The following is a 41,033-nucleotide window of genomic DNA, read 5'->3' as shown; positions in this document are numbered from 1 at the left end:
GAGAAAATTCGAATAAAATACTTTGAAAAAAGAGAGAAAATTATGAAAATTGCTGTCGGAATACATAATTTCAGAGTTACACTCAGAAGTCCCTTACAAAATCAATCGTGATAATGTTTAATATACACAACTTATAAAAGTTTTTACGTTTATAAAACTATAACTTAACCAATAAATTTCATCTAAAATCATGAAAAAAATAATCTTATCATTTGTCTTTATTTTTTTTCTTCAAAATTTTATGTTCGGAAAATCTGCTTGTGAATTAATCAAATCTGCTTCCATTTCTTATTGTGAAAATGATTTGAAGAACTCCATAAAACATTTAGAAGAATTTGTTGAAAATTACCCGAATCATGAACTATGTGAAGAAGCATTATCTAAAATTGGTGATTTGTATTTTGAGTTAAATACATTTGATAAAGCTGAATCGATTTATCATTCTATCTTAGAAAACCAAGAAAATATTTTTCAAGAGAAAACAGAAAAAGAAAACTGCTATAATTTTCTGATTAACCAAGATTGTAATAAAATTATTTATCCTAAAGAATACAATCAGCTTAAACATTTTGCTTTGGTAAAATTGGCTGAAATTAATTACCAAAAAGGAGCTTATCTTAAAGCTTTGGATTTTTTAGAACAATCTGAAAATAATTTTCCATACCTAACAAATTGTGGAACTGGAGAAATGGAAAGACAAGCTCAAAACACTTTGATGTATCATGAAATTTATATGAAACTTGGTAAGAATAATTTGGCTTTAAATAAACTTTTAGAACAAGTTTTCAATTATCAGGATTCAAATATTCAAATCGAATTAAAAAAACTCCTAAAAGAAAAATATACTGAAGAAGAAATTACTTCTGAAATTGAAAAATCAATTAAAAACATAAAAACAAGACCTGAAAACTCTATCAATAATAGAAAATATATCGTCTTTTTTGATACCAAAATTGATATTCCATTCTATTTCGATGAAATAGATAATACAAAATCATTGGATCAAAAGATTAAGAGACATTTTGATTTCATTATTGATTAGATAAAATAAAAATATTTTAAAAAATTGATATCAGAAATTTATTGGATAAATGACCATTTTATTGGTGAAAATAAAATTGGAATAATGGCAAGACCAAGAGGAAATGATTGGTTGGAAGATGAAATAAAATGGTTAAAAATTAGAGAAGTTGATTGTTTGGTTTCTTTACTTGAAAAATCAGAACAATGGGAGCTTGGACTAAAAAATGAAAAAGAATTATGTGAAAAGAATCAAATAGAATTTATTAATTTTCCGATCAAAGATGTTAGCATTCCTGATAATGAAAAAGATTTTATAATTCTTGTAAAAGAACTAACAAATCAAATCCGTGAATCTAAAAAAGTAGTTATTCATTGTAGAATGGGAATTGGTAGATCTTCTCTCCTAGCTGCTGCTATAATGATAAATTTAGGAATGAATGAAAAAGGTATTTTTGATCGTATTAGGGAATATAGAAAATTAGAAGTTCCGGATACGGAGGAGCAAAAAAACTGGCTTTTAAAAATTAAAAATGAATTGAAAAAAAATTAAAAAATGGGAGAATTTATACTTGAAATAGTTGGAGGAGCTATCATTAATTTCATTGTTAATATAGTTTACCATGGAATCATCAGAAGGACTGGAGCGTCTATTCGTTGGTTATTTTTAAAGAAAAAATATTCTTTTAAAGAAATTCTAGAACAAGACTGGAATGGTAGAATTGGTTTTATTTGTATTGCAATTATAGTTTATCTATTTTTTCATTTTAGTATGAATTAAATAATTTTTCTTTTATCAATTTGAATTCAAAAATTAAAACAGAAACAGCCTATGAAACCATTATATTATATTCTTTTATTTATTTTCAGTTTTCAAAACTCTAAGGATTCCATTTCCTTAAAAACTTTTTCAAAAAAAATGAAACATAGTTTTACTATAAATTCTAAAGCAAAAGATTTTTATAATATTGATTCTAAAAATTTATCAAGTTCTATTGAAAAACTAAGTTTAAAAGCTAAAAAAAGTCATAAAAACATTTACGGACAAACAACATATTCTAGAATTAACATCGAAAAATATGATTTTGAAAACGAAGAATTATGCAAACAAGCTAAAGACATTTTAATAAATTGTTTTCCAAGATCATGTAGTAAAATAAAAAAAGGAGAGGAAATCGGAATAAAAATAGTTCCTTCCATATTTTTATTAGGAAAAAAATCAATCATTGTAGCAAAAATTCCTTGTGAACAAGTCGATGAAAAATGGGAAAATTTTAAAAACACTTTAATTGAAACATACAAAGAACCAAAAACTGAAATAATAGTATCTAAATGTGGAAAAGTTATTTGGAAGTAGGAAATTAAATTAATTATTGAATGAAAAAGAAACTTTTTATTATTATCGAAATTATCACATTACTACTAATACCTTTTTTTTATTGGTTACGAAATAATGGAAATTTATCTACTCCATTTTACCAAGAATTAACAGTAACGAGATTATTATTAAATATTGGAATCACTGGAGTTATTTTATTCATGTTAATTCAATCTATAAAAAATTTTCAAAATAGAAAATCTATAAACCCAAAATTTCAAATTTTAGGTATTATCATATATTTTCTATTAATCCTTCCAGATTTATTCATTTTTTTATCATGGAATTTCTATACTCATAGCTACTATACTTTTAGTATAATTTTAATATCTCCATTAATAACCAAAATGATTCACTTTAAAAATAAAACAATTTTAACAACTAATATATTTTGAAAAAATTTATAAAAACTTCCTTTTTTATTGGAATAATGATGTTATTATTCTCTTGTGCTTCTATGAAAATGGAAAATAAAATCATTGGTAGCTGGAAAATTGAGAAAGTAATTCATAGTAATGGTAAAATAGAAAAAGGCTATAAAACTCTAATCTTCTATAATGATAAAACAGTTTTGAGCACTAATCAGAATTCAGATTCTATAAAAGGAAAATGGGAGTTTGCCCCGAAAACTAAAGAACTGAAAATCTTTAATTACACTAAAGAAAAATGGGAAAAATTTGAAGTTCTGAAGCTCACTAAAAAAGAATTTATTGTAACAGATCAGTATAAAACTGCTGAAGCTATAAGAATAAAAACGCTTAAAAATGAATAAATATTACAAAAGAAAATGGAATGAAATTCGTGGAGATGAATATTCTTCTTGGGGAACTTCTACTTGGTATTTTGAAGTTGATCAAAAAATTAAATCTTTTTTGGTGTAAATATAATTTTAGTCAAGTAAAACAATAACAATTAAATGAACTTTATTTTCGCTAAACTTTTTGAAGATTATAAAAAGAAACTATCTAACCCAGAACATTTTATCACAAAGTATATAACCTTCGTATATTTATGTTATACAACTGTAATTCTTATACCTGTTCTCGTTTTTTTAGATCATACATTTTTCAAGGAGAATTTTAAAATTGCTGGATATTCCTTTGCAATTTCAATCGCAATTATTTTTTTTCTGATTTCTAAGAATGTAGAAAGAATTTATATTAAAAAGAAAAGAATACACAAATTAAAAAAAAGGTTCAAACACATAAAAATCCACAAAATAATACTCTACCCTTTAGCTATTTTCATACCATTAATTATAATATTTTTATTTCCTCTTGAAATTATCTTTCTAAAAGGTGGTAGTATTTTAAATCACGAAATAATCGGAATTTTAAAATAATCCACAAAGCATATCTCTTTTTCAGATGTGCTTTTTTTATTTTACACAACTCATCATTAAAAAATAACAATTGGGTAAATTAAAATATCTTTTTTGAATTTAATATTGAATTTTTGAATTGTAAAACAGATTCAAATGGAAAAGACAATACAAATTTTGATATTCATCCACGCATTTTTAGGTGGAATTGCTTTAGTCTCAGGTTTAGTTTCTATTCTTGCTAAAAAAGGAAATAAATTACATCAAAAATCGGGACTAATATTTTATTATTCCATGATGTTTTGTGGTATTTCAGCCATGTTGATTTCTGTTTTACCAAATCATGAAAACACATTTTTATTTGCTATTGGAATTTTCAGTTTATATTTTGTCGTTTCAGGAAAAAGAGCTTTGAATTTTAAACAAAAAAACTTTAGTTTAAAAATTGACAAATGGATTTCTACAACTATGTTGGTTACTGCTATTTTAATGATTTCTCTTCCTATTTTATTGACAAAAACCATAAATATCGTGTTGACTGTATTCGCAATTCTTGGAATTATTTTTTCTGTAAGAGATTTAATTTTATACCAAAATCCAGAACGACTTCAAAAAGGTTGGTTAAAAATGCATTTAGGAAAAATGATTGGTGGATATATTTCTGCAAGTACAGCTTTTATTGTTGTAAATCAGTTTTTTTCTGGAATTATCGGTTGGTTTATTCCTGGAATTATTGGTAGTTTTATCATTACTTATTGGATTCGAAAAGTAGATAAAAACAAAGCTTTAAAACAAAAAACTACCTAAATAGTTCTTTACTCCTTTCGTTGGTTCTTGTCTTATTGCTATAATTCGATTAATTTTACAAAAATCAACCAATCAAAAAAATGGAAATTCACAAATTAAAACTTGATAAATTCAACAAAATAAACACTTATAACTTCCCTGAAGATATTGATTTAGGAATAGAAACTACTCCAGAAAACTTTGAAATAATCATTTATTATATTGATCAAATTGAAGATGTAGCGGCTTTTGTTGAACTTGTAAAAAACGCAAATCTTCCTAAAAACAACCGAACTATTATGGTTTATAAAAAAGGTAGAAAAGATGGTGTGAATCGTGATTCTATTTTTATGCCTTTCAAACAAGAAAAATACGCTGATTTTAAACTTCGTGCACCGATGCTTTGTTCTATTTCAGGAGAATTAAGTGCTTGTGTGATGAGTTATGAAAAATAATATCTAATTTTTTATTTTTTAAGTCTAAGTTTCAAAACTAATTTTTACAATAAATTTCTTTTCTTTGTCTTAAAATTATAAAAAATTAAACATGAAAACGACTTCGCTATATCGTCCAGTAAATGATAAAGAATTAGATTTAATCAAAGAAATGGATTATGATGGATTTCCTCCAAGACTTCCAGAACAGCCAATTTTTTATCCTGTAATGAACGAAGAATATGCAATTCAAATTACAAGAGATTGGAATGTTCCAGCTTATGGTGTTGGCTATGTCACAAAATTTGAAGTGAATTCTGAATATTTAAAGAAATTTAAAGTAGAAAATGTTGGAGGAAAAATCCATGATGAACTTTGGGTTCCTGCAGAAGAATTAGAAGAATTTAACAGCAATATTATTGGAAAAATTGAAGTAATTGGAGAATACAAATAGTATTTCGTTTTCCATGAAAGAACTATTATTTTATAGAATTATTTTACTAATTATCGCTTTGATTAGTAATTTTCTTAGAATACAAAATCATATTGAACATACTAATAATTCAGGAGCAATGGGAGCTTCTTATGAAAATTCTATCTTTACTTTAGGAAGTATTTTCATTGGAAGTATCATTTGTTTTGCTATCGGGTGGAAAAAGATGAAAATAGTTGATTATTTACTTTTCTTCCTTTGCTTTCCTTTTTTATCTATGATGCTTAATTCTTTTATTTGAACCTAAAAAAAACTATTAACAACAATTATATTAAACTCAAAAAATTGAAAAAACAATACCAAATAATACTATTTATATTTCTTGCTATAATTCTACATAATTTTAATTTCAGTCCAATAAGTTACGAAAATTATAATTCTACAAGAATACATTCTACTATATATGATGAAGTACTTTTTGGAGCACTTGCAGGAGATGAAAATCTTACTTATAAATTTATATTAAAAGATGGCTCTGTTATTTTGAGAGGACATGGAGAAAGAATTATTGAACTAAGAGAAAAAAATGAACCGAATTATAATGAGCATATCGGAAAATATTTTCCATTTTATAAATGGAGTAAGTTCAAAGCAACTTTTGCCTGTTATGAAGCTAAAAACAATCGTTATTTAGGCACTATCAGTAATCGAAATGAATTTTCCTCAAAGGGTTTAATATCCTTAAATAAATTTGAAAATTATATTGAAAATGGTTGTTTAAACTATATTTGCCAAATTTTAGAGGAAAAAAGAATATTTTTTAATCAATTAGACTCATCAGATGATGATGTACGTAGTAAATTAAGTATTGATTTAAACTTAGAAGAAACAGGAGACTCTATTGCTTTACATCGAAATATTAGTATTAAAGATTTTTCTAAAGTTTCGATAGACTCCCTACTTTTCTCTTCTTATAAAGGGACTCCAGAAGAGTATCATCATGAATTAATCAAAACGGATTATACAAAAAACCGATACATTCTCCAACGTTACTCGAATAATGGTAAATTGATTTTAGAAGCTGTTTTCGCTTTAGATAAAAGGATTTTAGGAGATTCAGTACAAGAAAGCTTTATTACAAATATAACAGCGACATTGTTGGAATACACATGGTTTGAAAAAGGTGAAAAAACTATAATTGAAATTAATCCTTTTTATAAAGATGATTACAATTAAAATATTTTAATGACAAAAGATAATTTTCAATATAAGCTAAAAAGTGCTAGTAATTCTTTAATAGAAACAGCTAGAAAACATGCGTGGAATTCTATTTCTGAAAATTGTCTTTATATTTTAAGTGAATATAATAAGAATGATTCCACTCTAAATAGTAAAGAAAAGAAGGTAAAGAATCTAAAAAAAACACCAATCTCTTTAGAGGAAATTATTCCAAGCTTGGAAAAAATCTATGATGATTTGTATGAAATTGATCTTATATTTTTTAAATCCAAGTCTAAGTTCACCATTATTGAAATTCTTTATATAAGAAAATCTTCTTTTGAAAAAGTTTATTATGAAACAATAAAGAATAATTCTCCTATGCTTCATTGCAAAGTTCAGCTTCCACCCTATTTGAAACAAAAAGAGAAGAAATTTGACATCAATTGGCATTTGGGAGGATTAAGACATCAATGGAATTCGTTCTGTTGGAAATATTTGATTAATCAAAAACTTCATCTTGTAGAAGGAAATAAATACCAAACAAAAATTTCGAAAGTAATAAAAAATTTTCCATATGAAATTTTCATTCCTTTAATTTTATTAGTAATAGGTCGTTTTTATGGATATTTTGACCAAATGATTCTTCTTTCTTTTTTATGTCTTATTGTTTGTTTTCCAAGATTCTATTTTACTCTAGAATATCTATTAGAAGATTCCAATAAAGCGCTGTTTTTCCGTGAAGATGATATTATTTACATCTATAAAAATGAAACTTTTCAATTTCAAAAAAAGGAAATCGAAAAAATAGAACAGATTAAATTTAAACGTATTTTCGGAATAGAATTTTCTAAACTTTCTTACTATCGAATTAGCTTTAAAGATCAAAAAGTAATGCTTTTTACTTTCTTTATAATTGATTTAGAAGAACTACAATCAGAATTAAATTTTCCAATAACTGAGGTTTAGAGTTTTTTCCCTAGATTAGGCTTGAAAAAATAATATGATCATCTGTACTTAAATTATAGTTTTATTCTTTTATCTTCTTTATTCTATTTAATTAAAATCCAAAACCTGTTATTTGTAACATTTAATTCAAAAGAGTACTTTTATCGAATATTTAAAACAATCGAAATGTACTTCACAAAATGTTTAAGAACAAAATAACCCTAATTTTAGCAATACTTTTTAGTTTACCTCTTTTTGCTCAAAACCTCAGCGATATCACTTTTGGTAACGATGAAACTTTTGAAGTTGTAACCTGGAATATCGAATGGTTTCCAAAAAATGGAACTACCACCATAAATTCAGTAAGTCAAATCATAGAAGCTTTGAATGTCGATGTTATCGGAATTCAAGAAGTAGATGATGAAGTTATTTTTAAAGAAATGATTGATAATTTACCAGATTACGATTATCACATTGCTGATGAGTGGTCTGGTGGACTTGCTTATGTTTACAATACAAACACAATAGAGATTCAATCAATTTATAAAATCTATGATACTTCGCCTTTTTGGAAACCTTTCCCAAGATCTCCTTCGGTGATGGAATTAACTTTTAATGGAGAAGAGATCATTGTGATTAATAATCATTTTAAATGTTGTGGTGACGGAATTTTGAATGAAAACAATGTAAACGATGAGGAAAATAGAAGAAACGAAGCAAGTTCTCTTTTAAAAGAATATATCGACAACAATTTTGATTCAAAACGAGTAATTGTTATTGGAGATTTGAATGATATTTTAACGGACGCTCCTGCAAATAATGTTTTTCAAATGTTTATTGAAGATACTTCCAATTATAAATTTGCTGATATGGATATCGCAATGGAAGATGCTTCTGTTTGGTCTTATCCTAACTGGCCTTCTCATTTAGATCATATTTTAATTACAAACGAAATTTTCGAAGAATTTGAACATCCAAACTCTGAAATCCGAACAATCAGAATTGATGATTATCTTTCTGGAGGTTTTTCAGAATATGATTCAAAAATTTCAGATCATAGACCTGTTGGTTTAAAACTTCAAATAGAAGAATCTGGACTTTCTGTTCCTGAATTTTCAGAACGAAATATTAAAGTTTTTCCAAATCCAAGCCACGGAAATATTACAATTGATTTGAGAGAAGTTTCTGAAGATGCCACTTTAAAAATAATTGATTTAACAGGAAAACATATAAAAACAGTTAATTGTAAGAAAAACCAATACAATGAATTTAATCTTAATTTAGAAAAAGGAATTTATATTTTAAGTTTAGAAACGGAAACTTTTAAAACAACTAGTAAATTGATAATTAAGTAGAAAACTGAAATTTATCAACATCAAACAATCCTAGCAACATTTTCATTTTTTTACAAAAAAATATTTTAATAAATTATAAATCCTATTTTTACAAAAAAAATTAACTAAAACACAAAAAAATGTTAGGATTATTACTTGTTTATTGGATTGGGAAATATTATTACAAACTTGCTGAAGAATATAACAAAAGTAAATGGGGGTTCGCCATTTTAGGGGTTCTCTCTTATATTATTGGTTTATTTCTTACTGGAATTATTTTAGGAATTGCAATAGAAATTTTTGCTCTAAATATATTTAATAACACAAATGAAAATTTAATTAGCTTATTATTGACTCCTTTCGGAATTGCTATATGTTATGGTTTTTATCAGCTATTAAAGAAAAACTGGAAAGAAAAAGCTATCGATTCAGAAATAGATTTAATCAAATAAAAAAAGAGGCTAATTAAATTAGCCTCTTTCTATAAATACTTTAAATATAATTTATTGTCTCTTCTTCTTTAGGATTTGCTCCGTACTCATTTTCTCCTCTATCTCCATCTGTACAAAATAAAATCAAATTGTAAATAGGAATCAAAATAAACCATCCGCTTTTTCCTACGTCATGCATTCTTCGTACTCCAACTGCTAATGAAGGTAATAAAACTGCTAAACTATAAAGATTCCCAATAATATCATTTCCAATAGCAACAAAACCAATTAGTGTAAGTATGACTGAAATTATTGAATTAAATAAGACAAACATCCAATATTCTTTTCTTCTTGCTCTTCCATTAAAATTTGCATACTCTTTCAAGACTTTTAAATACCAATTCACAACTATATATATTAAATTTTTGACAAATATATAATTAAAATTCACATTTACAAATCACATTATAACACATAACACATAAAAAATTAACATTCAACACGTTATATTTATTTTATTTTTCAGAGAGTAGAATATCTTTTAAAAACTAAAAAAGGTTACCACAAATTGTGATAACCTTTTTTCTATAATTCAAATCTTATTCCTGCAGCTGCTTGAGATAAATTGGAATTTTTAAAGAATGGCGAAGGACTATATTTCGCATAAATATTCCAAGTATCTATCCCTAATACAACTTGAAAACCATAAGTAAAATTGGTAGTATTAAAGTCGTTTTTCACTTTATCTTTGTGTTTATTTCCATCTTCTCCGATGTATTTTATTTTTTGTTTCGCATGTATTTTCAAAGATCCATAAGTTCCTAATCCCAACTGGAATTTATTCAGCTCTAAATACAAAAACACTGGAATTTGAAATCTTAAAGTATTAAACTTCACACACTCTGTTTCGTATGGATATTTATCCAAAAATGTTTGATTATTTTCTCTTACAAAATATCTATTATCGCTAATTCTCAACTTATCCCAAGTAAAAGAAAAACCAGTTCTTATTTGAAAAGTCTTTTTATACTTTGAAAGTTTCCAAGCTCTTAAATATCCCAATTCTACAAAATAAGAATCCCAAATTCTAAAATCTGAATCTTCTAAAGAACTTAGTTTTTTATCTTGAAGTAAATTATTCAATCCAATTCCTATAATTAAATGATCTTGCTGAATATAATTTACTCTTTTTTGTTTACCATTTTTATCTTTAGTATAATGATATAATGAATATCGATATCTTGGAGAAGAGTCTATATCCGTTTTAATAGATACTTGGTTATTTGTATTCTCATTCTCTTCGTTTTCCTCATTCTCTTCATTTTCTGCTAAAGCTTCTTCCGAATTAAAATTAGATTTCTTCTCAATAGCTTTTTGCAAAGCCTCGTTAAGTTTTGCTATTTTCTCTTCCAAAATCACAGCATGTTCTTTTGCTTCTGCTATTTTTAATTCTTCAGCAACAGCATCTGAAATTTCACCTGCATTTGCTTGTGCGTTGATTCTTTTGATTTTGTCTTTTAATTTCGCTTTTTCTTCTTTTTTTACCTGCTCTATCTGATTTGCAATTTTCTGAACTTCCTCCGTAAATGGATCTTGCGCAAAAGTGTTCATCGCCAAGAACACAAATACTATTACTAATAATTTTTTCATATTAATTTCTACTTACAATTTCAACTGTTATATTTTTAATTTTTTTCTTTATCAATGCTAAAACTCCTCGATCTAAAACAGAATTATCAAAGTCAATTTCAGTTTCAATTTCCGCCAAAAGAACTTCTGAATCAATCTTCACTCCTGTAGATTTGAAATTCATATCAAGTTCTGCCAATAGTACTGAATCCAACATTTGTCTATTCATTTTTTTATTTAAAATATCTGGATTTTGCAATACATATTTATTATCAATTTCTTCCAACTCGTTTTCTACTTCTGCCAAAAGTGCCAAAGCATCAATCTTTATTTGATTTTCTTTCTCCTTCTCAATTTTTATTTCTTTTTGTTCTATTATTTGTTCAATCTCATTTTCTTTTTCTGTTTGTTTCTGTTCTAAGGCAATTTCTAAAATTGGTTTTTCCTTATTTAAATCAACCTTTTTGATTTCTATTTTTTCAAAAGTCTCCTCTTTCTCTATAATTTGTTTTTCAATAGAAATCTCCTGAATTTCTTCTTTTTCTAAAACCGTATCTTTTTTCGTTTCTATAGAAACAATACCTTGAGAATCTGTAGAATTATTTTTAAGATTATTCTGAAAAAAGTATGACAAACCGATACCTAAAAATAGAACTGCTGCCGAAGCATAATAATACCATTTTTTCGATTTCTTTTTTTTATTCTCCTCAGAATTATCTAGCATAAACTCTAAACGCTTCCAAGATTCCTCCGAAACTTTCTCTTCCTTGTTTTCGAAACTTTTTTTGAAAAAAGCATCTAAATTATCTTGTTTCATAGGATTTCGTTTTTAGGGTTTGTAATTTTGATTTTAATGTTTTTCTTGCTTTAAATAATTGTGATTTGGAAGTACTTTCAGAGATTCCGAGCATTTCTGAAATTTCTTTGTGTTTATAATCTTCCATTGCATAAAGCATAAAAACTGTTTTATATCCTTCCGGCAATTCATCAATGATTTTTTGCAGATATTCCATTTCAAATTCTTCGAAAGTTTCTTCTTCTTCCACTTCCAAATCAACAAATGAATCTGTGTAAACCAATTTCTCTTTCTTTCTCAAATAGGAAATACAATTATTCACCGTAATTCTTCTAATCCATCCTTCAAAGCTTCCTTTGTGTTCAAAGTTTTCAAGATTTGTAAAAACCTTCATAAAACTTTGCAACATCACTTCCTCTGCCAAATAAGAATCACTGATATATCTTCGGCAAACTGCAAGCATTTTCGGTGCATATCTGTCAAAGATTTTCTTCTGTGCACTTCTCTTATTTTTGAGAGCAGCTTCGATAAGTTCTTGATCAGAAGTATTTAGTTTTATAATTTTCAAACCATTCAATATTTTGTTTCTTTATACTAAAGACGACGGCCTTTTAAAAAGGTTGCCTTCTTTTTTATATTTTTTTATTGAAATTAATTAAATATTTAAAAACCTTGAAGTTAAAAAGCAATTTTTAAATCATTTGAAAGTTTTCTGTGAAGGGGATTGGAGAGGAAAGTTTTTCTTTTGAAAAAATTAGTAGTTCTTGGAAAACGGAGGCGACCATAGAAACCCATGTATTTCCTAGAAATACTTTTTTTGAAAAAGAGAACTTGGAAAGTAAAGCCCGACCTTTTTCTGATTTTTTTTTTGAAAACGAAGAAAAATGGTTTCGCCCAAATAATAAGAATTATAAAATATTTACTTTCCCCTCCTAATTCAAGCAGAGCTGTCAGATTCTCCCATTTTTTTAATTGAAAACCTGGCGCACTTTTGTAAAGTGTGCCTATTGTTTCTAGCATTTGTGTGGTCACGAGTTACAAACTCGCGTCAGCGATCACCAAAAATCTATAAATCAAAATAGAACTTGACAGCCCTGCTCCCAATTCAAGGAGGGGAAATTGATGTTTATTTCGTATAAGAAATTTTCCAAATAGTACCATCCACAGAATCGGAAACAAAAAGAGAACCTTCATTTCCGACAGCAACACCTACTGGTCGGTGTTTTGCATCACTCGGACTGAAAACTTCGCCAATTTCTGAGAAACCATCAGCAAAAATCTCCCAATCTCCTGAAGGAAGTTCGCCATTAAACGGAACGAAAACTACATAATAACCTTCTTGCTTTTCTGGAGCACGATTCCAAGAACCATGGAATGCGATAAACGCACCTTTTTGGTATTTTTCTGGGAAAGCTTCTTTATCATAAAAAACCAAATCGTTTGGTGCCAAATGCGCTGGAAAAGCCATAACCGGATCACTCATATCTGCACATCTCCCGATTTTTTTACCATCTCCTCCATATTCTGGAGCAAGTACTTTTTTGTCTATCAAACCATCATAATAACAATATGGCCAACCGAAATTAGCATTCTCTTTTACCAATAAAAATTCTTCTGCCGGAAGTTCCGCATTCATTTTTACATCATAATATTCTGGAAAAAAAGGATACAATTGATCTCGTCCATGTTGTACAATATAAAGTTCATTTACATCATGATTCCAGTCCATTGCCATTGCATTTCGGATTCCTGTAGCATACAAAACTCCATCTTTTTGTTGCGTCTGCCCTAGTTTATTCGCATCAAATCGCCAAACTCCACCATGCCATTTTAATTCTGGACAAGGATCTTGACCAGGCGAACCAGGAGTTCTGGTTTGTTCCATACAAGCATTGGACGGCGCTCCAACATCTACAAAAATATGTCCTTTATCATCAAAAGAAAGCGGTTTTGATTGGTGTTGGTCTTGCTCTGGAAAACCTGAAATCACCAACTCTGGATTTAATTCTGGTAAAAGTTCTCCTTCTTTGAATTTATAACGAAAAACATTAGTATCGTTACTGAAATATAAGTAGCCATGATGAATCCCTAATCCTGTCCCTGGAGAATCGCCAAAATATTCGATCATATCCGCTTTTCCATCTCCTGTAGAATCTCTTAAGGCAACGATTCCTTTCCCTTCATGCAATTGACGAAGCGACATATAAACATCGCCATTATCATTTACAACAATATGTCTTCCTTTTCCTATATCGTCTGCGAAAACAGTAGCAGCAAAGCCTTCTGGAATTTCTAGATTAGTGTTATTTACAGGTGTAGCTTCTTCTAGTTCAATAATATCTACCACCTCTTTTTTTTTGTTTTTGCAAGAAAAAAATAATCCTGCTGACAAAACCGTTATCAATACAATTTTAAGTCTCATAAGAGATAAATTTTAAAATGAATGCCTGAATTTAACCAAATTCTGAAAAAATTGATTTTATTTCTTTTTAAATGGAAGGTTTTTTAACAAATATTTTTTAGTTCTTATTAATTTCTTGTTAGCATTCTTGCTCTGAAGATAAAATCATTCATTTTAAGTAAACTAAAGACTTGATTCTTTTTCTACAAATCTCATAAAAATATCGTATTCGTTAAATTTCATATTATTCACAACTAAAATTCTATAAAATAATTCATTTTATACAATAATAATGTTATAAAATCGTAAATAATAATGAGATTATATTATTTTTGTCGGAAACCAATTAACTAACATTATGAAAAAATTTAATTTACTGTATTTTATATTTGCCCTTTTTATAGCAGTTGGATGTAGTGAGACGGAAGATGATTCAAGTCATTATGCATGTCAAGAAGCTGAAGATGATAGTTTACAGGCTTTAAATGCATATGAAAACGCATCAGAAGAAGATAAAAACATGAAATGTGCAGAATACAAAGCTGTACTAGAAACACAATTACAAATTTGTGGAGCTGATAACGCTGCTTTAGAAGTTTTGATTGCTAATCTTGGAAATTGTGGTGGAGAAACAGTTCTTACTTGTGATCAAGTTACTGCTAGTGTAGCTCAATTAAAAGCTACTTTCGATGGAGTTTCTGTTGGAGATGCACAATATTCAAACTTCTGTCTTTTATACAAAGCTGGATTAGAAAATCAAAAAGCAATTTGTGGTGATGAAGATGGTGCTATTCAAGCATTAATTGACGGATTAGACTGTGAAGCAACTGAATAATTTTGAATCAATTATTTTATATAAAAAAGAAGAGGTCAAATTGACCTCTTTTTTTATACTATTTCTTCAACTATTTCATCTACAGATTTTTTATCTACAGAAATAATAGTTTGACATTTTTCGTAAAAATCTCTTCTTTCAAAAAGATGTTTTGCTATAAATTCTGGTAAATCTTCATCTTTTATCTTTTGGATAATCGGACGATTTTGTCGTTCATTTTTCAATCTTTCTACCAAAGTTCCGATAGCAGCTCTCAAATAAACTGTTTTTGATTTTGAATTTAATTCTGCTAAATTATTTCCGTAACAAGGAGTTCCTCCTCCCATAGAAAGTACGTAATCTCCTTCTAATTCTAGAATTTCTTTTACATACTTCATTTCTACAGTACGAAAATAAATCTCACCTTTTTGGGCAAATATTTCATCAATAGATAAATTCTCTTTTTCTTCAATAAAAGAATCTAAATCTAAATAATTCATATTTAATTTTTCTGCTAAAAGCCTTCCGACAGTAGACTTTCCGCTTCCCATATATCCTATTAATGAAATTTTCATTTTCAAATCAGATTAAGCAATTACTCCAGAACCTAAAAGTTCCTCATCTTTATACCAAGCTACGAATTGCCCTTCTGTGATTGCAGATTGTGCATTTTCAAAGTTTACATATAAACCAGATTCTACTTTATATAAAGTTGCTTTTTCTAATGCTTGACGATAACGAATTCTAGCTTCTACTACCATAGATTCTCCAGCTTTTAAAGCTAAATCCTCACGAATCCAATGTAACTCATCATTTGCTACAAACAATACATTTCTGTAAAGACCTTTGTGCATTTTTCCTTCTCCTGTGTAAATGATATTAGTATTTACATCCGTTTCAATTACAAATAAAGGCTCTTTTGTTCCTCCAACTGCCAATCCTTTTCTTTGTCCTTTTGTGAAATAATGCGCTCCAGAATGTTTTCCTACAACTTTTCCGTCTTCTTTCTTATATACAAACTTTTTCGCTTTGAAAGCTAATTCTTCTTCCAAATTAGCAAATTCTGGCATTTGCTCATTGTATAAAGCTAAATCATTTGGAATTTGAACAATTTCTCCTTGTTTTGGAGCTAATTTTTGTTGTAAAAACTCTGGTAATCTTACTTTTCCAATAAAACAAAGACCTTGTGAATCTTTCTTTTCTGCGGTGATTAAATCTGCTTCTGCAGCAATCTCACGAACTTCTGGTTTTGTCAATTCTCCTACTGGAAAAAGCGCTTTTGATAATTGCTCTTGTGACAACTGACATAAGAAATAAGATTGATCTTTATTTATGTCTACTCCAGCTTTTAATTGGTAAATTGTTTCACCATTTTCGTTTACAAATTCCGACTTTCTACAATAGTGACCAGTTGCAACATAATCTGCACCTAAGTCTAATGCGATTTTCATAAACACATCAAACTTAATTTCTCTATTACAAAGTACATCCGGATTTGGAGTCCTTCCCTTTTCATATTCGTCAAACATGTAATCCACAATACGTTCTTTGTATTGCTCGCTCAAGTCTACAACCTGAAATGGAATTCCTAACTTCTCTGCAACTAACATTGCATCATTACTATCTTCTAGCCATGGACATTCATTAGAAATTGTCACAGAATCATCATGCCAATTCTTCATAAAAAGTCCGATAACTTCATATCCTTGTTGTTGTAATAGATAAGCAGTTACACTACTATCTACTCCTCCTGAAAGTCCTACAATTACACGTTTCATTTACGTAAAAAATTTAAGTGTGCAAATATACGAATTATTAGCAAATAAGTTCCTAGGAAGCTTTCCGGTGTTTTTAGTGTATTTTTTTAACATTAGACATTATCACGTAAAATCTTATGAGAGAGTTTTAATTATTTTAAAACACACCCCTAGCCCCTCTCAAGAGGGGAACTTGACAGTCTGTATAATTTAAATAAAGTCAAACGTGATAAAGTTTATTTATAAACTTAAAACAAAAAAACTAGCCTCTTTCGAAACTAGTTTTAATTTATTTTATTAAAAATTATCCTTTTTGATATTCCCAATCTTTTACTGGTTCAAACTTTTTAAATCCATCTAAAACTGAAGGATGCGTTAATAAACTTTCTACAGTAACTTCAGGAATCAAATCATCTGCTAGACCTTCTTTCACAAAAATGAAATTGAAACCTAAATCATTTGCTCCAACTAGACGATATCCTTTTCTTTTCGCCAATTTAGTCATCGCAACTGGAGAAGCACCATGATACATTGGGTGTTTTCCTGGATAAAAATATTCTGGATCGTAAGGAACTACAATATCATTGTATCCAAATTCCACATGTGTTTCGATGATTACAACTTTTGGTTGTACAACATCAATTGCATCCCAAACCCAATAATCATTTCCATCAATATCAATAGAAAGTAATCCAATTTCTCCTTCAATCCCAGCATTTTTAATTAAAGAATTTACATTTTCTCTTTTCACTTTTGCACAAACAAATTTTGGCTTATAAAACCAATTATGCGGATACTTTGAAAAGAAACGCTCTCCTCTTTCAATACTTTTTGGATTTCCGTCAATAAATAATCCATGCCAACCAAAGTTGAAATATAAATTTGCAGAATTACTATTTACTCCATCATCCGAACCAATTTCGATGAATGTTTTATTTTCCATTCCTAAAATTGCGAACAAATAAAGTAATTTTCCATCTTCTTCAAACTGAGAAAAAACTCTATATCCAGTTTCAGAAATTGGTGGAAGTTCGTTTTTCTTTGCTAAATCTCTATAATAATGAAATTGTTGTCTTTGTGCGATTTGCACCGATGGATTAAATCGATTACGTATTTTCGTTATTAAAAAGTACTTTTTTAATATATTTTTTATCATGGTCTGTCTTCTTGGAATCTCAATTTATTTGAAATATTTCCCAAAAATAATTTTTTTCTTTGCATAACAATCATTTTTGAGTTAAAATGTTTAAAACCTTAGTTATTTCTATAAAAACTAATCAAAGACAATAATATTATCATTAATATCTAAATATTTCATCTTATATGCTTCTTTTGGTTCAAACATTTCTGTTTTAGGATTGTAAAGGAAAACATATTCTACATCAATTGTTTTAAAAGGATTTTCTTCTGTATATTCTTCTTCATTAATACCATCTACCCAAATTGTGTCATTTTCAACTATAAGCCCCATTATCATTAAAACTTTTCCAGAAAAAACGATATCATTAAAACCATCTTTATTTTCATCTAAAATTTCAAAAGATAGTTCTTCATTTTTAATAATAGATTCATCGGTATGCGTATCATAAGTTCGTAGATAAGCACCATTTAAACCCCTAAAGATATTTATAATTGAATCCTTTTTAAAACGATAAATCTCATGCCAACCATTTCCTTTTGCAGTGCTATAAGTTGCTAAAAGAAAGGGTGGTTTATCTTTAAATATTTCAACAAATCGATACTTCAAAGCCCAGAAAGATTCAATTAAATTTCCTTTTTCATCAATTAAATATTGTTTTTTATCAGGAAAAGAAGCAGATGATACATCTGTATAATAATATTCTATGATATAAAAATCTTTGTCTGAACCAAATAGTTTCACTTTTTCATAATTCAATATTTTATGCTCTTCTGGTCTAGCATTTGCCAAATCAAAATCCAAATTAAAATCAACTCTTAATTGCTTCATAAAAGCTAAAGAATCTTTAATCTCAGGAAAATTTTGAATTTCTTTGAAAGGTTTTAAAGTATCTTTTTTCTCTTCTTGTTCTTTAAATATAGCTTCTAATTTCTCTTGGTAGATTTTCTCCTTTTCACTTATTTCTATATCTTTTTTCTTTTTATTACAAGAAACAAAACATATAAAAACAAATAGGTAAATAGCAATTTTTCTCATCATATTTTATTCAAAAGTAAAATTGCTTATTGTTTTAATTTTCACCTCATCATTAAATGAAATATCCACATATTTTGCTTCTCCTTTTTTACCAGACAAATCAATCTGTTTTCGTCCATATTCCAAGTTTTCTTCGTTGAAAGCTTTGATTAAAATATTTTGTTTAAAATCTTCATTGAAAATAACATACAGTGAAATCACATTTTCTCTTCCAGAATTATTTGATTTAATCTCATAAATTCCAGTCTCTAATCCTTTAAATTTTTCGTTTTCAGGAATTTCAAAAGTGCATTTATACTTTTTATCAATACCATTCGAAATTCCATTTACCAATTCAGAAGAACTTTCTCCAATGATTTCTCCAGTTTTATTTATAGCAGAAGTTGCTTTGTCTTTTACACGGTTACAAGCAAATAAACTTAAAACTAAAAGAGGAAGAATTATTTTTTTCATGTTTTTCTAATTTTTTCTCAAAAATAGAAAAAAAACAATGAACATTATCACGGTTGAAACCTTATGATAGAATTTTGTTTAAGTCAAAATACACCCCTCGCCCCTCTCAAGAAGGGAACTTGAAATTCTGCAAATATTTATTTAAAACTTAATAAATATTCACTTCCATTTCCAATGAAATAGAGAATTTTTCTAAAACTATTTTTTGAATTTTTTGTGCCAATTCGAAAATTTCTTTTCCTGTAGCATTTCCATAATTCACCAAAACTAAAGCTTGTTTTGTATGCACTCCAGCATCTCCAAAACGCTTTCCTTTATATTCAGCAGTTTCAATCAACCAGCCAGCAGGAATTTTCGTTTCTGTTTCCGAAACTTCATAAAATGGCATTGTTGGAAAGTCTTTTTGAATCTTTAAAAATTGCTCTCTAGAAACCACTGGATTTTTAAAAAAGCTTCCGCTATTTCCAATCTCTTTTGGATCTGGTAATTTACTTTGACGAATAGCAATTACAGCATCTGAAATATTTTTAATTGTAGGATTTTCAGATGTTTTATTTTTTTCTAATTTTTGCTGAATTGCACCATAGCTAATTTTTGTCTGATGATTTTTTGTAGAAAGTCTAAAAATTACATTCGTGATAATAAATTGATTTTTCAATTCATTTTTGAAAATAGAATTACGATAACCAAAAGTACATTCTTCATTCGTAAAAACTCGAATTTCTCCAGTTTTACTATGCATTGCTTCAACTTCTGTGATTACATCTTTCACTTCTACACCATAAGCTCCAATGTTTTGAATTGGACATGTTCCAACATTTCCAGGAATCAAAGAAAGATTTTCAATTCCTCCAAAATCATTTTCAATACACCAAAGCACAAAGTCGTGCCAGTTTTCTCCAGCAGCAACTTTTACAAAAACTACCTCATCATTTTTAGAAATGATTTCTTTTCCTTTACAATTTAAATGAACTACCAACTGCTCTACATCTTTTGTCAAAAGCATATTACTTCCTCCACTCAAAATGAATTTCTCAGAAAAATCAGAAAGTCTTAGAACTTCTTTTAATTCTTCTAAATTTTGAACAGAAACATAGTTTTTTGCTTTTACATCAATCCCAAAAGTATTGAAGTTTTTTAAAGATATATTTTGTTGGATTTTCATTAAATTATTTTTTAAAGTCTTTGTTATTAATTTTCACAGATAAGATTGAAGAATTGATGATTTACACACCCCTAGCCCCTCTCAAGAGGGGAACTAAATTTGTTTTTCAAAAATTAGTCCAATTTATCTATGAAGTAAAAGGATGTTTTAGAGTATTCCAAAACATCCTTTTTTATTTTAATCTTAAACTTCTTTTTAAAAAGTTCAAGGTTATTTTTATTTATTGTAAGCTTCTAATGCATGTTTTAAAATAGAAACAGAAGTAACTAAATCTTCTTTCTTTAAAACGTATGCAATACGAATTTGATTTTTACCTAAACCTTTTGTAGAATAGAATCCAGCAGCTGGAGCTACCATGATTGTTTGGTTGTTTAACTCAAACTTCTCTAACATCCATTGTGCAAAATCATCAGCATCTTCAATTGGAAGCTCAGCAATACAATAGAAAGCTCCTTTTGGTGCAGAAACTTTCACTCCTTCGATTTTGTTTAACTCAGAAATTAAAGTATCTCTTCTTTCTTTGTACTCAGAAATTACTTCGTCAAAATAAGATTGTGGCGTATCTAAAGCAGCTTCACTTGCAATTTGTGCTAAAGTTGGTGGACTTAAACGAGCTTGTGCAAATTTCATTGCTGTAGAGATTAAGTTTTTGTTTTTAGAAACTAAACATCCAACTCTTGCTCCACACATGCTATAACGCTTAGAAACAGAATCGATAATGATTGCGTGATCATCTAATCCGAAATCGCTTAATACAGAATAGTGTTTTACACCTTCGTCATAGATAAACTCTCTATAAACCTCATCAGCAATTAAGAATAAATCGTGTTTCTTTACGATATCTGCTAATTCTTGAATTTCTTCTTTTGAATATAAATATCCTGTTGGATTTCCTGGGTTACAGATTAAGATTGCTTTTGTTTTTGGAGTGATTAATTTCTCAAACTCTTCAATTTTTGGTAAAGCAAAATCATTCTCAATTGTAGAAACAATAGGACGAATAGTTACACCAGAAGCAACAGAGAAACCATTGTAGTTTGCGTAGAATGGCTCAGGAATGATGATTTCATCACCTGGATCTGCAATACTTCCAATAGCAAATAATAAAGCTTCAGAACCACCTTTTGTAACGATAATATCTTCAGCTCCTACATGAATATCATTTTGAATATAATAATTCGCAATTTTTCTTCTGTACTCATCAGATCCTTCAGACTTACTATAAGAAATAATATCCATTGAAATATTCTTGATAGCATCTAAAGCAACTTGTGGAGTTTTAATATCTGGTTGACCGATATTTAAGTGAAAAACTGTTCTTCCTAATTTCTTTGCGTGATCTGCATAAGGAACCAATTTACGAATCGGAGATTCTGGCATATTTGTTCCCTTTAATGATATTTTTGGCATCTGTATTTTACTTTTTTATTGATAAGCAAAATTGCAAAAAAAAAGGGAAAATCAATCGAGTTTTTTTAAAACTTTTTAGCAAGGTTAAAGTTTTATTAATCATTATGATAAGACCCTGAGCTTTAGTAACTTGTAATCAAATTTCAACCCATTGAGAAACAACTACTTACATATCATCCTTACTTGTGTTTTTTTAGTTTTATTTAACACTTCTCAAGCTCAGAATGAGTTCGAATTGTCATATCCAAAAGAAAAGCAAAAAGTCAACTTCGAATTGTTTGACAATTTGATCATTATACCTGTAAAAGTAAATGGTCATAAACTTCACTTTCTTTTAGATTCTGACATAAATACAACAACGATTTTTAAATCAAAAAAAACTAAGTTTTTAACTGATAATCAAAATATTAAACGTAAAGATTTAAATTTTATTGCACGAGATAATAAAATTGAAATTCGAAACATCGTTGCAGAAAATCAAAATATTTTAGTTGTAGATAAAAATAGTGATAATCTTATTTTTGAAAAAATTGATGGAATTATTGGTTATGATTTATTGAAGAATTTTATTGTTGATATAAATTACACTTCCAAAAGAATCACTTTCTACACTCCTGAAGCTTATAAATATAAATTTTGCAGAAAATGTAGTTCTTTCAAATTGGATTTCATGAATAAAAAACCTTATATGGTCGGAAAAATTAAATCTTATAAAATGAATCGAAATTCTAGCATCGAACTTAGTCTTTTGATTGATATAGGAAATAATTCTTCTCTTTGGCTTCATGAAAACGAAAACAATTATTTGTTTAATAAAAAAATCTCCTATGAAAATAATAATTTCATCATCGACCATCTTTTGATTGGTGATATCAAAATAAAACATCCAACTACGGTTATTCAAAACACTTCAAATTCTATGAACAAAAAAAATGGTAGAATTGGAGGTCAAATGTTACGACAATTTCATATCATTTTAGATTATCCAAATAAAATGATAACGCTGAGAAGAATTACTAATAACAAGAATACAGATTTGGTGATTTCAAATAAAAGTCAATTGCATTTTAAAAAACAAATGAATGATCTTACTGTTTTACTAGATGAAAATGATGATGAAAAAACTATAAGTAGTACGGAAACAAAATATTATTATCCAAACGAAATGCATGAGCTTGAAAAAGAGAAAAAAAACAAAAAAATTATTCTTGTTGTAGAAAAGGACGGAAAACAACAAGAAATTGAAGTTACATTGAAAGATGTGAAATAATATCAAGGCACATCAACACCATAAATATTATTCTTATTTTCTGGGAAAATTTTACGCATTTCTTTGTAATAATCTCCCATAAACATATTTGACTTACCTAATCCACAATCATAACAAAAAACAATCCTTTGGTTTTTATATCTAATAGACATCTTTGCACTTTTTTTAGTATAATTCGACTTATTTTGTCTCTTTAAAAATTGATCAAAATTCCAAATTGTATCGTTTAAAGCCACTTTTCTAGTATACATAGTTTTCCATTCTGGGTTTTCTGAGAAAGTAACTTCTTTAAATCTTGAATTAATACAAATGGAATCATTTTCTTTTGTAATCAATAATTTCTCATGACCTTGATATGTACAAACAGAATGATTAATATAGACTTTTAATGTATCTAAGTCTGTCATTTTTTGTTTAAAATCAAAATAATCTGTTTCCAAATTAAATTTCGATTCAACAATTTCATCTTGTTGTATAATTTCTTTTTTGTCCTGACATGAAATTAAACCTAGTAAAGCGATAATAAAGTAAAACTGTTTCATAATTTTTATTTTTTTAAAAACTTGAATCAAAAATTTTACCAAAATTATTTCCTACCAAAATCCATTAATAACTTTTTGTGTTTTGAAAAATTTTTCATCATAAATAACTGAATCATCTTCTATAAAAGTGAGGCTTTTATTTAGAGAAGAATTAAAGATTCAAAATTGATATTTTCTTGTTTAATTAATAAATATTATCACATTTAGTTTTGTATAAAATATATGGATTGTCAAGTTCCCTTCTTGAGAGGGGCTAGGGGTGTGTTTTAGAATAAATAAAACTTTCACAAAAGATTTCAAACGTGATAATGTTTAATATAGTACTTGAAAATCCTGACATTTTAATATTATTGTGTTTTAAAAAATTCTTCCAGTAATATAAACAGTTTTTTTTCAGCTATATCAGAATTACCATCTGAAAGTACATTTAAGATATATCCCGTTGGAAAAACGGAAAAAGAATCATTTTCTTTAATCTTTAACCATTCACTAAATTCAACTAAATAATCTTTTTTAGAAAACTCTTTAATCCCTATAAAATATCCTATCAAAAAATTTTCCAACGATTCATATGAATCTCCCAAAACATACATATTTCTTCTATTTTGTAGATGCCATAAAAGATTAAGTATTTTTTCCTTTTCCATCTCTTTATTTTTTTAATCTAACATTCATTTTTCAACAATTTTAATCCAAATATATAAATTCCACATAAAGATTTCCAACAAAATATTTGGTATATGAAAATATGTTCATATATTTACCACATGAATAGAGATAAAATCATAGAACCAGAAAAAGTTTTAAAAGTTGCCGAGATTTTAAAAACCATCGGACACCCAATTCGTTTACAAGTTTTAGAAGTTTTGGAACGTGAAGAACCATTGACGGTTTCTCAGATTCTAGAAAATATTAATCTTGACGTAGAACAATCGTTACTTTCACATCATCTGATCAAGATGAAAGACAAAGGAATTTTGAGCTCTGAAAAACAAGGAATGCACATGTATTATAGAGTCACAGACCGCAAAATCCTTTCTATTTTCGATTGTATGTCAAATTGCAGCATTGTATAATCCTCCACTTCCACTCTCTGGAGTGGAAGCTTAAATAAAGATAAATATGAGTTTTTTAAAGAACATTTTCAAAGCAGATCCAAGCAGATTGACAGCCGTTGATTTCGCTGAAAAAATCAAAGAAAAAGGAATTCTTTTAGTGGACGTTCGAACTACTGGAGAAGTAAAAGGTGGAAAAATTGGAAACGCACAAAATTTTGATGTGAACAATCCAAACTTCATCAATTCTTTCTCTTCTATCGACAAAAACAGAGAAATTTTACTATACTGCCAAGGTGGAATTCGTAGCCAAAAAGCAATGAAAATCCTTAAAGCAAACGGATTTACAAACGTTTTCGATCTAAAAGGTGGTTACAACAGCTGGACAATGCATAATTAATGCTATTTTTTTGAATTACCATATGAATATATTATCATATATAGTTTTATTGATTTAATTATTTTGGGCGAAACCTTTTTCCTTCGTTTCAAAAACCAAGGAAAAAGGTCGGGCTTTTCGTTACAAGTTTTGCTTTTCAAAAAAAGTATTTTTAAGGAATCCGTGGGCTTCTAAGGTCGCCTCCGTTTCCAAAAAACTACTAATTTTTTTCAAAACAAAAGCTTTCCACTACAATCCCTTTCGCAAAAACGAAAACACATGTGGCTGAGCGAAGTCGAAGCCAAACAGAATCAAAATAAAAACATACTTTATCTGAACGAAGTCAAAAATTTTTAATCAATTAAATGAATAAATGTTCATATATTAATAATTAAATATAATGAGAAAAGTAATATTCCTCTTCTTGATTGCTTTGCAAAGTTTGTTTGCACAAGAAAATCCGAAACCAAATTTGGATCTGAATGCTGCAATACAAATGGCAAAACAAAACAATCATAAAATACAAATTGCTTCCAAAAACACAGCTGAAGCAAAAGCAATGTATAATCAAACGAATGCATTTTTATTACCACATATCAATGCAGAATCTGGATATTATTCTACCGATAATCCAATGCAGTCTTTTGGTTTTACTTTATCTAAAAAAGAAATCACACAACAAGATTTTAATCCAATTTTGTTGAATAACCCAGATGACACAAAACTTTTTAATACAAAAATAAATGCTGGAATTTCCATTCTAAACACTTCTAATCTTTACCAAAGAAAAGCAGCAAAAAAGAATTGGCAAATGCAGCAATTTATCGAACAAAGAACCGCAGAACACATTGAGTTTTTTGTTGCAAAATCTTATATCGACGCTCTACTTTCGAGAAAAGTAATTGAAAACAATCAGCACAGATTAGAAGTTGCAAAAGCCATCGAGCAACTTGCTACAAACTTTAAAAACCAAGGAGTGATTCTAGAAGCAGATGCTTTGGAAGCTAATATTTATCGTGAGCAAGTGAATTTGGAGTTAAAGCAATCTATAAACCATGAAAAACACCAACTTTTAATGCTGAAACATTTGATTGGTTTTGACAAAGAAAACTTGTATTTGGCGGAAATCCAATTACAACCAACTTTGAGCACAGTTTCTGAAAATTCTGTAGAAAGTAGAGCAGATATAAATGCGATGAAAACAGGAATCGAAGCTCTGAAAGCTTCCAAAACTGCAACAACTTTAAATTGGGTTCCTTCGCTTTCTGCTTTTGGTTTTTATGAATGGAATACAGAAGATATTGGAAAATTTGATAATGAAAATTATTTCGCTGGTGTAAAACTTTCTTGGAATTTATTCTCTGGTTCTCAAAATATTTTTAAGCAAAAACAACAAAAAATAGCTATTGAGAAAAATGAGACAATTCTGAAAGAGACTTTAGAAAAAACAACTATCGAAATCAGTCAAACGAAAGATAATATTGAGATTGTAAAAAATGCAGTTCAGGTTTATGAAACAGCTCTTTTACAAGCAGAAAAGAGTTTTGAAATCCGTAGAAATCGTTTTGAGCAAGGCTTAGAAAAAGCTTCGGATGTTTTACAATCTGAATCGATGGTGAGCACTTTAAAACTAAAACTTTTGGAGACAAAATATCAATTACAAACACTTCAGTTTTATCTAGAATTTTTAACAAAATAAGTCATGAAAATTAAATCAACTATATATACAATTGCATTTTCTAGTTTGTTTTTAGCCAGTTGTGGAAATGACAAAGAAAATGTGGTAAAAACACAAAATCTTACGCCAGTTGTAGTTTCTGTGGAAAGTCCAAAATTGCTTTCTAATAATGGTTTTGTTTTAAGCGGAACTATTATACCTCAGCAACAAGTTTCTTTGCATCCAAGAATGAATGGATATGTACAAAATATCTACGTAAAAGCTGGGGATAAAGTGCAAAAAGGAACTTTACTAGCAACTATTGAAAATAAAGATCAATTAGCGAAACTTTCGCAATTAAAAGCAAGTTTGAAGGCTTCACAAGCGCAATATAATGTTGCAGAAAAAAATTACAATCGTTTTCAAAAATTACATGAGCAAAATTCGGTTACAGACAAAGAATGGGATGATGTAAAAGCTGGATATGAAATGATGAAAGCAAAGTTGGAAGCAACAAAAGCACAAATTCAAGAATTGAATACTATCATTTCTTATAACAAAGTAGTTGCGCCTTTTTCTGGAATCGTAACGCAAAAAATGATTGAAAAAGGAGATTTGATTTCACCGATGCAACCCATTTTTAAAATTGAAAATAACAAGCAATTTAAAATCAAGTCGCAACTTCCAGAAAATCTTTTAGCAACCACTTCTATTGGAGATAAAATTTCTGTTGAAATTCCTTCTATTTCGAAAAAATTTACGGCAAAAATTGATGAGATTGATAAATCTTCAGGAATGGGAAGTCGTCAATATGAATTTACAGCAGTTATCGAAAATCCTGAAAACATTTCTCTTTTTTCTGATATGTATGCAACGATTTCTTTAAACAATGAAGGAAAAAAATTAGAGAAATCAGAAAATTCACATGGTGTTTTTGTTCCAATATCTGCTTTGGTAAAAAGAGGACAATTAACTGGAGTTTTCACACCAAGCAATCAAAATACAGCCATTTTAAGATGGATTCAAACTGGAAATCAACAAGGAAATCAAATTGAAGTTGTTTCTGGATTGAATAAGGATGAAAAAATTATTGTAAAACACGAAGGCAGATTAAAAGACGGAATGCCAATTCAACTGAACTGATTTATACTTTTTAAACCAAAACGAGAGCTTCATCTGATGTTTACTGTTGACATGCTTGAAGCGAATTTTGAGTGTAAAAGTTTAAATCCGTTCAATAAAACATAGTATTTATGAAATCAGGAATCGCAGCCAAAATAGCAAAACCATTCATCAATTCGAAGTTGACACTTTTATTGATGATTGCATTTTTGAGCGTTGGTATTTATAGTTCTTTTTTGATTCCAAGAGAAGAAGAACCGCAAATTGAAGTACCAATTGCAGATATATTTTTACAATATCCGGGAGCTTCTCCAAAACAAGTGGAAACGAAAGTTGTAAAACCTTTGGAGAAAATTATTTCCAATATAAAAGGTGTGGAATATGTCTATTCTACTTCCCTTTCTGAGCAAGCAATGTTGGTAGTTCAATTTTATGTTGGAGAAGATATTGAGCGTTCGATTGTAAAATTATACAATGAAGTTTATAAAAATTTGGATCAAATGCCGACGGGAGTTTCAAATCCTTTGATTAAAACTCGATCAATTGATGATGTTCCAATTTTAGGATTGACACTTTGGAGTGAATCCTATGATGATTTTCAGCTGAAGCAAATTGCACAAGAACTTTCGAATGAAATTGAGCAAATCAATGATATTTCGACAACAAAAGTAATTGGAGGAAGATCTAGAGAAATTAAAATTGAAATTGATCCAGGAAAGCTGGAAAAAAGTGGTATTGATATTTTAGAAATTCAACAATTATTACAAGCTGCAAATGCTTCAAATAGTTCTGGAAAATCTCTGCAAAATGATAAAGAAATTTTAATACATGCTGGTTCTTTTTTAAAAGGAAAAGAAGATATTTCGAATTTGATTATTGGATTTAAAAACCGAAAACCAATTTATCTTCATGAAGTCGCAAAAGTGATTGATGGTCCAGAATCTGCAAAGAATTATGTGAGTTTTGCTTATGGTGGAGCTTCGCAAAAAGATATTGCTGGAGAATTTCCTGCTGTAACCATTAGTGTTTCTAAGAAAAAAGGAGCTGATGCGATGTTTTTAGCTGATTTTGCTCAAAGTAAAATCGAAAAAATTGCTCCTACTCTATTACCTAAAGAGGTGCATTTAGAAATTACAAGAAACTATGGAGAAACTGCTTCTAAGAAAGTTTCTGAATTGTTGATGCATTTAATTGGAGCTATCGTTGCGGTAACCATCATTGTAATGTTTGCAATGGGTTGGCGTGGTGGATTGGTAGTTTTTCTTTCTGTACCAATTACATTTGCTTTGACTTTGTTTAGTTATTATTTCTTGGATTATACATTAAACCGTATTACACTTTTCGCACTGGTTTTCGTTACTGGAATTGTTGTGGATGATTCGATTATTATTGCAGAAAATATGCATCGTCATTTTAAAATGAAAAAGATGAATTTGTTTGATGCTGCACTGTATTCTATCAATGAAGTTGGAAATCCGACAATTCTCGCTACATTTACTGTAATAGCATCTGTATTACCAATGGCATTTGTATCAGGATTAATGGGACCTTATATGAGTCCGATGCCAATTGGAGCTTCTATTGCAATGATTTTATCTTTATTTGTTGCCATTACGATTACGCCTTATTTAGCTTATCATATTTTACCAGAAAAAGACGAAAAAGATGCACATAAAGAAGATACTTTTCAATTAGAAAATACTGGATTGTATAAATTGTATTTCAAATTTGTAAATCCGTTATTAGAATCTTCTTCAAAAAGATGGATGACGCTGGGTATTACTTCTTTGATTTTGTTTGCTAGTTTGAGTATGTTTTATTTTAAAAGTGTTGCTGTAAAAATGCTTCCTTTTGATAATAAAAATGAATTCCAAGTGGTGATTGATATGCCAGAAGGTTCTACTTTAGAAAGAACTTCTTTGGTGGCGAAAGAAATTGGAAGTTATATTGCAACACAGCCAATGGTTTTAAATTACCAAAGCTATATCGGAACTGCTTCTCCTATTAATTTCAATGGTTTGGTTCGTCATTATGATATGCGAAGAAATAGTTATGAAGCGGATATTCAAGTGAATCTGATTGACAAAGGAGAAAGAAAAGCACAGAGTCATGATATTGCAAAAGGAATGCGAAAAAGTATTCAGGACATTGCAAATAGATATGGAGCAAATGTAAAGATTGTAGAAATTCCTCCTGGGCCTCCAGTGCTTTCTACAATTGTTGCAGAGATTTATGGACCAGAATATGATTCGCAAATTGATTTAGCGAATCAAGTAAAAGATTTATTACACCAACAAGAAAATGTAGTTGATATTGATTGGTATGTAAATCATCCACAGGAGAAAGTAATATTAGAAGTTGATAAAGAAAAAGCGATGCTTTCAGGTGTTACGCAACATCAAATTGCACAAGCGATCAATGTTGCGATGACACCAAGAACAAATGTTTTCTTGGTAGATGATCATTCTTTTGAAAATGTGCCAATCAACTTGAGTTTTGAAGAAAAAGACAAACATTATTTACAAAAAATTCAACAGTTACATGTGAAATCTCAAAACGGAAATATGGTTTCCTTAGCAGATGTAACTAGAATTAGAAAAGCAACAGAAGAACCTTATATCTACAGAAAAAATCAGCGTCCCGTTGTGTATGTAACTGCGGATATGGCTGGAGATTTAGAAAGTCCTGCATATGCGATTTTAGGAATCAGTGATGCGATTCAGGATTTAAAAATTCCACATGGTTTTTCTATTGATGAATTATACATCAAACAACCTGATGTTTTGGAGGATTATACTGTCAAGTGGGATGGTGAATGGCAAATTACTTTGGAAGTTTTCCGAGATTTAGGAACAGCCTTTTTGGTAGTAATTATAGTCATTTATGTATTAATTGTAGGATGGTTTCAAAAATTCCGTTCGCCACTTGTGATGATGGTAGCAATTCCACTTTCTATGATTGGAATTGTATTAGGACATTGGGTGTTTGATGCATATTTTACAGCAACTTCGATGATTGGAATGATTGCTTTGGCCGGAATTATGGTGCGAAACTCCGTCTTGTTGATTGACTTTATCAATTTGAGATTGAACGAAGGAGCAAATTTAAAACAAGCCGTAATAGAAGCTGGAGCAGTACGAACAACGCCAATTTTATTGACTGCTGGAACAGTAGTAATTGGAGCATTTGTAATTCTTTTTGATCCGATTTTCCAAGGTTTAGCAATTTCATTAATGGCAGGAACAATCGCTTCGACTTTCTTGACATTATTAATTGTGCCTATGGTTTATTATATGATGGAAAAGAGTAAACATAAAGTGAGTTAATGATAGAGGTATGTGAGATTGTCTAGTTTAAGTCAAATTTCGATAACACAGAAAATTTTTGTTTTCTATTCACGTTCTTGTTCATTTTTTGCTTGTCCAAAAAACGAACCAAAAAAGGACACTTTCATAAAAGGTGTTTTTTTGACAACAAGGTCAAAAAACCGTATTTCAATTACTAAAATTCCTACAAGGATTCGGAATTTCTTTACGTAATTAAAATACTACACTCATTATGAAAGACTTTTGAAAATCTTCGATTTTTGAGGAAATAATTAAACATAACTATCTATAAATAGGTATTATCACGTTTAGAATCTTATGAGGGAATTTTGTTTCATCAAAAACACACCCCTAGCCCCTCTCAAGAGGGGAACTTGACAATCTATATGTTTTTATACAAAATCAAACGTGATAATATTTGATAAAGGAATATAATATTTTTCAATGTGTAGTGTATTATTTGAATTTCAAAACCCGTTTCTTTTTGTTGAAAAAAAATAATAGTTCAGTAATTAATTTTAGACGAAAAGAAACAACCAATTAGTTTTTAGTAGAGATTTTTATAGGAAAATCAGATTACACTTGCTCGATACCTTCCCTTTTTACGAGGGAAGGTTTTCAAAAAAATCAAATTAAAATTTTCATATTATGCAAAATAGAATTGTACGAGGCTTTGCAGGAAGCATGATTCTGATAAGCATTCTTTTATCTCATTATGTAAATTCTGCATGGATTTTTCTAGCTGTTTTTGTTGGATTGAATCTCTTGCAAAACGCTTTTACTAAATGGTGCTTATTAGAAATCATTTTGACAAAGCTGAAAGTGGCTAAATAGTTTTTAGATTATTAAAGAACTTTCTATATTTCTCATTCTTTTGGGTTGTATTTTAAGTTCTTTTTTAATTTATAAATATCGGAGTGATTCCTTCTATTTGCTCTTCCGTTTCTTCGAGTGTCTGGGCTGTTTCTTCTATTTACTCCTTTGTTCCTTCAAGTGTCGGAGCTATTCCTTCTATTTGCTTTTCCGTTCCTTCAAATATCTCAGCTGTTCCTTCTTCTTTCTTTTCTGTTCCTTCGAGTGGATTTGTCTTAAATGCAACTGTCGGAGTGATTCCTCAAAGTGTCGGAGTAGTTCCTCATAGTGGATTAGTAGTAAATGCAACTGTCGGAGTAATAAAAACAAGAAAAGAGCATATTTCTTCATGTAAAATGGATTATTTGATAAAATTAATAAGTCTACTTTTTCAATATTTATTTTATTAAAATAAAACTTAAACACCTCTAAATGTTTATTTAAATATTCCGACTTTTATTTGTTAAAAAATTTAGATTATAATATATTTGCTTGTCTGCTGCTATGAAATCTTTTTTTTCAATAAATAATTTATAGTTACAGATATAAAAAAATAACAAGAGTTCCTGTTATAGGTATGTTAGCTATTATAAACAGAACACAATGGAAATCACATTATACACAATAAAAGGAAAACCTGAAGCATATATTTCAGAAGAAAATGATAATGCAATTTATTTATGGAGTGGACACGCTGTTTGTTATTTAGTAAATGATAAAATATTTGGATGGAGAGGTAAACATATTGGGTGGTTTATTAACGGAATAATTTATGATTTGAAAGGTTCTAGAGTAGGTTACACTAAAGAAACTTGTCCTTATGCTGTTTACGCTGAATATGCAAAGTATGCCAAATACGCCAAGTACGCGAAATATGCCAAATACGCTTCATATGCAAAACCTGCTTTTTCAACAAAAGATTCGGAATTGGGACTAGTAAATTTTTTATCTCAGAATAAAGTTTAAATCGGAATGAACAAAACTGAAATAGAGGAATATTTACTTAAACTTGAACAAAGTCTTTTGATTGAGTCCGAACGACACTCAATTGATTTAACTCGTAATTGGGCAAAGTCATTTCCGAATGAATCAGCTGTATACTTATTCCGAGAAGATGGGGAAATTTGCTATGTTGGAGAAACAGGTAGCATACGTGGACGAATGTCTGACATATTGAATACTAAAAATCACTCAGTAAGACGGAATTTAGGCAACACTCATTATACTACCGAACCTGATTATGAGAAAGCTTCGTCTAAAAAGAGTTTTTCAGGTAACATAGAGCAAATGTTAAATGAGCGAATTGAAAACCACTTAACTATGTCATATATCATTGTCGATTTAGGACGTAAAGAACTTGAGGAACGATTATTTGAAAAACTTCAGCCGAGATACAATTTAAAAGGAAAAAGAGGTTAAGAGAAATCATATAGCTTCGATGGAATTAAAAGAATCCATAACCAATCATTTGAATATTAGATAACTTAAGTTGACAAGAAATTAGAAATATTCTTTTGTAAAAGTAAATCAATTAAAGAGTTTAATAAGCTTTTTGGGAGAAATAATGGAGCAATCTGTTCTCGCATAAAAAAATTGAACTATTAGAAAAATACAGTAACTAACAAAAGCTATAAATAATAAAGCTCAGCAGTTCAAGAAACAAAAGTGGGTACTCGATATCCCACCAAAATGATTATTATTACTTTTAGCTATGAAAATACACTAAAAATCAATACATTAAACATTTAACTAGATAAATTCAGTAACTTACTTCAATACCTTACTATTCATAGTAAAACATAAGGTATAATCGTAATAAAAAATAAAATGGAAAAAGATTCTACAAGTATAGAGAAAAGATATAAATGGTATAATGCCTTAGAAAGTGGATATAATAAAACTTTAAAAGATGAACAAATTAGAAATATATTAAATTTTAATCAAAAAGGATTAATAGCTATTAGAGCGCAATTATTAGGAGGATTTAAATTTTATAGAGCTCGATATTTAGAAAAAGATGTTGAAAAATATGATAATATTTCTGAACTATTAGCTGTTCCTAGAAATTTTGTAAAAAATTACGGTAGATGTAATAAAAAAGGTGAGTCTATTTTTTACGCTGCAAATAATTATGAAACTATGTATTCTGAGATGAGAGCTAAAAAAGGTGATAAATTTCAAGTAATCGAAGTTGAATTAAAACAAGATTCTGAAATTTGGGTACATGCAGTTGGTTTTATTGATTTTTGTAGAAGACATGGAGAAGCTCCAAATATTTTAGGAACTGAAAATGCTAAATATGTAAACGAAATTAAAAATTCTGTTTCTAAAGAACATTTTAAAAAAATACTTTTTCATGATGCATTTATAGCTAATTGGTTTAGAAAAAAAATAGTTGATAAAAAAGATTATAATGTAACTTCTGTATATTCAGATATATGTTTGAAAAATAATGATGGGATTTTTTATCCAAGTGTTGGGCATTTAGGTGGATGGAATTTAGCTTTAAAACCTGAAAAAATAATTAATAATTTTAAAATAAATCAAATTTCAACCAATATTATTACTGAAAATTTAAATTATGGATTATATAGTTCAAAAATGATTAGATGGGCAGATAGTTATGATACTAGAAATGGCAATATAAGTTGGAATGATGAAAACACCTAACAAAGAACTGAGTTCAAAATCAAGTAAAACATTCTTAAAGTTTATACAATATTTATTTATCTAAGCATATTAAAATATTATTTTGATATGCTTTTTTATTTTAAATTATTCAAAACTAAAAAACTCCTAAATTTGATTAATTTATTACTAAAAGATTAGTTTTAAGAAAAATTGTATAATTTGTACACAGACTCTCATCATACACAATTTAAAAATCAAAATGCCATAAAATGAAAACTCTTATTACACTTTTTTTTCTTCCATTTTTAGCATTTAGCCAAACGAAAGCTGACTTTAATAAACTAATTGAAGATACAAACGAGTATTTAACCCAGTATTCTAAACTGAGAGCATATGGAGAAGAATATTACCCAATTTCAGAGTTTGGACTTTCAAAAAGGGAAATTAAAAAACTGCTTATAGACGCAGACTATGACGCTACACTTTCCAAAAACAAGGATTCTATTCAGAATTATCATATGATTTTCTATTTTCAAGAAAAGATTACAAAACGAATAAATCAAATTGTAAGACACCAAGACTTTCAGAAAGTTAACATTCAAGAATTGATCACTTCAGACGAACTATCCATTGTAATTTCAGACGACAATAAACTTTTTAACTTCTCTATGGACGCAAAAACAGGAGGAACATATCGCTCTCGAATATCCATAATGCATTACACAGATTTCGCTCCACAGGATTCAGCACAATTAACACAATTTCAAGATTTTTTTGCTTCGGATGGATATAACAACATATACACACTTCCAACAGACGAGGTAATAAAATATGTAATGACAGGATATGTAAGAGGATGTTCCTATTGTTTTCAAACCTTTGTTTGCTTGGTCTCCTTCAAAGACAATCAATTCAAAGAAGAGTTTTCATATTCCGTTGACAGTAGAGATTGGAATGACGGTGTCTTCTATGATCACGATACAAAAACCATTAATGTTGACTACCACGTTGATGATTTAACATCTTATTGTTATTGTGGTGGAGAAAATGATAAAAAAGAATTTGATTATGACAAATTTGCTGATAATGAGACTTTGATAAATTGCCAATGTAAATTTGTTTTCAACGGATTGACATTTGAGTTGGTTGAAGAAAGTTGGAAGAAGGTAAATTATGAAGACAGAAAAGAGTAAAAAACATATAATTTATCTGAGCATATTAAATTGCTTTTTTGATTATTTGTACAAGTTCCTTTAAATTTGCTCATCTGCTGCTATGAAAATTCAAAATTTACAGAAATTTTATAGTTACAGATATAATAGAAACAGTAGGAATTCCTATTGAACTTATATTAACGATAATTGAAAAAATGAAAAAGACGATTTTCACAATATTAACCTTCATTGTTTTCTTTTCCTGTCAAAATAAAAAAAAGAAAAGTGGGGCAGATAATTCTACGAATCAATTCGATACTACAGATATTGCACAAACCATTTTTGATTTTGAACCTTACGACTACGATACAATTTTGAACGGTGGATACAATTTGAAGTATAAAGTATATAAAGACCAAAAAACGAATGAAAAACTTCAAAGTTTAACTTTGAGAAAAGGTAATAAAGAAATAAAAGTACTTAACGAAACTAGCTTTCCAATGCTATTTAAAAGCTTAGGTTTTATTGGTGCAGATTTTGAGAATTCTTTTGTGTTTACTCAATCTTTTGGGGCTGGAAATCCTAGTTATATTCAACTAATAAATAAAGCTTCAGGGCAAGAATTACTAAAAGGAACTTGGGTAGATGTTGATGAAAGTGAGCAAGTTTTACTCTACATAGAAAATGAACATGAAGAAAATCAAGAATTAGTTATCTATGACCTCAAGAATGAAAATAAAATTATATCTAAAGGATTTGAAAACTCAAATTGCGTTCAAAATGTAATAGGAGGACTAAGAAATTGCGTAGAGATTGACACTATTACAACAAACGAGATAATATTGAAAATTAAAACATACGAAGAAAAAATAATAAAAAAATATAACCGTTAAGAGAGATTATAATTTCATAGTTTCAAGTTTAATAAAAAAATAGAGAGTTTTTGTAATAAATATGCTAAACCTAAAAATAATTTTCAAAGCAATTTTTCCAATTGTAGTCTTACTTTTTTTTATTCTATTATCTGAATTGAAAACAGAAGGCGATTTTGGAGGATTAATACATGGTTTCAAGATAATATTCTTCTTCTTTACAGGAGTTGGATTATTTCTATTTACGTCGATTAAAAACATCTCTAGAATATTAAAAGGAAAACTTGTACAAGAATCAAAAATCATTTTAAGTGTTTTATTGATTTCAACAATAATAGGTGTAAGTTCTTTTTGGTTTCCATACGATCTTTTTGATAAAGAGCCTGAGTTTGTTGCTATGGATACATATAGAAATAAATTGACTCTTACAGATGGGAAATACATGTTAAAAACAAAAGAAATCGAATGGACAACTATTAACCGTGGAGATTTTCGAAAGAATTCGGATACTATATTTTTAGATATGGAACTTGGAAGTCGTTTTGATCGACAAACTAATAAATATTTGATTCGTGATAAAAATTTGATCCCTATTTATTCAAACGAAATTGAAACAGATTCTTTTTGGTTTTTAAGGATAATTAAAAATGAAAAAAAATAGCATGAAACTACCAATCGCTTATCGTTGGCTAAAAGCACATAATTTTGAAGGTTTACGTCCTTGGAATTTTATAGATCCGCTGAACTCCGATAATTTACGCAAAGAATATAAGCTAGAAACTGGAAAAGATATTATACCATTTGCTAGAAGACAGGATAATGACACCTTTGCTGGGTTTGAAATTGTAAATGACGAAATCAGAGATATAGTAATCACTGTTCATTTAACTTGGAGTTCGAAAATGGAACCAGATCCTTTTCCTTCATCTGAAATTTCTAAAGATATTTTCAAATGGTTAGAAGAAATAGTTTTTCCCGATACAAAAGAATGGATAGATGAAGAAGAATTAAGAGATGTTTTGGATTCGGAAAACTGATTTTTTTTTATATAGACCTCTACCACCAAACTGCAAAAATCTTATGAATTTCACTGTTTTTGGTTTTTATCCAACAAAGTGGTGCTGATTTTTCTTGGTGAAATTCATTTATTTTTTCTTCGAATTCTTCAAAATTTAACCAAGCTACATTTGTGTGAGGTTCTAGAAGCCAATCTATTTTTTTAGGTAAATAAAACTTCGCATCTTGATAATTTTCTAATTCTTCCAATCGATAATAATAACCTTCTATCTTATTATTTTTAAGAAGTTTCAAGTCCAATTCTTGATTTGCTGGAAGATATAATTGTCCTTTAAAAATTACTTGTTGTTCCAATTTTTCAAAATCGATATTCAGATATTCTAATTGCTTTCTAGTTTCTTCCTTATACAAAAGAGGAAATTGTTTTTCTTCCATTTTTTGCAATTTCAAAATCAAACTATCTCTCCTATTTGGGCCAATCCAATTTTCAATTTCATTTTCAGAATTCTCAGGATCATATAAATAAAACTTATAAGCAATTTCTACATGAAACGGTTTTTGATCTTTTTCTAAAATACAATCAATTTCTCCAAGGGTAATTTTATCTTTATTTATCTGAATATTTTCTACTAAAACCTCTACTCCTTCTTGCTCATTTTTAAGTTGATGTAGTACAAATCTCTCCACCAATTTTCCAAGGCGATTCACTTCTGTATGAAGCGATGCATCAAACTGTGTAGTTTTTTTATTTTCTAATAAAAACTGCTGAAAAGGAATCTGATAATTTGAAAAATCAATAATCGAAGTTTTTAAATAACCTTCATATAATTTCTGAATATGTTTTGAAGAAAGCATTTTGATCAATATTTGGTTTTAGTTTTTTCACTTATCTTTTGTAAAACCCCTCCAATTATAGGAAGATTTTTCTTTTGATTCTCCTGTATCCCTCTTAAAATATTAAACCCTACAATCAATACAAAAAGCACATACATTATATTATTTACATCTAAAATTTTAATAAGAATATCGTATTCCTTTGCTTTAATAAAATAGTCAAAAGAAAAGAAAATGATCCAACTTGCCGTAAAATAAATTACGACAGAAAAAAACAGAAAACTGTAACGCATCAAAAAAGTATCTAGATAAGATTTATAAATCAATCTAGAAAATACGATAATTATATAAGCATAAGTAATTGATATTTCATAAGGATTAATTGTGTGAAGATCTTCAGGATTAAAAGAAAAATATAAAATCAATGATAAATTTACGACTAAAACAGTAAGAAGATTAAACTTTTTTTCTTTTTCCTTTTTAATAAATTGGTTTGCTAAAAGAATCAAAATAAAAAACTGAAACCCACTTTGAAAATGAGTAACAATTAGATTATTATCTGTCAACTCCCCTACTATTATCATTATCGAATTAATAATAAATGTCCCTACAGAATAGGAATATAAACACTTATCTATCTTAGAAAAATATTTATACTTAAAAGGTAATGTAACCGTGTAAATACCTAGTATGATAATTGGTAATTTGGACAAAAAATGACCCATCTCTATATATAAAAACTGTGATTCTTTAAAGGAATCACAGTTGTATTTTTATTCTAATTAATATTATTTCAAAGCTGTTTTGGACTTTCTATACATAAAATAGAAACCAACCAAAATCATCGGAATACTAAGCCATTGCCCAGTATTTAAAGCCCATTCTGATCTTCCTTCCACTTGCGCTTCTTTGAAGAATTCTACAATCAAACGAACAGTCCATAATAACACCATAAACAATCCGAAAAGATATCCAATCTTCTCTTTCTTGTTCGTCTTCCAGTATGTGAACCATAATACAATGAAAACGATAATATATCCGAAAGCTTCATATAACTGCGCTGGGTGTCTTGGCACCGTTCCTTCCGGAATTTGTACGAAATAAACTCCAAAATCAGAATTTGTAGGTTTCCCGATAATCTCTGAATTCATAAAGTTTCCAATTCTTACAAAAACACCTCCAATAGCAACAGGAATCACCACTCTGTCCAAAATATAAAGCATTGGTTTGTGCAATACACGTTTGCTATACAAATACATCGCAATAATAATTCCTATCGCAGCTCCGTGACTTGCAAGTCCTCTAAATCCTGTAAACTCAAAGTTTGGCGAAAAACGGAAAGGTAAAATCACTTCCAAAGGTTTTTCAATCAACGTTTGTGGTTCATAAAATAAAAAGTGTCCAAATCTTGCTCCTAATAAAGTCGCAATCACTGTGTAGATAAAAAGTGAATCTAATTTTTCTAAAGGAATTTTATCGTTTTTATAGATTTTTTTCATCAAGAATAATCCCAATGAAAATGCTACTACAAACATCAAACTGTAGAAGCGAAGTGTAAAAAATCCTAAATTGATTCCCAAAGAAGGATCCCATTGTATAGCTAAAAATGTCATTTTAATCGTTTTCGTAAATATATAAAGTTATTTCTCTTTTTTCATCTCTTTTTTATGAAAATCTTTCGATTCTGGTACCGGATCGTAACCACTTCCACCCCAAGGTCCACAGCTCAAAATCCTTTTAATTGCCAAATATCCTCCTTTCCAAAGTCCGTGTTTTTGCAAAGCTTCCACCGTATAATGCGAGCAAGTTGGCGAATATCTGCAAGTAGCTGGCGTATAAGGCGAAATTGCAACTTGATAAAACCGAACTAGCAAAATAAAAGGAAAAGCAATAATTCTCTGAAAAGTTTTCATTTGAAATTTAATTTATTTGGGCAAAACCCTAACGGGTCGGGCTTTCCGTTACAAGTCCGCGCTATTTTTGCAAGTTTTTCTAAGCTGTACGTGGGCTTCCTTTGGTCGCCTCCGCCAACTAAGAAAAACTAACAAAAATACCTTACGGGCTTTTCTCTACAATCCCTTTTGCATTTCAATTTTCGTTCAAAACACAAACTCTATTAGATATTATCTTGATTCCTTTTTAAATATACAATTTATCAAATTCCCCTCTTGAGAGGGGCTAGGGGTGTGTTTTAATTAAACTAAAATTACCCCATAAAATATCTAACTTATTAGTATTTATCCAAAAAATAGAAAAAAGGATTTAATTTATTGTGAAACTAGTTCCTTCTTTACCGTCTTTCAGTTGAATTCCTAAAGCAAGTAATTCATCTCGAATTTGGTCAGAAAGAGCCCAGTCTTTGTTATCTCTAGCTTCTTTTCGAAGTTTAATCAACAATTCCACTACTCCACCGATTTT

49 protein-coding genes (1 of these 49 running past the window's edge) are annotated in these 41,033 nt (G+C 28.8%); 29 read left to right on the top strand and 20 right to left on the bottom strand.

Annotated elements, in window-relative coordinates:
• The first annotated feature begins 190 nt into the window (after positions 1–190).
• The 13 genes from I0K12_RS10935 (at position 191) to I0K12_RS10875 (ending at position 9,324) form a co-directional block, all read left to right on the top strand.
• Positions 191–1,042, top strand: coding sequence for a tetratricopeptide repeat protein (locus tag I0K12_RS10935; protein ID WP_196887984.1), 852 nt, complete (start codon positions 191–193; stop codon positions 1,040–1,042).
• 24 nt (positions 1,043–1,066) lie between these two features.
• Positions 1,067–1,573, top strand: coding sequence for a dual specificity protein phosphatase family protein (locus I0K12_RS10930; RefSeq protein ID WP_196887983.1), 507 nt, complete (start codon positions 1,067–1,069; stop codon positions 1,571–1,573).
• A gap of 3 nt (positions 1,574–1,576) precedes the next feature.
• Positions 1,577–1,801: a hypothetical protein gene (locus I0K12_RS10925; protein ID WP_196887977.1), complete on the top strand. Its 225-nt coding sequence runs from the start codon at positions 1,577–1,579 to the stop codon at positions 1,799–1,801.
• 138 nt (positions 1,802–1,939) lie between these two features.
• Positions 1,940–2,377, top strand: a complete 438-nt coding sequence (locus I0K12_RS10920) for a hypothetical protein (RefSeq protein ID WP_196887975.1) — start codon at positions 1,940–1,942, stop codon at positions 2,375–2,377.
• Positions 2,378–2,789: 412 nt separating this feature from the next.
• Complete coding sequence (locus tag I0K12_RS10915; RefSeq protein ID WP_196887973.1) at positions 2,790–3,170, top strand: hypothetical protein; 381 nt, start codon at positions 2,790–2,792, stop codon at positions 3,168–3,170.
• 705 nt (positions 3,171–3,875) lie between these two features.
• Complete coding sequence (locus I0K12_RS10910) at positions 3,876–4,526, top strand: DUF2306 domain-containing protein (protein ID WP_196887971.1); 651 nt, start codon at positions 3,876–3,878, stop codon at positions 4,524–4,526.
• Positions 4,527–4,606: 80 nt separating this feature from the next.
• The gene (locus tag I0K12_RS10905) at positions 4,607–4,960 is read left to right on the top strand and encodes a hypothetical protein (protein WP_196887969.1); all 354 of its coding nucleotides are present in this window, start codon (positions 4,607–4,609) and stop codon (positions 4,958–4,960) included.
• A 91-nt stretch (positions 4,961–5,051) separates the two neighbouring features.
• The gene (locus I0K12_RS10900) at positions 5,052–5,393 is read left to right on the top strand and encodes an ADP-ribosylation/crystallin J1 (RefSeq protein WP_196887966.1); all 342 of its coding nucleotides are present in this window, start codon (positions 5,052–5,054) and stop codon (positions 5,391–5,393) included.
• Between the two features lie 13 nt (positions 5,394–5,406).
• The gene (locus I0K12_RS10895) at positions 5,407–5,673 is read left to right on the top strand and encodes a hypothetical protein (protein ID WP_196887964.1); all 267 of its coding nucleotides are present in this window, start codon (positions 5,407–5,409) and stop codon (positions 5,671–5,673) included.
• Between the two features lie 44 nt (positions 5,674–5,717).
• Positions 5,718–6,608: a hypothetical protein gene (locus tag I0K12_RS10890; RefSeq protein WP_196887962.1), complete on the top strand. Its 891-nt coding sequence runs from the start codon at positions 5,718–5,720 to the stop codon at positions 6,606–6,608.
• 9 nt (positions 6,609–6,617) lie between these two features.
• A complete protein-coding gene (locus I0K12_RS10885; protein WP_196887960.1) occupies positions 6,618–7,559 on the top strand; it encodes a hypothetical protein in 942 nt (313 codons plus the stop codon).
• Between the two features lie 179 nt (positions 7,560–7,738).
• On the top strand, positions 7,739–8,893 hold the full coding sequence (locus tag I0K12_RS10880) for an endonuclease/exonuclease/phosphatase family protein (RefSeq protein WP_196887958.1): 1,155 nt from the start codon (positions 7,739–7,741) through the stop codon (positions 8,891–8,893).
• A gap of 119 nt (positions 8,894–9,012) precedes the next feature.
• Positions 9,013–9,324, top strand: coding sequence for a hypothetical protein (locus tag I0K12_RS10875; RefSeq protein ID WP_196887957.1), 312 nt, complete (start codon positions 9,013–9,015; stop codon positions 9,322–9,324).
• A 40-nt stretch (positions 9,325–9,364) separates the two neighbouring features.
• Here I0K12_RS10875 and I0K12_RS10870 read toward each other — a convergent pair whose 3' ends face one another.
• The 6 genes from I0K12_RS10870 to I0K12_RS10845 all read right to left on the bottom strand — a co-directional run bounded on the left by I0K12_RS10870 (position 9,365) and on the right by I0K12_RS10845 (position 14,150).
• A complete protein-coding gene (locus tag I0K12_RS10870; RefSeq protein WP_196887955.1) occupies positions 9,365–9,709 on the bottom strand; it encodes a DUF805 domain-containing protein in 345 nt (114 codons plus the stop codon).
• 179 nt (positions 9,710–9,888) lie between these two features.
• Positions 9,889–10,953, bottom strand: coding sequence for a coiled-coil domain-containing protein (locus I0K12_RS10865; RefSeq protein WP_196887953.1), 1,065 nt, complete (start codon positions 10,951–10,953; stop codon positions 9,889–9,891).
• Position 10,954: 1 nt separating this feature from the next.
• Complete coding sequence (locus I0K12_RS10860; RefSeq protein ID WP_196887951.1) at positions 10,955–11,749, bottom strand: hypothetical protein; 795 nt, start codon at positions 11,747–11,749, stop codon at positions 10,955–10,957.
• Positions 11,736–12,296, bottom strand: a complete 561-nt coding sequence (locus tag I0K12_RS10855; protein WP_196887949.1) for an RNA polymerase sigma factor — start codon at positions 12,294–12,296, stop codon at positions 11,736–11,738. Before I0K12_RS10855 ends, I0K12_RS10860 begins: the two co-directional genes overlap by 14 nt.
• A 110-nt stretch (positions 12,297–12,406) precedes the next feature.
• Positions 12,407–12,748, bottom strand: a complete 342-nt coding sequence (locus I0K12_RS10850; RefSeq protein ID WP_196887947.1) for a hypothetical protein — start codon at positions 12,746–12,748, stop codon at positions 12,407–12,409.
• 106 nt (positions 12,749–12,854) lie between these two features.
• On the bottom strand, positions 12,855–14,150 hold the full coding sequence (locus tag I0K12_RS10845) for a PQQ-dependent sugar dehydrogenase (RefSeq protein WP_196887945.1): 1,296 nt from the start codon (positions 14,148–14,150) through the stop codon (positions 12,855–12,857).
• Positions 14,151–14,487: 337 nt separating this feature from the next.
• Between I0K12_RS10845 and I0K12_RS10840 the strand changes: the two genes are divergently transcribed.
• The gene (locus I0K12_RS10840; protein ID WP_196887943.1) at positions 14,488–14,964 is read left to right on the top strand and encodes a hypothetical protein; all 477 of its coding nucleotides are present in this window, start codon (positions 14,488–14,490) and stop codon (positions 14,962–14,964) included.
• 53 nt (positions 14,965–15,017) lie between these two features.
• Here the strand turns inward: I0K12_RS10840 and I0K12_RS10835 are convergent, their stop codons facing one another.
• The 7 genes from I0K12_RS10835 to I0K12_RS10805 form a co-directional block, all read right to left on the bottom strand.
• Complete coding sequence (locus I0K12_RS10835; protein WP_196887941.1) at positions 15,018–15,518, bottom strand: shikimate kinase; 501 nt, start codon at positions 15,516–15,518, stop codon at positions 15,018–15,020.
• A gap of 12 nt (positions 15,519–15,530) precedes the next feature.
• Complete coding sequence (gene mnmA, locus I0K12_RS10830; protein WP_196887939.1) at positions 15,531–16,721, bottom strand: tRNA 2-thiouridine(34) synthase MnmA; 1,191 nt, start codon at positions 16,719–16,721, stop codon at positions 15,531–15,533.
• A gap of 283 nt (positions 16,722–17,004) precedes the next feature.
• Positions 17,005–17,856 (bottom strand): hypothetical protein, encoded by an 852-nt coding sequence (locus tag I0K12_RS10825; RefSeq protein ID WP_196887937.1) that lies wholly within the window; start codon positions 17,854–17,856, stop codon positions 17,005–17,007.
• Positions 17,857–17,973: 117 nt separating this feature from the next.
• Complete coding sequence (locus I0K12_RS10820; protein WP_196887935.1) at positions 17,974–18,879, bottom strand: hypothetical protein; 906 nt, start codon at positions 18,877–18,879, stop codon at positions 17,974–17,976.
• 3 nt (positions 18,880–18,882) lie between these two features.
• Positions 18,883–19,329, bottom strand: a complete 447-nt coding sequence (locus tag I0K12_RS10815; protein ID WP_196887933.1) for a hypothetical protein — start codon at positions 19,327–19,329, stop codon at positions 18,883–18,885.
• Between the two features lie 148 nt (positions 19,330–19,477).
• Complete coding sequence (murB, locus tag I0K12_RS10810; protein WP_196887931.1) at positions 19,478–20,494, bottom strand: UDP-N-acetylmuramate dehydrogenase; 1,017 nt, start codon at positions 20,492–20,494, stop codon at positions 19,478–19,480.
• Positions 20,495–20,710: 216 nt separating this feature from the next.
• On the bottom strand, positions 20,711–21,904 hold the full coding sequence (locus tag I0K12_RS10805; protein WP_196887924.1) for a pyridoxal phosphate-dependent aminotransferase: 1,194 nt from the start codon (positions 21,902–21,904) through the stop codon (positions 20,711–20,713).
• A gap of 151 nt (positions 21,905–22,055) precedes the next feature.
• On the opposite strand from I0K12_RS10805, the gene I0K12_RS10800 reads away from it, so the two are divergent.
• Positions 22,056–23,174: a retropepsin-like aspartic protease gene (locus tag I0K12_RS10800; protein WP_196887922.1), complete on the top strand. Its 1,119-nt coding sequence runs from the start codon at positions 22,056–22,058 to the stop codon at positions 23,172–23,174.
• A 2-nt stretch (positions 23,175–23,176) separates the two neighbouring features.
• On the opposite strand, the gene I0K12_RS10795 is transcribed toward I0K12_RS10800, so the two are convergent.
• Both I0K12_RS10795 and I0K12_RS10790 read right to left on the bottom strand, forming a co-directional pair.
• Positions 23,177–23,716 (bottom strand): hypothetical protein, encoded by a 540-nt coding sequence (locus tag I0K12_RS10795; RefSeq protein WP_196887920.1) that lies wholly within the window; start codon positions 23,714–23,716, stop codon positions 23,177–23,179.
• A 347-nt stretch (positions 23,717–24,063) separates the two neighbouring features.
• Positions 24,064–24,363, bottom strand: a complete 300-nt coding sequence (locus I0K12_RS10790; RefSeq protein WP_196887918.1) for a hypothetical protein — start codon at positions 24,361–24,363, stop codon at positions 24,064–24,066.
• 93 nt (positions 24,364–24,456) lie between these two features.
• On the opposite strand from I0K12_RS10790, the gene I0K12_RS10785 reads away from it, so the two are divergent.
• The 14 genes from I0K12_RS10785 (at position 24,457) to I0K12_RS10720 (ending at position 37,801) form a co-directional block, all read left to right on the top strand.
• On the top strand, positions 24,457–24,792 hold the full coding sequence (locus I0K12_RS10785) for an ArsR/SmtB family transcription factor (RefSeq protein ID WP_196887916.1): 336 nt from the start codon (positions 24,457–24,459) through the stop codon (positions 24,790–24,792).
• A 46-nt stretch (positions 24,793–24,838) separates the two neighbouring features.
• Positions 24,839–25,171, top strand: coding sequence for a rhodanese-like domain-containing protein (locus I0K12_RS10780; RefSeq protein WP_196887914.1), 333 nt, complete (start codon positions 24,839–24,841; stop codon positions 25,169–25,171).
• Between the two features lie 379 nt (positions 25,172–25,550).
• A complete protein-coding gene (locus I0K12_RS10775) occupies positions 25,551–26,849 on the top strand; it encodes a TolC family protein (protein ID WP_196887912.1) in 1,299 nt (432 codons plus the stop codon).
• A 3-nt stretch (positions 26,850–26,852) separates the two neighbouring features.
• The gene (locus I0K12_RS10770; protein ID WP_196887910.1) at positions 26,853–27,950 is read left to right on the top strand and encodes an efflux RND transporter periplasmic adaptor subunit; all 1,098 of its coding nucleotides are present in this window, start codon (positions 26,853–26,855) and stop codon (positions 27,948–27,950) included.
• A 110-nt stretch (positions 27,951–28,060) separates the two neighbouring features.
• On the top strand, positions 28,061–31,255 hold the full coding sequence (locus I0K12_RS10765) for an efflux RND transporter permease subunit (protein ID WP_196887908.1): 3,195 nt from the start codon (positions 28,061–28,063) through the stop codon (positions 31,253–31,255).
• A gap of 648 nt (positions 31,256–31,903) precedes the next feature.
• On the top strand, positions 31,904–32,089 hold the full coding sequence (locus I0K12_RS10760; RefSeq protein WP_196887906.1) for a DUF2892 domain-containing protein: 186 nt from the start codon (positions 31,904–31,906) through the stop codon (positions 32,087–32,089).
• 83 nt (positions 32,090–32,172) lie between these two features.
• Positions 32,173–32,517 carry a hypothetical protein gene (locus I0K12_RS10755; RefSeq protein WP_196887904.1) on the top strand — a complete coding sequence of 115 codons (345 nt, stop codon included), beginning with the start codon at positions 32,173–32,175 and terminating at the stop codon, positions 32,515–32,517.
• A 193-nt stretch (positions 32,518–32,710) separates the two neighbouring features.
• Positions 32,711–33,073: a 4-fold beta flower protein gene (locus tag I0K12_RS10750; protein ID WP_196887903.1), complete on the top strand. Its 363-nt coding sequence runs from the start codon at positions 32,711–32,713 to the stop codon at positions 33,071–33,073.
• Between the two features lie 6 nt (positions 33,074–33,079).
• Complete coding sequence (locus tag I0K12_RS10745) at positions 33,080–33,526, top strand: GIY-YIG nuclease family protein (RefSeq protein WP_196887902.1); 447 nt, start codon at positions 33,080–33,082, stop codon at positions 33,524–33,526.
• Between the two features lie 408 nt (positions 33,527–33,934).
• Positions 33,935–34,777, top strand: a complete 843-nt coding sequence (locus I0K12_RS10740) for an RES domain-containing protein (RefSeq protein ID WP_196887901.1) — start codon at positions 33,935–33,937, stop codon at positions 34,775–34,777.
• 230 nt (positions 34,778–35,007) lie between these two features.
• Positions 35,008–35,931 (top strand): hypothetical protein, encoded by a 924-nt coding sequence (locus I0K12_RS10735; protein WP_196887900.1) that lies wholly within the window; start codon positions 35,008–35,010, stop codon positions 35,929–35,931.
• Between the two features lie 176 nt (positions 35,932–36,107).
• The gene (locus tag I0K12_RS10730; protein WP_196887899.1) at positions 36,108–36,785 is read left to right on the top strand and encodes a hypothetical protein; all 678 of its coding nucleotides are present in this window, start codon (positions 36,108–36,110) and stop codon (positions 36,783–36,785) included.
• 61 nt (positions 36,786–36,846) lie between these two features.
• Positions 36,847–37,425 (top strand): hypothetical protein, encoded by a 579-nt coding sequence (locus I0K12_RS10725; protein ID WP_196887898.1) that lies wholly within the window; start codon positions 36,847–36,849, stop codon positions 37,423–37,425.
• Position 37,426: 1 nt separating this feature from the next.
• Positions 37,427–37,801: a hypothetical protein gene (locus tag I0K12_RS10720; RefSeq protein ID WP_196887897.1), complete on the top strand. Its 375-nt coding sequence runs from the start codon at positions 37,427–37,429 to the stop codon at positions 37,799–37,801.
• Positions 37,802–37,820: 19 nt separating this feature from the next.
• Here the strand turns inward: I0K12_RS10720 and I0K12_RS10715 are convergent, their stop codons facing one another.
• The 5 genes from I0K12_RS10715 to cysS form a co-directional block, all read right to left on the bottom strand.
• Entirely contained in the window at positions 37,821–38,636 is an 816-nt protein-coding gene (locus tag I0K12_RS10715) for a DUF1853 family protein (protein ID WP_196887896.1), read from the bottom strand.
• A 5-nt stretch (positions 38,637–38,641) separates the two neighbouring features.
• On the bottom strand, positions 38,642–39,199 hold the full coding sequence (locus tag I0K12_RS10710; protein WP_196887895.1) for a hypothetical protein: 558 nt from the start codon (positions 39,197–39,199) through the stop codon (positions 38,642–38,644).
• A 204-nt stretch (positions 39,200–39,403) separates the two neighbouring features.
• On the bottom strand, positions 39,404–40,228 hold the full coding sequence (gene lgt / locus I0K12_RS10705; RefSeq protein WP_196887894.1) for a prolipoprotein diacylglyceryl transferase: 825 nt from the start codon (positions 40,226–40,228) through the stop codon (positions 39,404–39,406).
• A gap of 27 nt (positions 40,229–40,255) precedes the next feature.
• Complete coding sequence (gene yidD, locus I0K12_RS10700) at positions 40,256–40,528, bottom strand: membrane protein insertion efficiency factor YidD (RefSeq protein WP_196887892.1); 273 nt, start codon at positions 40,526–40,528, stop codon at positions 40,256–40,258.
• Between the two features lie 349 nt (positions 40,529–40,877).
• A protein-coding gene (gene cysS, locus I0K12_RS10695) for a cysteine--tRNA ligase (RefSeq protein WP_196887891.1) crosses the window boundary here: on the bottom strand, positions 40,878–41,033 show its end. The gene runs 1,329 nt beyond the window's last position; the window shows 156 of its 1,485 coding nt (coding positions 1,330–1,485); the start codon falls outside the window, past its right edge; it ends in the stop codon at positions 40,878–40,880.

Origin of the sequence: Aureivirga sp. CE67, from assembly GCF_015767245.1 — a bacterium.
Lineage (GTDB): Bacteria > Bacteroidota > Bacteroidia > Flavobacteriales > Flavobacteriaceae > Aureivirga.
This window is presented reverse-complemented; position numbering and strand designations above follow the sequence as displayed.

Coding starts and splice junctions, on each gene's coding strand:
- I0K12_RS10895 (WP_196887964.1), top strand. CDS start 5,407: ATGAAAGAACTATTATTTTATAGAATTATTTTACTAATTATCGCTTTG.
- I0K12_RS10920 (WP_196887975.1), top strand. CDS start 1,940: ATGAAACATAGTTTTACTATAAATTCTAAAGCAAAAGATTTTTATAAT.
- I0K12_RS10860 (WP_196887951.1), bottom strand. CDS start 11,749: ATGAAACAAGATAATTTAGATGCTTTTTTCAAAAAAAGTTTCGAAAAC.
- I0K12_RS10905 (WP_196887969.1), top strand. CDS start 4,607: ATGGAAATTCACAAATTAAAACTTGATAAATTCAACAAAATAAACACT.
- I0K12_RS10720 (WP_196887897.1), top strand. CDS start 37,427: ATGAAACTACCAATCGCTTATCGTTGGCTAAAAGCACATAATTTTGAA.
- I0K12_RS10735 (WP_196887900.1), top strand. CDS start 35,008: ATGAAAACTCTTATTACACTTTTTTTTCTTCCATTTTTAGCATTTAGC.
- I0K12_RS10730 (WP_196887899.1), top strand. CDS start 36,108: ATGAAAAAGACGATTTTCACAATATTAACCTTCATTGTTTTCTTTTCC.
- I0K12_RS10790 (WP_196887918.1), bottom strand. CDS start 24,363: ATGGAAAAGGAAAAAATACTTAATCTTTTATGGCATCTACAAAATAGA.
- I0K12_RS10770 (WP_196887910.1), top strand. CDS start 26,853: ATGAAAATTAAATCAACTATATATACAATTGCATTTTCTAGTTTGTTT.
- I0K12_RS10865 (WP_196887953.1), bottom strand. CDS start 10,953: ATGAAAAAATTATTAGTAATAGTATTTGTGTTCTTGGCGATGAACACT.
- I0K12_RS10935 (WP_196887984.1), top strand. CDS start 191: ATGAAAAAAATAATCTTATCATTTGTCTTTATTTTTTTTCTTCAAAAT.
- lgt (WP_196887894.1), bottom strand. CDS start 40,228: ATGACATTTTTAGCTATACAATGGGATCCTTCTTTGGGAATCAATTTA.
- I0K12_RS10795 (WP_196887920.1), bottom strand. CDS start 23,716: ATGAAACAGTTTTACTTTATTATCGCTTTACTAGGTTTAATTTCATGT.
- murB (WP_196887931.1), bottom strand. CDS start 20,494: ATGAAAATCCAACAAAATATATCTTTAAAAAACTTCAATACTTTTGGG.
- I0K12_RS10750 (WP_196887903.1), top strand. CDS start 32,711: ATGGAAATCACATTATACACAATAAAAGGAAAACCTGAAGCATATATT.
- I0K12_RS10780 (WP_196887914.1), top strand. CDS start 24,839: ATGAGTTTTTTAAAGAACATTTTCAAAGCAGATCCAAGCAGATTGACA.
- I0K12_RS10910 (WP_196887971.1), top strand. CDS start 3,876: ATGGAAAAGACAATACAAATTTTGATATTCATCCACGCATTTTTAGGT.
- I0K12_RS10840 (WP_196887943.1), top strand. CDS start 14,488: ATGAAAAAATTTAATTTACTGTATTTTATATTTGCCCTTTTTATAGCA.
- I0K12_RS10900 (WP_196887966.1), top strand. CDS start 5,052: ATGAAAACGACTTCGCTATATCGTCCAGTAAATGATAAAGAATTAGAT.
- I0K12_RS10845 (WP_196887945.1), bottom strand. CDS start 14,150: ATGAGACTTAAAATTGTATTGATAACGGTTTTGTCAGCAGGATTATTT.
- I0K12_RS10835 (WP_196887941.1), bottom strand. CDS start 15,518: ATGAAAATTTCATTAATAGGATATATGGGAAGCGGAAAGTCTACTGTC.
- I0K12_RS10820 (WP_196887935.1), bottom strand. CDS start 18,879: ATGATGAGAAAAATTGCTATTTACCTATTTGTTTTTATATGTTTTGTT.
- I0K12_RS10740 (WP_196887901.1), top strand. CDS start 33,935: ATGGAAAAAGATTCTACAAGTATAGAGAAAAGATATAAATGGTATAAT.
- I0K12_RS10925 (WP_196887977.1), top strand. CDS start 1,577: ATGGGAGAATTTATACTTGAAATAGTTGGAGGAGCTATCATTAATTTC.
- I0K12_RS10825 (WP_196887937.1), bottom strand. CDS start 17,856: ATGATAAAAAATATATTAAAAAAGTACTTTTTAATAACGAAAATACGT.
- I0K12_RS10850 (WP_196887947.1), bottom strand. CDS start 12,748: ATGCTAGAAACAATAGGCACACTTTACAAAAGTGCGCCAGGTTTTCAA.
- I0K12_RS10805 (WP_196887924.1), bottom strand. CDS start 21,904: ATGCCAAAAATATCATTAAAGGGAACAAATATGCCAGAATCTCCGATT.
- mnmA (WP_196887939.1), bottom strand. CDS start 16,721: ATGAAACGTGTAATTGTAGGACTTTCAGGAGGAGTAGATAGTAGTGTA.
- I0K12_RS10785 (WP_196887916.1), top strand. CDS start 24,457: ATGAAAATATGTTCATATATTTACCACATGAATAGAGATAAAATCATA.
- I0K12_RS10885 (WP_196887960.1), top strand. CDS start 6,618: ATGACAAAAGATAATTTTCAATATAAGCTAAAAAGTGCTAGTAATTCT.
- I0K12_RS10765 (WP_196887908.1), top strand. CDS start 28,061: ATGAAATCAGGAATCGCAGCCAAAATAGCAAAACCATTCATCAATTCG.
- yidD (WP_196887892.1), bottom strand. CDS start 40,528: ATGAAAACTTTTCAGAGAATTATTGCTTTTCCTTTTATTTTGCTAGTT.
- I0K12_RS10725 (WP_196887898.1), top strand. CDS start 36,847: ATGCTAAACCTAAAAATAATTTTCAAAGCAATTTTTCCAATTGTAGTC.
- I0K12_RS10710 (WP_196887895.1), bottom strand. CDS start 39,199: ATGATAATAGTAGGGGAGTTGACAGATAATAATCTAATTGTTACTCAT.
- I0K12_RS10775 (WP_196887912.1), top strand. CDS start 25,551: ATGAGAAAAGTAATATTCCTCTTCTTGATTGCTTTGCAAAGTTTGTTT.
- I0K12_RS10715 (WP_196887896.1), bottom strand. CDS start 38,636: ATGCTTTCTTCAAAACATATTCAGAAATTATATGAAGGTTATTTAAAA.
- I0K12_RS10880 (WP_196887958.1), top strand. CDS start 7,739: ATGTTTAAGAACAAAATAACCCTAATTTTAGCAATACTTTTTAGTTTA.
- I0K12_RS10875 (WP_196887957.1), top strand. CDS start 9,013: ATGTTAGGATTATTACTTGTTTATTGGATTGGGAAATATTATTACAAA.
- I0K12_RS10760 (WP_196887906.1), top strand. CDS start 31,904: ATGCAAAATAGAATTGTACGAGGCTTTGCAGGAAGCATGATTCTGATA.
- I0K12_RS10745 (WP_196887902.1), top strand. CDS start 33,080: ATGAACAAAACTGAAATAGAGGAATATTTACTTAAACTTGAACAAAGT.
- I0K12_RS10815 (WP_196887933.1), bottom strand. CDS start 19,329: ATGAAAAAAATAATTCTTCCTCTTTTAGTTTTAAGTTTATTTGCTTGT.